General features: G+C 62.8%; 62 protein-coding genes and 1 other RNA gene (2 of these 63 cut by a window edge). 40 read left to right on the plus strand and 23 right to left on the minus strand.

All coding sequences use genetic code 11. From position 1 onward, the window contains the following. From AC0L2D_RS21235 to AC0L2D_RS21295, 13 genes are all read left to right on the plus strand, one after another. Positions 1–788: the 3' portion of a dihydrodipicolinate synthase family protein gene (locus AC0L2D_RS21235; protein WP_024502892.1), read on the plus strand. Its footprint begins 106 nt before the window's first position; only the last 788 of its 894 coding nucleotides appear in the window; the start codon falls outside the window, past its left edge; its stop codon occupies positions 786–788. Between the two features lie 61 nt (positions 789–849). After that, complete coding sequence (locus AC0L2D_RS21240; RefSeq protein ID WP_024502893.1) at positions 850–2,169, plus strand: NAD(P)/FAD-dependent oxidoreductase; 1,320 nt, start codon at positions 850–852, stop codon at positions 2,167–2,169. A gap of 32 nt (positions 2,170–2,201) precedes the next feature. Continuing rightward, positions 2,202–3,203 carry a 4-hydroxyproline epimerase gene (locus AC0L2D_RS21245; protein ID WP_473542263.1) on the plus strand — a complete coding sequence of 334 codons (1,002 nt, stop codon included), beginning with the start codon at positions 2,202–2,204 and terminating at the stop codon, positions 3,201–3,203. A 334-nt stretch (positions 3,204–3,537) separates the two neighbouring features. Then, on the plus strand, positions 3,538–4,440 hold the full coding sequence (locus AC0L2D_RS21250; RefSeq protein ID WP_013529092.1) for a branched-chain amino acid ABC transporter permease: 903 nt from the start codon (positions 3,538–3,540) through the stop codon (positions 4,438–4,440). Positions 4,441–4,444: 4 nt separating this feature from the next. Next, positions 4,445–6,040 (plus strand): high-affinity branched-chain amino acid ABC transporter permease LivM, encoded by a 1,596-nt coding sequence (gene livM / locus AC0L2D_RS21255; protein WP_013529093.1) that lies wholly within the window; start codon positions 4,445–4,447, stop codon positions 6,038–6,040. After that, entirely contained in the window at positions 6,040–7,596 is a 1,557-nt protein-coding gene (locus tag AC0L2D_RS21260) for an ATP-binding cassette domain-containing protein (protein ID WP_013529094.1), read from the plus strand. The genes livM and AC0L2D_RS21260 overlap by 1 nt, the downstream gene beginning before the upstream one ends. Beyond that, a complete protein-coding gene (locus AC0L2D_RS21265) occupies positions 7,596–8,324 on the plus strand; it encodes an ABC transporter ATP-binding protein (RefSeq protein ID WP_013529095.1) in 729 nt (242 codons plus the stop codon). Before AC0L2D_RS21260 ends, AC0L2D_RS21265 begins: the two co-directional genes overlap by 1 nt. A 111-nt stretch (positions 8,325–8,435) precedes the next feature. Beyond that, positions 8,436–8,783, plus strand: coding sequence for a DUF6867 family protein (locus tag AC0L2D_RS21270; RefSeq protein ID WP_473542266.1), 348 nt, complete (start codon positions 8,436–8,438; stop codon positions 8,781–8,783). A 137-nt stretch (positions 8,784–8,920) separates the two neighbouring features. After that, positions 8,921–10,039 (plus strand): branched-chain amino acid ABC transporter substrate-binding protein, encoded by a 1,119-nt coding sequence (locus AC0L2D_RS21275; protein WP_013529097.1) that lies wholly within the window; start codon positions 8,921–8,923, stop codon positions 10,037–10,039. 291 nt (positions 10,040–10,330) lie between these two features. Beyond that, a complete protein-coding gene (gene pyc, locus AC0L2D_RS21280) occupies positions 10,331–13,789 on the plus strand; it encodes a pyruvate carboxylase (protein ID WP_473542269.1) in 3,459 nt (1,152 codons plus the stop codon). 159 nt (positions 13,790–13,948) lie between these two features. Beyond that, entirely contained in the window at positions 13,949–14,209 is a 261-nt protein-coding gene (locus AC0L2D_RS21285) for a DUF2312 domain-containing protein (protein WP_013529099.1), read from the plus strand. 201 nt (positions 14,210–14,410) lie between these two features. Further along, positions 14,411–14,851 (plus strand): hypothetical protein, encoded by a 441-nt coding sequence (locus tag AC0L2D_RS21290; RefSeq protein WP_473542271.1) that lies wholly within the window; start codon positions 14,411–14,413, stop codon positions 14,849–14,851. Positions 14,852–14,858: 7 nt separating this feature from the next. Further along, entirely contained in the window at positions 14,859–15,170 is a 312-nt protein-coding gene (locus tag AC0L2D_RS21295) for a hypothetical protein (protein ID WP_024502896.1), read from the plus strand. 100 nt (positions 15,171–15,270) lie between these two features. On the opposite strand, the gene msrB is transcribed toward AC0L2D_RS21295, so the two are convergent. The 5 genes from msrB to AC0L2D_RS21320 all read right to left on the minus strand — a co-directional run bounded on the left by msrB (position 15,271) and on the right by AC0L2D_RS21320 (position 19,262). Next, a complete protein-coding gene (msrB, locus tag AC0L2D_RS21300) occupies positions 15,271–15,675 on the minus strand; it encodes a peptide-methionine (R)-S-oxide reductase MsrB (RefSeq protein WP_275954405.1) in 405 nt (134 codons plus the stop codon). Between the two features lie 197 nt (positions 15,676–15,872). Beyond that, positions 15,873–16,670, minus strand: a complete 798-nt coding sequence (locus AC0L2D_RS21305; RefSeq protein WP_473542274.1) for an MBL fold metallo-hydrolase — start codon at positions 16,668–16,670, stop codon at positions 15,873–15,875. Between the two features lie 19 nt (positions 16,671–16,689). Beyond that, the gene (locus AC0L2D_RS21310; RefSeq protein ID WP_473542276.1) at positions 16,690–17,880 is read right to left on the minus strand and encodes a vWA domain-containing protein; all 1,191 of its coding nucleotides are present in this window, start codon (positions 17,878–17,880) and stop codon (positions 16,690–16,692) included. A gap of 6 nt (positions 17,881–17,886) precedes the next feature. Next, positions 17,887–18,333 (minus strand): GNAT family N-acetyltransferase, encoded by a 447-nt coding sequence (locus AC0L2D_RS21315; RefSeq protein WP_027162544.1) that lies wholly within the window; start codon positions 18,331–18,333, stop codon positions 17,887–17,889. Between the two features lie 65 nt (positions 18,334–18,398). Then, a complete protein-coding gene (locus tag AC0L2D_RS21320; protein ID WP_473542278.1) occupies positions 18,399–19,262 on the minus strand; it encodes a LysR family transcriptional regulator in 864 nt (287 codons plus the stop codon). A 136-nt stretch (positions 19,263–19,398) separates the two neighbouring features. On the opposite strand from AC0L2D_RS21320, the gene AC0L2D_RS21325 reads away from it, so the two are divergent. After that, positions 19,399–20,967, plus strand: a complete 1,569-nt coding sequence (locus tag AC0L2D_RS21325) for an MFS transporter (RefSeq protein WP_473542280.1) — start codon at positions 19,399–19,401, stop codon at positions 20,965–20,967. A 15-nt stretch (positions 20,968–20,982) separates the two neighbouring features. On the opposite strand, the gene AC0L2D_RS21330 is transcribed toward AC0L2D_RS21325, so the two are convergent. Continuing rightward, the gene (locus AC0L2D_RS21330; protein ID WP_013529106.1) at positions 20,983–21,822 is read right to left on the minus strand and encodes an AAA family ATPase; all 840 of its coding nucleotides are present in this window, start codon (positions 21,820–21,822) and stop codon (positions 20,983–20,985) included. 148 nt (positions 21,823–21,970) lie between these two features. Here AC0L2D_RS21330 and ssrS point away from each other — a divergent pair. From ssrS to AC0L2D_RS21350, 4 genes are all read left to right on the plus strand, one after another. Then, positions 21,971–22,126: non-coding RNA, 6S RNA (gene ssrS / locus AC0L2D_RS21335), on the plus strand. 96 nt (positions 22,127–22,222) lie between these two features. Further along, entirely contained in the window at positions 22,223–22,810 is a 588-nt protein-coding gene (locus AC0L2D_RS21340) for a 5-formyltetrahydrofolate cyclo-ligase (protein WP_013529107.1), read from the plus strand. A 70-nt stretch (positions 22,811–22,880) separates the two neighbouring features. Further along, a complete protein-coding gene (locus AC0L2D_RS21345; protein ID WP_024502904.1) occupies positions 22,881–23,705 on the plus strand; it encodes a TIGR00282 family metallophosphoesterase in 825 nt (274 codons plus the stop codon). Between the two features lie 74 nt (positions 23,706–23,779). After that, entirely contained in the window at positions 23,780–24,541 is a 762-nt protein-coding gene (locus AC0L2D_RS21350; RefSeq protein ID WP_013529109.1) for a TerC family protein, read from the plus strand. 164 nt (positions 24,542–24,705) lie between these two features. Here AC0L2D_RS21350 and AC0L2D_RS21355 read toward each other — a convergent pair whose 3' ends face one another. Both AC0L2D_RS21355 and AC0L2D_RS21360 read right to left on the minus strand, forming a co-directional pair. Beyond that, positions 24,706–25,173, minus strand: coding sequence for an SRPBCC family protein (locus AC0L2D_RS21355; RefSeq protein ID WP_473542283.1), 468 nt, complete (start codon positions 25,171–25,173; stop codon positions 24,706–24,708). Between the two features lie 16 nt (positions 25,174–25,189). Continuing rightward, positions 25,190–25,672 carry an SRPBCC domain-containing protein gene (locus tag AC0L2D_RS21360; RefSeq protein WP_473542285.1) on the minus strand — a complete coding sequence of 161 codons (483 nt, stop codon included), beginning with the start codon at positions 25,670–25,672 and terminating at the stop codon, positions 25,190–25,192. Positions 25,673–25,724: 52 nt separating this feature from the next. Here AC0L2D_RS21360 and AC0L2D_RS21365 point away from each other — a divergent pair, with 52 nt between their 5' ends. The 3 genes from AC0L2D_RS21365 (at position 25,725) to AC0L2D_RS21375 (ending at position 27,325) form a co-directional block, all read left to right on the plus strand. Next, positions 25,725–26,048 (plus strand): ArsR/SmtB family transcription factor, encoded by a 324-nt coding sequence (locus AC0L2D_RS21365; RefSeq protein WP_127369215.1) that lies wholly within the window; start codon positions 25,725–25,727, stop codon positions 26,046–26,048. Between the two features lie 213 nt (positions 26,049–26,261). Next, positions 26,262–27,011 (plus strand): YebC/PmpR family DNA-binding transcriptional regulator, encoded by a 750-nt coding sequence (locus AC0L2D_RS21370; protein WP_013529113.1) that lies wholly within the window; start codon positions 26,262–26,264, stop codon positions 27,009–27,011. Between the two features lie 17 nt (positions 27,012–27,028). Continuing rightward, the gene (locus AC0L2D_RS21375; RefSeq protein WP_473542288.1) at positions 27,029–27,325 is read left to right on the plus strand and encodes an Rdx family protein; all 297 of its coding nucleotides are present in this window, start codon (positions 27,029–27,031) and stop codon (positions 27,323–27,325) included. 15 nt (positions 27,326–27,340) lie between these two features. On the opposite strand, the gene AC0L2D_RS21380 is transcribed toward AC0L2D_RS21375, so the two are convergent. Next, the gene (locus AC0L2D_RS21380) at positions 27,341–27,490 is read right to left on the minus strand and encodes a glycine zipper domain-containing protein (RefSeq protein WP_473542290.1); all 150 of its coding nucleotides are present in this window, start codon (positions 27,488–27,490) and stop codon (positions 27,341–27,343) included. Positions 27,491–27,511: 21 nt separating this feature from the next. Next, on the minus strand, positions 27,512–27,991 hold the full coding sequence (locus AC0L2D_RS21385; protein WP_275954397.1) for an anthrone oxygenase family protein: 480 nt from the start codon (positions 27,989–27,991) through the stop codon (positions 27,512–27,514). A 126-nt stretch (positions 27,992–28,117) separates the two neighbouring features. Here AC0L2D_RS21385 and AC0L2D_RS21390 point away from each other — a divergent pair, with 126 nt between their 5' ends. Further along, entirely contained in the window at positions 28,118–28,759 is a 642-nt protein-coding gene (locus tag AC0L2D_RS21390; RefSeq protein WP_024502910.1) for a TetR/AcrR family transcriptional regulator, read from the plus strand. A gap of 128 nt (positions 28,760–28,887) precedes the next feature. On the opposite strand, the gene rpmE is transcribed toward AC0L2D_RS21390, so the two are convergent. Next, complete coding sequence (gene rpmE / locus AC0L2D_RS21395) at positions 28,888–29,109, minus strand: 50S ribosomal protein L31 (protein WP_013529118.1); 222 nt, start codon at positions 29,107–29,109, stop codon at positions 28,888–28,890. Between the two features lie 206 nt (positions 29,110–29,315). On the opposite strand from rpmE, the gene AC0L2D_RS21400 reads away from it, so the two are divergent. Then, entirely contained in the window at positions 29,316–31,115 is a 1,800-nt protein-coding gene (locus tag AC0L2D_RS21400; protein WP_473542292.1) for an ABC transporter transmembrane domain-containing protein, read from the plus strand. A gap of 27 nt (positions 31,116–31,142) precedes the next feature. On the opposite strand, the gene AC0L2D_RS21405 is transcribed toward AC0L2D_RS21400, so the two are convergent. Then, positions 31,143–32,630 (minus strand): carboxypeptidase M32, encoded by a 1,488-nt coding sequence (locus tag AC0L2D_RS21405; protein WP_473542294.1) that lies wholly within the window; start codon positions 32,628–32,630, stop codon positions 31,143–31,145. A gap of 139 nt (positions 32,631–32,769) precedes the next feature. Between AC0L2D_RS21405 and AC0L2D_RS21410 the strand changes: the two genes are divergently transcribed. Then, positions 32,770–33,123, plus strand: coding sequence for a DUF1304 domain-containing protein (locus tag AC0L2D_RS21410; RefSeq protein WP_063169204.1), 354 nt, complete (start codon positions 32,770–32,772; stop codon positions 33,121–33,123). A 75-nt stretch (positions 33,124–33,198) separates the two neighbouring features. Here the strand turns inward: AC0L2D_RS21410 and AC0L2D_RS21415 are convergent, their stop codons facing one another. The 9 genes from AC0L2D_RS21415 to AC0L2D_RS21455 all read right to left on the minus strand — a co-directional run bounded on the left by AC0L2D_RS21415 (position 33,199) and on the right by AC0L2D_RS21455 (position 41,212). Further along, on the minus strand, positions 33,199–33,633 hold the full coding sequence (locus AC0L2D_RS21415) for a hypothetical protein (RefSeq protein WP_473542297.1): 435 nt from the start codon (positions 33,631–33,633) through the stop codon (positions 33,199–33,201). 238 nt (positions 33,634–33,871) lie between these two features. Beyond that, positions 33,872–34,903: a peptidoglycan -binding protein gene (locus AC0L2D_RS21420; protein ID WP_063173252.1), complete on the minus strand. Its 1,032-nt coding sequence runs from the start codon at positions 34,901–34,903 to the stop codon at positions 33,872–33,874. 1 nt (position 34,904) lies between these two features. Next, a complete protein-coding gene (locus AC0L2D_RS21425; RefSeq protein ID WP_013529124.1) occupies positions 34,905–35,930 on the minus strand; it encodes a MotA/TolQ/ExbB proton channel family protein in 1,026 nt (341 codons plus the stop codon). Between the two features lie 104 nt (positions 35,931–36,034). Continuing rightward, a complete protein-coding gene (trhA, locus tag AC0L2D_RS21430; protein WP_473542299.1) occupies positions 36,035–36,721 on the minus strand; it encodes a PAQR family membrane homeostasis protein TrhA in 687 nt (228 codons plus the stop codon). A gap of 122 nt (positions 36,722–36,843) precedes the next feature. Next, positions 36,844–37,644 carry an inositol monophosphatase family protein gene (locus AC0L2D_RS21435; RefSeq protein WP_013529126.1) on the minus strand — a complete coding sequence of 267 codons (801 nt, stop codon included), beginning with the start codon at positions 37,642–37,644 and terminating at the stop codon, positions 36,844–36,846. A gap of 85 nt (positions 37,645–37,729) precedes the next feature. Next, positions 37,730–38,296: an elongation factor P gene (gene efp, locus AC0L2D_RS21440; protein ID WP_013529127.1), complete on the minus strand. Its 567-nt coding sequence runs from the start codon at positions 38,294–38,296 to the stop codon at positions 37,730–37,732. A gap of 174 nt (positions 38,297–38,470) precedes the next feature. Continuing rightward, a complete protein-coding gene (locus AC0L2D_RS21445) occupies positions 38,471–39,511 on the minus strand; it encodes a tetratricopeptide repeat protein (protein ID WP_013529128.1) in 1,041 nt (346 codons plus the stop codon). A 1-nt stretch (position 39,512) separates the two neighbouring features. After that, complete coding sequence (locus tag AC0L2D_RS21450) at positions 39,513–40,160, minus strand: thiamine phosphate synthase (protein ID WP_473542301.1); 648 nt, start codon at positions 40,158–40,160, stop codon at positions 39,513–39,515. 134 nt (positions 40,161–40,294) lie between these two features. Beyond that, positions 40,295–41,212, minus strand: coding sequence for a DMT family transporter (locus AC0L2D_RS21455; RefSeq protein ID WP_013529130.1), 918 nt, complete (start codon positions 41,210–41,212; stop codon positions 40,295–40,297). A gap of 135 nt (positions 41,213–41,347) precedes the next feature. On the opposite strand from AC0L2D_RS21455, the gene AC0L2D_RS21460 reads away from it, so the two are divergent. From AC0L2D_RS21460 to AC0L2D_RS21470, 3 genes are all read left to right on the plus strand, one after another. Further along, positions 41,348–41,827, plus strand: coding sequence for an Lrp/AsnC family transcriptional regulator (locus tag AC0L2D_RS21460; RefSeq protein ID WP_013529131.1), 480 nt, complete (start codon positions 41,348–41,350; stop codon positions 41,825–41,827). Positions 41,828–41,892: 65 nt separating this feature from the next. Further along, a complete protein-coding gene (locus AC0L2D_RS21465) occupies positions 41,893–42,621 on the plus strand; it encodes a class I SAM-dependent methyltransferase (RefSeq protein ID WP_024502917.1) in 729 nt (242 codons plus the stop codon). 118 nt (positions 42,622–42,739) lie between these two features. Beyond that, entirely contained in the window at positions 42,740–43,510 is a 771-nt protein-coding gene (locus AC0L2D_RS21470; RefSeq protein WP_064995914.1) for a sulfite exporter TauE/SafE family protein, read from the plus strand. Positions 43,511–43,544: 34 nt separating this feature from the next. Here the strand turns inward: AC0L2D_RS21470 and AC0L2D_RS21475 are convergent, their stop codons facing one another. Beyond that, positions 43,545–43,964: a DUF2269 family protein gene (locus AC0L2D_RS21475; RefSeq protein ID WP_473542303.1), complete on the minus strand. Its 420-nt coding sequence runs from the start codon at positions 43,962–43,964 to the stop codon at positions 43,545–43,547. Between the two features lie 464 nt (positions 43,965–44,428). On the opposite strand from AC0L2D_RS21475, the gene AC0L2D_RS21480 reads away from it, so the two are divergent. The 8 genes from AC0L2D_RS21480 (at position 44,429) to AC0L2D_RS21515 (ending at position 49,829) form a co-directional block, all read left to right on the plus strand. Beyond that, positions 44,429–44,809, plus strand: coding sequence for a hypothetical protein (locus AC0L2D_RS21480; RefSeq protein ID WP_013529135.1), 381 nt, complete (start codon positions 44,429–44,431; stop codon positions 44,807–44,809). Between the two features lie 397 nt (positions 44,810–45,206). Continuing rightward, positions 45,207–45,740, plus strand: coding sequence for a protease adaptor protein RcdA (gene rcdA, locus AC0L2D_RS21485; RefSeq protein WP_013529136.1), 534 nt, complete (start codon positions 45,207–45,209; stop codon positions 45,738–45,740). A 75-nt stretch (positions 45,741–45,815) separates the two neighbouring features. After that, positions 45,816–46,325 (plus strand): crossover junction endodeoxyribonuclease RuvC, encoded by a 510-nt coding sequence (gene ruvC, locus AC0L2D_RS21490; protein ID WP_013529137.1) that lies wholly within the window; start codon positions 45,816–45,818, stop codon positions 46,323–46,325. Positions 46,326–46,386: 61 nt separating this feature from the next. After that, entirely contained in the window at positions 46,387–46,638 is a 252-nt protein-coding gene (locus AC0L2D_RS21495) for an AbrB/MazE/SpoVT family DNA-binding domain-containing protein (protein WP_013529138.1), read from the plus strand. Positions 46,639–46,640: 2 nt separating this feature from the next. Next, entirely contained in the window at positions 46,641–47,054 is a 414-nt protein-coding gene (locus tag AC0L2D_RS21500) for a type II toxin-antitoxin system VapC family toxin (protein ID WP_013529139.1), read from the plus strand. Between the two features lie 15 nt (positions 47,055–47,069). Next, positions 47,070–47,690: a Holliday junction branch migration protein RuvA gene (gene ruvA / locus AC0L2D_RS21505; RefSeq protein ID WP_013529140.1), complete on the plus strand. Its 621-nt coding sequence runs from the start codon at positions 47,070–47,072 to the stop codon at positions 47,688–47,690. 43 nt (positions 47,691–47,733) lie between these two features. Beyond that, on the plus strand, positions 47,734–48,771 hold the full coding sequence (gene ruvB / locus AC0L2D_RS21510; protein ID WP_013529141.1) for a Holliday junction branch migration DNA helicase RuvB: 1,038 nt from the start codon (positions 47,734–47,736) through the stop codon (positions 48,769–48,771). A gap of 161 nt (positions 48,772–48,932) precedes the next feature. Further along, positions 48,933–49,829, plus strand: coding sequence for a metallophosphoesterase (locus AC0L2D_RS21515; protein WP_473542307.1), 897 nt, complete (start codon positions 48,933–48,935; stop codon positions 49,827–49,829). 12 nt (positions 49,830–49,841) lie between these two features. On the opposite strand, the gene AC0L2D_RS21520 is transcribed toward AC0L2D_RS21515, so the two are convergent. After that, positions 49,842–51,092, minus strand: a complete 1,251-nt coding sequence (locus AC0L2D_RS21520; RefSeq protein ID WP_473542309.1) for a glycoside hydrolase family 5 protein — start codon at positions 51,090–51,092, stop codon at positions 49,842–49,844. A gap of 57 nt (positions 51,093–51,149) precedes the next feature. Between AC0L2D_RS21520 and ybgC the strand changes: the two genes are divergently transcribed. The 5 genes from ybgC to tolB form a co-directional block, all read left to right on the plus strand. Then, positions 51,150–51,620 (plus strand): tol-pal system-associated acyl-CoA thioesterase, encoded by a 471-nt coding sequence (ybgC, locus tag AC0L2D_RS21525; protein ID WP_013529144.1) that lies wholly within the window; start codon positions 51,150–51,152, stop codon positions 51,618–51,620. 399 nt (positions 51,621–52,019) lie between these two features. Further along, complete coding sequence (gene tolQ / locus AC0L2D_RS21530; RefSeq protein WP_013529145.1) at positions 52,020–52,730, plus strand: protein TolQ; 711 nt, start codon at positions 52,020–52,022, stop codon at positions 52,728–52,730. Positions 52,731–52,740: 10 nt separating this feature from the next. Continuing rightward, a complete protein-coding gene (gene tolR / locus AC0L2D_RS21535; protein ID WP_023811855.1) occupies positions 52,741–53,193 on the plus strand; it encodes a protein TolR in 453 nt (150 codons plus the stop codon). 7 nt (positions 53,194–53,200) lie between these two features. After that, complete coding sequence (locus AC0L2D_RS21540; protein WP_473542312.1) at positions 53,201–54,358, plus strand: energy transducer TonB family protein; 1,158 nt, start codon at positions 53,201–53,203, stop codon at positions 54,356–54,358. A gap of 40 nt (positions 54,359–54,398) precedes the next feature. After that, on the plus strand, positions 54,399–54,546 hold the start of the coding sequence (gene tolB, locus AC0L2D_RS21545) for a Tol-Pal system beta propeller repeat protein TolB (RefSeq protein WP_013529148.1). It continues 1,163 nt past the right edge of the window; the window shows 148 of its 1,311 coding nt (coding positions 1–148); its start codon is at positions 54,399–54,401; its stop codon lies off the right edge, out of view.

The following is a 54,546-nucleotide window of genomic DNA, read 5'->3' on the forward strand; positions in this document are numbered from 1 at the left end:
GCGACGGCATCATCGTTTGCGGATCGCTCGGCGAGGGGCCGATGCTGTCGCCCGATGAGAAGATCGAGGTGCTGAAGACCGCACAAAAGGTCGCCGGCAAGAAGCCGGTGCTGCTGACGGTCAACGAGGCCGGCACACGCGAGGCCGCCAGCATCGCCAAGCGCGCGAGCCGGGAAGGCGCCAACGGCCTGATGGTCGTGCCGAGCCCGATCTACCACACCAATGCGGAAGAGACGGTCGCGGCGCTGCGCGCGGTCGCGCAGGCTGGCGACCTGCCGGTCATGATCTACTCCAACCGGCTTGCCTACCGCGTCGACGTCAGCGTCGACCAGATGGAGGAGCTGGCGTCGGACGAGCGCTTTGTCGCGATCAAGGAATCCTCCGACGACATCCGTCGTTCGACCGAGATCATCAATCGCCTGGGCACTCGCTACGACCTGTTCACCGGCGTCGACAATCTGGCCTTCGAGGCGCTGTCGGTCGGCGCCATCGGTTGGGTGGCCGGACTGGTCACCGCGTTCCCGCGCGAGACGGTCGCCATCTACCAGCTGATGAAGCAGGGTCGCCGCGAAGAGGCGCTCGGCATCTACCGCTGGTTCCGGCCGCTGCTCGATCTCGACGTCTCGACCTATCTGGTCCAAAACATCAAGCTTGCCGAAGTGTTCGCGATCAACACAAATGACCGCGTTCGTATGCCGCGACAGCCGCTGTCTGGCGATCGCCGCAAGTCCGTCGAGAAGATCGTCAAGGATGCGCTCGCGGTGCGACCGACACTGCCGCAGTTCTGAGGCTTCTTCTTCTTGTTCGCAGGGAGAAGATGGTGGCAGCCAGATAAGGGGCAGCGCCCACGTGCAAGGAAATTCCAGGTCGACAGAAGCGGGGCGCAGCCCCTCATCCGCCCTTCGGGCGCCTTCGCCCCGTGAACGGGGAGAAGGGTTGGACATAGCCATCGTCGGTGGCGGCATCATCGGTATCTGTGCCGCTGCTTCTCTCGCTGAGGCGGGACGCAGGGTCACCGTCTTCGATCGCACAGGCATTTGCGAGGAGACGAGCTCGGGCAATGCCGCCGCCTTCGCCTTCTCCGACGTGCTGCCGCTGGCGCACAAGGGCATGATGCGGCAGCTGCCGAAATGGCTGGCCGATCCGCTCGGCCCGCTCAGCATCCCGCCCGCCTACCTGCCGACGCTTCTGCCCTGGCTGATCCGCTTCTGGCGCGCCGGTGCGCCGGGGAAATACGAGGCGAGCCTTGCCGCTCAAGCAGGCATGATGAAGCTTGCCGAGGCGGAGTGGATGGGCTTGCTCGATCGCTCCGGCACGCGGTCGATGCTGCGCGAGGATGGCTCGCTCGAGCTTTACGAAAGCGAAGCCGAATTTCAGGCCGGGCTGCCCGGCTGGGCGGCGCGTAAGCGTTTCGGCATCGGTTTCCGCCACGTCGAGGGCGAGGAACTGGCCGCCTTGCAGCCGGGCCTGTCGCCGCGCTTCATCAAAGGCACGTTCGTGCCGGGATGGAAGACGGTCGCCGACCCGAAACTGCTGGGCAAAGCGGTGTGGACCTATGCGCAGGCCAAGGGCGCTCGCTTTGAGCTGGTCCGGATCAGCCAAGTCGCGGCGGATCAGGATGGAGCGACGCTGACGTTGGCAGACGGCACGACCAGACAGGCCCGGCACCTCGTCGTCGCCGCCGGCGCCTGGTCGCACCTGCTGGCTAAGCAACTCGGCGATCGCATTCCGCTGGAGACCGAGCGCGGCTACAACACCACCTTGCCCACGAGTGCCTTCGACGTGAAGCGGATGCTGATCTTCTCCGGCCATGGTTTCGTCGTCACGCCGCTCGAAACGGGCCTGCGCGTCGGCGGCGCCGTCGAACTCGGCGGCATCGAGCGGCCGCCCAATTATGCCAGGTCGAAGGCGCTGCTGCAGAAGGCACAGAAATTCCTGCCGGGGCTCGATCCCTCGGGTGGGCGCGAATGGATGGGGTTCCGCCCCTCGCTGCCGGATTCAGTGCCCGTCATCGGCGGCGCGCCGGGAAAGCGGTCGGTGGTCTATGCCTTCGGCCATGGCCATCTCGGCCTGACCCAGGCGGCGGCCACCGGACGGTTGATCAGGGATCTTGTCCTGGGGCAGACTCCGCCGATCGATCTGGCCCCCTTCAGTCCGCAACGATTTTGATTTTTTCGGGTTTTTGATTTTCGAGGAGCGTCATGGCCAAGAAATCCTTCTTCTGCATAGACGGCCACACCTGCGGCAATCCTGTGCGGCTGGTCGCCGGCGGCGGCCCGCTGTTGCATGGCGCGACGATGATGGAGCGGCGTGCGCATTTTCTGGCCGAATATGACTGGATCCGCACCGGGTTGATGTTCGAGCCGCGCGGCCACGACGTGATGTCCGGTTCGATTCTCTATCCGCCGACGCGCGAGGATTGCGACATCGCCATCCTGTTCATCGAAACCTCCGGCTGCCTGCCGATGTGCGGCCATGGCACGATCGGTACGGTGACGATGGCCATCGAGCACGGACTGATCAAACCAAAGACGCCGGGCGTGCTCAGGCTCGACACGCCGGCCGGGCTGGTCGTCGCCGAATACAAGCAGGTCGGCGACTATGTCGAGGAGGTTCGCATCACCAATGTGCCATCCTTCCTCCATGCCGAGGGGCTGACGGTCGAATGCCCCGGGCTCGGTGAAATCACCGTCGACGTCGCCTATGGCGGCAACTTCTACGCCATCGTCGAACCGCAGGAGAACTATCGCGACATGGCCGATCATTCGGCGGGCGACTTCATCGCCTGGAGCCCGGTGGTGCGGCAGCGGCTCAACGAGAAATATTCCTTCGTGCATCCGGAAAATCCAGGCATCAACCGGCTGTCGCACATGCTGTGGACCGGTGCGCCGACGGTGGATGGGGCGGATGCCCGCAATGCCGTGTTCTACGGCGACAAGGCGATCGACCGCTCGCCCTGCGGCACCGGCACCTCGGCGCGCATGGCGCAGCTTCATGCCAAGGGCAAACTCAAGGCCGGAGACAGCTTCGTGCATGAATCGATCATCGGTTCGCTGTTCAAGGGCAAGGTCGAAAAGGATGTCAGCGTGGCCGGCAAGCCGGCCATCATTCCCTCGATCGGCGGCTGGGCGCGCATGACCGGACTGAACACCATCTTCATCGACGACCGCGACCCGTTCGCGCACGGGTTTGTTGTCAAGTGATGGGAATCCTGCCCTTGCGGAAAGCAACGACCTGAAAAATGGATCGTGCCAAAAACGCAAGGATTCCTTTCATCACCTAATTTTGACGGCGATTTCTTCGAAACGGAGCGCATGATGCGGTCGAATCGTCAAAGACATTGCGTTATGCCAATGGTAGGGTCCGCGATAGTCCAGGGGTCGGATGATGGAAAACGGGCAATCGGACGGCGTGCTTCGAAAACACGCATGACGATTGAAAAATGACGTTGCAATCCGGGCTCGAAACTTTACGACTAGGGGAAATACGAAAAGGAATGCGTCTGCATGGGCGACATTCCAGGGGAGCCATGTACACATGCAGTACTTTGTCCAGCAGCTTATCAACGGGCTGACGCTGGGATCGATCTATGGGCTGATCGCGATCGGCTACACGATGGTCTACGGCATCATCGGTATGATCAATTTCGCCCATGGCGACATCTTCATGGTGGGTGCCTTCACGGCACTGATCGTCTTCCTCGCCCTTGGCGCGCTGTTCTATTCCGTGCCGGTTGTGCTGGCGCTGCTGATCATGATGATCGTGGCGATGCTGCTCACCAGCCTCTACAACTGGACGATCGAAAAGGTGGCCTACCGGCCGCTGCGCGGTTCGTTCCGACTGGCCCCGCTGATCACTGCCATCGGCATGTCGATCGCGCTGTCGAACTTCGTCCAGGTGACGCAGGGTCCCCGCAACAAGCCGATCCCGCCGATGGTCAGCCAGGTTTACAACATCAACGGCATCAGCGTGTCGCTGAAGCAGATCATCATCGTCGTCGTCACGGCGCTGCTGCTGGCGCTGTTCTGGTATCTGGTCAACAAGACCTCGCTTGGACGAGCGCAACGGGCCTGTGAGCAGGACCGCAAGATGGCGGCGCTGCTCGGCATCGATGTCGACCGTACCATCTCGATCACCTTCATCATGGGTGCGGCCCTTGCCGCGGTCGCCGGCACTTTGTTCCTGATGTATTACGGCGTCATTGCCTTCTCGGATGGTTTCACGCCGGGCGTGAAAGCCTTCACGGCGGCGGTGCTGGGCGGCATCGGTTCGCTGCCGGGCGCGGTGGTCGGCGGGTTGATGATCGGCTTCATCGAGAGCATGTGGTCGGCCTATTTCTCGATCGACTACAAGGATGTCGCGGCGTTCTCGATCCTGGCCATCGTGCTGATCTTCCTGCCTTCCGGCATATTGGGCCGGCCAGAAGTCGAAAAGGTCTGAGACTATGGCCGTCACCGTATCTCCGGAGCGCGACACCGTCGCCACCCCCATGCAGCGCGCATTGCGCGAGGCGCTCTATGCCGCTGCCATATCGTTTGGCCTGTTCGTGCTGTTCATCGGCCTGAAGACCGGCCAGAACATTTCCAATGAACTGGTCCTGACGACACGCTGGGGCCTGCTTGCCGCCGTGGTTATCGCCACGGCTGTCGGGCGCTTCCTCTATGTCGCCTATGGACAGCCCTTCCTGGCCAACCAGAAGATCACCGACGTCGCCACCGGCCTGCTGCCGGCCAGCGTGGCGTCACGCTTCTTCCAGTTGCCGGCCTTCATCGTGGCCTTGGTCGCGGCGGTGGTGTTGTTTGCGGTCAACAGCTCTCTCGTCGGATGGGTGGGAGCGGAGCCGGCGGGCTATCTGCAGTTCCTGCGCGCCTTGTCGGTCATCTATGTGCTGGCCTGCGTGATCTATTATTTCCGCGGCTTCATTCATGCCAACTTCACCAAACTCGGCATTGCCGCGCTGATCCTCTATCCGATCCTGGTGGTGGCGATCCTGTCGCTGATGTCCTGGTCGTTCGTCGGCGGACTGCAAGGCTCGCTGAAATGGGTCGACAATTTCGGCATCCAGATCCTGATCTATGTGATGCTGGCCTGGGGCCTGAACATTGTCGTTGGCCTCGCCGGCCTGCTCGACCTCGGTTATGTCGCCTTCTACGCGGTCGGCGCCTATGCCTATGCGCTGCTCGGCACGCAGTACGGCCTGTCGTTCTGGATCCTTTTGCCGGCCGCCGGCGCCATGGCCGCCTTCTGGGGCGTGCTGCTCGGTTTCCCGGTGCTGCGCCTGCGCGGCGATTACCTGGCGATCGTCACCTTGGCTTTCGGTGAGATCATCCGCCTGGTGCTGATCAACTGGCGGGAGGTCACCAACGGTTCAGCCGGTATTTCCGGCATCCCGAAAGTCACCTTCTTCGGCCTGATGACCTTCAACGTGTCGGACCCCAATTACGTCGCCAAGGTGCTGCATCTGGCGACATCGAGCGCCTACTACAAGATCTTCCTCTATTACCTGATCCTGGCGCTGGCGCTGCTGACAGCCTTCGTCACCATCCGGCTGCGGCGCATGCCGGTCGGCCGTGCCTGGGAAGCGTTGCGCGAGGACGAGATCGCCTGCCGCTCGCTCGGCATCAACACCACCACCACGAAGCTTACGGCCTTTGCCACGGGTGCGATGTTCGGCGGCTTCGCCGGCGCATTCTTCGCCGCACGGCAGGGCTTCGTCAGCCCGGAATCCTTCGTCTTCCTGGAATCGGCCATCATCCTGGCCATCGTGGTTCTCGGTGGCATGGGCTCGCTGGTCGGCATAGCGGTCGCCGCAATGGTGATGATCGGCGGCACCGAGGCGTTGCGCGAACTCGACTTCCTCAAGCAGGTCTTCGGACCGGACTTCACACCGGAACTCTACCGCATGCTGCTGTTCGGCATGGCCATGGTCATCGTCATGCTGTGGAAGCCGCGCGGCTTCGTCGGCAGTCGTGAACCAACCGCCTTCCTGAAGGAGCGAAAGGCCGTCTCAAGCTCCTTCACCAAGGAAGGACACGGCTGATGAATGCGAACCCTGTTCAGAAAGCCGCTTCGGGCATGAACGACGCTATCCTTCAGGTCGATCATCTGTCGATGAAGTTCGGTGGCCTGGTGGCCATCGGGGATCTGTCTTTCGCCGCCAAGCGCGGCGAGATCACCGCGCTGATCGGCCCCAACGGCGCCGGCAAGACCACGGTGTTCAATTGCATCACCGGCTTCTACAAGCCCTCGGAAGGCATGATCACGCTCAACCGGAACGATGGTTCGACCTTCCTGCTCGAGCGGCTGCCCAACCATGAAATCCCGGCGCGCGCCAAGGTGGCGCGCACCTTCCAGAACATCCGCCTGTTCTCCGGCATGACCCTGCTGGAGAACCTGCTAGTCGCCCAGCACAACAAACTGATGAAGGCATCGGGCTACACGGTGCTTGGCCTGTTCGGCTTCAGCGGCTATCGCAAGGCCTCGGCCGAATCGGTGGAGCTCGCCAAGCATTGGCTGGAAAAGGCCGATCTTGTCGACCGTGCCGACGACCCGGCCGGCGACCTGCCCTATGGCGCGCAGCGCCGTCTCGAGATCGCTCGCGCCATGTGCACGGGACCCGAGCTTCTGTGCCTCGACGAGCCGGCGGCCGGCCTCAATCCGAAGGAATCGGCGGCGCTCAACGAGCTGCTGATCGACATCAAGAACACATCCGGCGCCTCGATCCTGTTGATCGAGCACGACATGTCGGTGGTCATGCAGATCTCCGACCATGTCGTGGTGCTGGAGTATGGCCGCAAGATCTCCGACGGCAGTCCGCAGTCGGTGCGCACCGATCCGCGCGTCATCGCCGCCTATCTCGGCGTCGACGACGAGGAAGTCGAAGCGGTCCTTACCGAAGTCGGCGACGAAGATGTCATCGAACAGCTCGATACGGGGCCGGATGCCGCGCACGGTCCGGGAACATCGTCGTCCTATCTCGCCGGGCCGGTGACCGACACGGTCGGCCATAGTTCGGGCGAGCGGGTTACGGTGGCCAAGGGAGCGTCAAAGGCCGGTCAGGTCGACGCCAGGTCGCTCGCCGCGGCAAACAAGGCAGCCTCGCAGGCAGCCGTGCCGCCGGCGAAGGCAAAGCCTGCTCCGAAAGCGACGTCGAAGGCGGCAACCGGCACGGCGGCGAAGTCGACCGCATCCGCCAAGCCTGCGGCGAAGACTGGAGAGATCTCCAACCGGCTGGCTGCGCCTCGCGGCGGCAAGGCCGACAATTTGACCCGCATAAAGGGCATCGGTACGGTCAACGAGAAGAAGCTCAACGATCACGGCATCTTCCACTTCGACCAGATCGGCGCCTGGAAAAAGGCCGACGTCGAGGCCGCCGAAGCCTATCTTGCTTTTGACGGACGTATCGCGCGCGAGGAATGGGTCAAACAGGCCAGGCTGCTCGGCCAGGGCAGGGACACGGAATTTTCGCGCCGCGTGGATGCGGGCAAGGTGGCGACGAGCCATGCTTCCGCAAAGACTGCAAAGGCAGCCTCCGGAAAGACCGCGAGCAAGACCGCTGCCAAGCCCGTGGCGGGCAAGCGTGGAGGGGGCAAGTGATGGCCGCGACAACGCTGCTCGATATCAAGGGCGTGCAGACCTATTACGGCAACATCCGGGCGCTGAACGGCGTCGATGTCACCGTCAAGCAGGGTGAGATCGTGGCGCTGATCGGTGCCAATGGCGCCGGCAAGTCGACGCTGATGATGACTATTTTCGGTGCGCCGCGGGCTCGCGCCGGGACTATCACCTTTGCCGGCACCGACATAACCCAGATGCCGACGCACGAGATCGCGCGCATGCGCATTGCCCAATCGCCCGAGGGCCGGCGGATCTTTCCGCGCATGACGGTGATGGAAAACCTGCAGATGGGCGCCAGCCTCGACAACCTCAAGCACTATGACGAGGACGTCGAGAAGGTGTTCACGCTGTTCCCGCGTTTGAAGGAGCGCATCACCCAGCGCGGTGGCACGCTGTCGGGCGGTGAGCAGCAGATGCTGTCGATCGGACGCGCGCTGATGGCACGGCCGAAGCTGCTTTTGCTCGACGAGCCGTCGCTGGGTCTCGCGCCGCTGATCGTCAAGCAGATCTTCGACGCCATCCGCGAACTGAACCGCACCCAGGGGCTGACCGTGTTCCTGGTCGAGCAGAACGCCTTCGGCGCGCTCAAGCTCGCCACGCGCGGCTACGTCATGGTTAACGGCAATGTGACGATGAGCGGCACCGGCAAGGAACTGCTCGCCAATCCGGAAGTGCGCGCCGCCTATCTCGAGGGCGGACACCACTGAGTTCGAAGCGGAATGCGTGCACCGCTATTCCGCTCCAGATTGTTTGTTTGTCGCATGATCTTTGTCCGGAAAGTCCGCAACTTTTCGGGATCATGCTAGGGAGACTTCACCATGCAGGGCATTCTTTACGAGGAACCCTCGATCTGGCAGTTCTTCTTCGTCACCTGTCTGCTCGGCGGCTGGGCGGCGTGGATGACGGGCAAGGCCAGTGCCCAGACGTGGCGCAGCTTCATCCAGCTGTTCGCCTATGTGCTGGGCCTCGGCATCGCGATCCGCTTCATCCATCACGCGCTGTTCGGCGGCACCATGTTCTCGCTGCATTATTATGTCGTCGACACCGTCGTGCTGATGATCCTCGGCTTCGTCGGCTATCAATACACGCGCACCAACCAGATGGTGACACAGTATAATTGGCTCTACGAAAGAGCTTCACTCTTGAGCTGGAAACCGAAAGGTTGACGTTCATCATTAACGCCGTCTCGAAATTGAATCGGCGTGACAAGTGCCTGAAAATCGGCAAACTATGCTTTCTGCGATAAGGGTGGGCATCGCATGAAAGCTTCATCCACGCCCACTCCGTTAATGGGAGCGTTTAAATGAAAAAGTCACTTTTGTCCGCCGTCGCCCTGACCGCGCTTGTCGCGTTCGGCGGCAGCGCGTGGGCTGACGTAATGATGGGCGTCGCGGGCCCGATCACCGGTCCGAACGCCGCCTTCGGCGCGCAGCTGCAGAAGGGGGCGGAAGCTGCTGTCGCCGACATCAATGCCAAGGGCGGCATCAACGGCGAGCAGATCAAGCTCGAAGTCGGCGACGACGTCTCCGATCCGAAGCAGGGTATCTCGGTCGCCAACAAGTTCGTCGGCGACGGCGTCAAGTTCGTGGTCGGCCACTTCAACTCCGGCGTCTCTATCCCGGCATCTGAAGTCTATGCGGAAAACGGCATCGTCGAAGTGACGCCGGCCGCGACCAACCCGCAATTCACCGAGCGCGGTCTGTGGAACGTGTTCCGCACCTGCGGACGCGACGACCAGCAGGGCAGCATTGCCGGCGCGTATCTCGCCGCCAACTTCAAGGACGCCAAGATCGCTGTCGTTCACGACAAGACCACCTACGGTCAGGGCCTTGCCGACGAAACCAAGAAGGCGATGAACGCCAAGGGCGTGACGGAAGTCATGTATGAAGGCATCAATGTCGGCGACAAGGACTTCTCGGCGCTGATCGCTAAGATGAAGGAAGCCGGCGTTTCCATCATCTATTGGGGCGGCCTGCACACCGAAGCCGGCCTGATCATCCGTCAGGCGGCCGACCAGGGCCTCAAGGCGACGCTGGTTTCCGGCGATGGCATCGTGTCGAACGAACTGGCTTCGATCGCTGGCGACGCAGTTGCGGGCACGCTCAACACGTTCGGCCCGGATCCGCGCCTGATCCCCGCCAACAAGGAACTCGTCGAGAAGTTCCGCGCGCAGGGTTTCGAGCCGGAAGCCTACACGCTCTACTCCTACGCCGCCGTGCAGGCGATCGCGGAAGCAGCGACCGCTGCCAAGTCGAACGACCCGCAGGCAGTTGCCAAGGCGCTGCATGAAAACGGCCCCTTCAAGACCGTTCTCGGCGACCTGTCCTATGACGCCAAGGGCGACCCGACGCTGCCCGGCTACGTCATGTACGAATGGAAGAAGGGCGACGACGGCAAGTACACCTACGTCCAGAAGATGTAAGCTCGTCAGTCTCCAGACCATTTACGGATGCCCGGCGCCTCGCGCCGGGCATTTTCTTTTGCCATCGTCATGTTCAGGGGCGGCCGGTGGAGCCGATGCTTAGCCGGGCAATGATCGTGCATTAACCGGAAAGCCGGCTCTTTTTTGGCTGTTCGGAGGAATGGGGAGGGTCCTTGGCGCAACGATTCCATTTCAATCGGTTTAAATGCGCGTCAATTTCGTTTGCACTGCAGCATTTTCACGCTAATCATTGCGCCGATTTCTCTTCCTTCCGTCGCTGGAGCCCAGTCCTTGGCCATCACGAAGATCCTCGTCGCCAACCGGTCCGAAATCGCCATTCGCGTCTTCCGCGCGGCCAACGAACTCGGGCTCAAAACCGTGGCGATCTGGGCGGAGGAAGACAAATACTCCCTGCATCGCTTCAAGGCCGACGAGAGCTACCAGGTCGGACGCGGGCCGCATCTGACCAGGGACATGGGGCCGATCGAAAGCTATCTGTCGATCGAGGAGGTGATCCGCGTCGCCAGGCTGTCGGGTGCCGATGCTATCCATCCCGGCTACGGATTGTTGTCGGAAAGCCCCGAATTCGCCGACGCCTGTGCCGAAGCCGGCATTACCTTCATCGGGCCGAGGCCGGACACAATGCGGCGGCTCGGCAACAAGGTCGCGGCGCGCAATCTCGCCATCGAGGTCGGCGTGCCGGTGATCCCCGCCACCGATCCGTTGCCGGATGACATGGAGACGGTCAAGACACTGGCCAAGGAAATCGGCTATCCGGTGATGCTGAAGGCATCATGGGGCGGCGGCGGCCGCGGCATGCGGGCCATCCGCGCCGAAGCCGACCTTGCCCGCGAAGTCACCGAAGGCAAGCGCGAGGCGAAAGCCGCCTTCGGCAAGGACGAGGTCTATCTCGAAAAGCTGATCGAACGCGCCCGTCATGTCGAGGTGCAGGTGCTGGGCGATACCCATGGCAATGCCGTGCACCTGTTCGAGCGCGACTGTTCGATCCAGCGCCGCAACCAGAAGGTCGTCGAGCGGGCGCCGGCGCCCTATCTCGAAATGTCGCAGCGCGAGGAGCTTTGCGGCCATGCGCTCAAGATCGCCCGCGAGACCAGCTATATCGGCGCCGGCACGGTCGAGTTCCTGCAGGATGCCGACACCGGCAAATTCTATTTCATCGAGGTCAACCCGCGCATCCAGGTCGAGCACACCGTCACCGAGCAGGTGACCGGCATCGATATCGTCAAGGCGCAGATCCATATCCTCGACGGCTTTGCCATCGGCACACCGGAATCAGGCGTGCCGGCGCAGAAGGACATAAGGCTGAACGGCCACGCGCTGCAGTGCCGTATCACCACGGAAGATCCCGAGCACAATTTCATTCCCGATTACGGCCGCATCACCGCCTATCGCGGCGCAACAGGCTTCGGTATCCGCCTCGACGGCGGCACCGCCTATTCGGGCGCGGTCATCACCCGCTTCTACGATCCGCTGCTGGAGAAGGTGACGGCGTGGGCGCCGACGCCGGCCGAGACGATCGCCCGCATGAATCGGGCGCTGCGCGAGTTCCGCATCCGCGGCGTCGCCACCAATTTGACCTTCCTCGAAGCGATCATCAACCATCCGAGCTTCGCCGACAATTCCTACACGACCAAGTTCATCGACACGACGCCGGAACTGTTCCAGCAGGTCAAGCGCCAGGACCGCGCCACCAAGCTCATCAACTATCTCGCCGACGTCAGCGTCAACGGCCATCCTGAGACGCGCGGCCGGCCGCAGCCGAAGGCCGACGCCGCGGCACCCGTGGTGCCTTACCTCAACGGCAATGTGCCCGGCGGCAGCAAGCAGAAGCTGGATGTGCTGGGCCCGCAGAAGTTCGCCGCCTGGATGCGCGATCAGAAGGAGGTTCTGGTCACCGACACGACGATGCGTGATGGCCATCAATCGCTGCTGGCGACGCGCATGCGCACGCATGACATTGCCGGCATCGCCGGTACCTATGCGCGTGCCTTGCCGCAGCTTCTATCGCTGGAATGCTGGGGTGGCGCCACCTTCGACGTCGCGATGCGCTTCCTCACCGAGGATCCGTGGGAGCGGCTGTCGCTGGTGCGCGAGGCGGCGCCCAATCTGCTGTTGCAGATGCTGCTGCGCGGTGCCAATGGCGTCGGCTACACCAACTATCCCGACAATGTCGTGCAGCATTTCGTCAAGCAGGCAGCAAGCGGTGGCATCGACCTGTTCCGGGTCTTCGATTGCCTGAACTGGGTCGACAACATGCGCGTCGCCATGGATGCGGTCGGCGCCGAGGGCAAGCTGATCGAAGCGGCGATCTGCTACACCGGCGATATCCTCGATCCGGCGCGGGCGAAATACGACCTCAAATACTATGTCGGCCTAGCCAGGGAATTGCAGGCGGCCGGCGCCCACATCATCGCCGTCAAGGACATGGCCGGCCTGCTGAAGCCTTCCGCAGCACGCGTGCTGTTCAAGGCGCTGCGCGAGGCGACCGACCTGCCGATCCATTTCCACACCCACGACACGTCGGGCCTGTCGGCGGCGACGGTGCTGGCGGCGGTGGAAAGCGGCGTCGACGCCATAGACGCGGCGATGGATGCCTTCTCCGGCAACACCTCGCAGCCATGCCTTGGCTCACTCGTCGAGGCGCTGAAGGGCACCGAACGCGACCCCGGTCTCGACCCGCAATGGATCAGGAAGATCTCGTTCTACTGGGAAGCGGTGCGCAACCAGTACGCCGCATTCGAAAGCGACCTCAAGGGGCCGGCCTCGGAAGTCTATCTGCACGAGATGCCGGGCGGGCAGTTCACCAATCTGAAGGAACAGGCTCGCTCGCTCGGATTGGAGACGCGCTGGCACGAGGTGGCGCAGACCTATCACGACGTCAATCTGATGTTCGGCGACATCGTCAAGGTGACGCCGTCGTCCAAGGTTGTCGGCGACATGGCATTGATGATGGTCAGCCAGGACCTGACCGTTGCCGATGTCGAAAACCCCGACAGGGATATCGCCTTCCCGGACTCGGTCGTCTCGATGCTGCGCGGCGATCTCGGCCAGTCGCCAGGCGGGTGGCCGGCGGCGCTGCAGAGGAAGGCGCTCAAGGGCGACAAGCCGATCACGGTGCGGCCTGGCTCGCTGCTCAAGCCAGCCGACCTCAAGGTCAACCGCAAGGAAATCGAGGAGAAGCTCGAGCGCAAGCTGTCGGAGTTCGAATTCGCCTCGTGGCTGATGTATCCGAAGGTGTTTACGGATTTCGCCGGCGCACAGGAAACCTATGGGCCGGTCAGCGTGCTGCCGACGCCGACCTATTTCTACGGCATGAAGCCGGAAGACGAGATTTTCGTCGACATCGAGAAGGGCAAGACGCTGGTGGTGCGGTGCCTTGCCATCGGCGATGTCGACGAGAAGGGCATGGTCACCGTGTTCTTCGAGCTCAACGGCCAGCCGCGCCGTGTCAAGGTGCCCGACCGGGCGCATGGCGCGTCCGCCGCCAAGGCCCGCCGCAAGGCCGAACCCGGCAACGAGGCGCATATCGGCGCACCGATGCCGGGCGTCGTTTCTGCGCTTTCGGTGGCTGCCGGCCAGGCTGTGAAGGCCGGTGACGTGCTGCTTTCCATCGAAGCGATGAAGATGGAGACGGCGCTGCATGCCGAGCGCGACGGCACGGTCGCCGAGGTGCTGGTCAAGGCAGGCGACCAGATCGATGCCAAGGATCTGCTGATCGCTTTCAGCTAATTGATACCTTCCTGGGGATCGCTGTCCGCATCGTGGCGGCAGCGTCAGTTCGATCATCGATAACAGCTTGACCCGCCGCCGCCGGTCGGGCATCGAGCCCGCTCAATTCGCCGCTGCATGCATCCCGAGTCGCGGCGCAGAAACGATGTGGAGAAAAATATGGCCGACGATATCACCGATACCAGCCAGACTGTTGCCGCCGGCCAGCTGCGTGCCTTCATCGAGCGCATAGAGCGGCTCGAGGAAGAGAAGAAGACCATTTCCGACGACATCAAGGAAGTGTTCGCCGAGGCCAAGGGCACAGGCTTCGACACCAAGGCGATGCGCACGATCATCCGGCTGCGCAAGAAGGACCAGGCCGAGCGTCAGGAAGAGGAAACCATCCTCGATCTGTATAAGGCCGCACTCGGCATGGTGTAGAGACCGTCTGGAAATTCTACTCCGGCGGCCATCTGGTGGCGTTTTCTGCGCTTCCCTAGTTCTACTGCAATGCAGTAGAACTGAGCTCACGTACTTTAAGTACGCTCCGCTCCGGTTCTCGAAACCACCACCATATGACTCGCCGGAGCGAATTTCGAAACAGTCTCCGGCCGAGCATGATGCCGGAGCGAGCATCGAGCCATGAGCGAATTCGACTTCGGCGCCCGCCGCGCCTCTGAATTCCGCCAGCGCGGCTTCTGGACGCTGTTCGCCGAGCGGCATCCGGAAGAAAGGGCTCTGATGGCGAGGCGCGGACCCTGGTTCTGGCAGCGCGGGCTGCCCGATTTCGCCTTGGTCCTTTCCATGTATGTCGCGCCGGCGCAGAGCCAGGTCGGCGTCTTCTTCGGCCGCAACGAGAAGTTCGGCGCCACGCAAGCGTTGTCGCGGTTGAAACCGTTCCAGCCTGATATCGAAGCCAGGCTGAAGCTCAGGCCGGAACAGAGTTGCGAGGATCTCGGCATCAATTCGATGTGGCGGGTGAACTGCTATGCCGAGGACAACTGGCCAGCCATGGCCGACTGGCTGGTGACCGAATGTTCGCGTTTCGAGCGCGCGGTAACCGAAGTCCTGAGGCAGGGATAGACATCCGGTGTTGCCAGAGGGTATCGGCTCCTTTTTCCGCTCACGCTGGCAAGGCCAGGTGCCGCTCGACCGGCTGTTCTGGCGCGACCTTGTTCTTGTCGGCACGGCGCTCAACGTAGCATCTCTGGTGGCCGCGATCGTCCTGCTCGGACTGAAGCTGCCGCTCGCGCTGGTTCTGGCGGTGCATTTCGCACCGGTGCCCTACAACCTCTTTCTGACCTTTTCCGTATGGCGAACCACGGAAAAGGCCGGTGGCGCCAAGGCCTCACTGATGACGCTCGGCGCCACATTATGGCTGATCCTGACGGTCGTGGTCTGAGAGCGGACACGGGCGCCCACCGCGTTCGCCGGGTTCGGCCGGGGGGCAATGAAAAGGGCGGCCGCAGCCGCCCTTTTCATTCATTCAATCGAATTTCGGTTCAGGCCGCCGGCTCGAATTTCAGCGCCACGCCGTTGATGCAATAGCGCAGGCCGGTCGGCGGCGGGCCGTCCTCGAAAACATGGCCGAGATGGCTGCCGCAGCGGGCGCAATGGCATTCGGTGCGAACCATGCCGTAGCTGCGGTCGACGGTGTTTTCGACCGAACCCTGCACCGGGTCGTTGAAGCTCGGCCAGCCGGTGCCGCTCTCGAACTTCAGCTTGGATTCAAACAAAGGCTGGTCGCAGCCGACGCAGGAAAAGGTGCCGGCGCGCTTCTCGTAGAGCAAAGCGCAACTTCCCGGCCGCTCGGTGCCGTGGCCGCGCATGACGGCATACTGCTCCGGCGTCAGCCGGGCGCGCCATTCGGCGTCGGTGCGGGTTACAGGGTAGGTGTGGGTGTCCATGTGATCTCCTCAGCCTTGCCGGCTCGCCACCACAGCGCCGCGCGCCCATCGGACGCGCAAAGGACGCTGTAGTACTTTGGTTTTGCGCATAATCCTTTCCGAACCGGAGGTTCGGGATCATGCGCGGATTGCAACCTCATATTCGCACCAAGATAGGCATTTGTTACGCGATTTGCCCGCATTTTCGATCGCGATCTTTATGCGATCGCCCTGAGATAGCGATCGACCGAAGCAGCCAACGCCGCTTTTGCGCCCCCGATGACATTCTGGTTCCACCATGCACCATAGATATGGTCGAACGCGAATGGCTCCAGTGCCGCCGCGATGCGGCGCACGGCCGCTGCATTGAGCGGAATGTAGTTCGGATAGCTGTACATGAAGCTGACATGGCGGCGCGTCGGCGTCACCTGCAAGATATCGCCGGCCAGCAAGACGTCGCCGACATCGCGTTTCCAGTGCAGCACCTGACCGCCGGCAAAGTGGCCGCCGCAGCGGATGAGCGTCAGCGAAGGGTTTATGGCCAGCGTCTCGCCTTCCCAACTGACGATCGCCTTGTGCGGTCGCATGATCCATTGGCGGTCATCGGCATGGAGATAAATCGGCACGCCGCCAAACGCCTCGCTCCAACTGGCCATCACCGAATAATAGTGGCAGTGCGAGATGGCGATCGCCGCCAGGCCACCGCGGCGGTTGATCTCGGCCACCGCCTCGTCGCTGACCATCGAAACGCAGTCCCACAGCACGTTGCCGTGCGGCGTATGCGCCAGCAGCGCCCGTTGGCCGATGGCGAAGCGCGGCTCGATGCCGAAGGCGAGAACGCCGGCATCGTCCTTCATAACAAGCCGGTGTCCTTCGGCAAGTTCCTCCGGCGTGATCCACGCTTGGCCCTCCCAGCGCACATATTGGCGCTCGTCCTCGCAGATCGGGCAATGTTCTGGCGGCGTCTCTGTCGCCGCGAACTGGACGCCGCATTGCAGGCAGAGGAAGCAGGTCATCGGATCTCCTGTCGGTCTTTCAGTGCTTTCTTGAAAGCTGCTTGGTCGCGCCCTCCAGCCCGGCCAGCGTCAGCGGGAACATGCGGCCGCCGAAAATGTCGCGGATCATCGCAACCGAATGGGTGTAGCCCCAGTTCTTGGGATTTTCGGGGTTCAGCCATACCGCGTTCGGCCATTGCTGCAGCAGACGGCCGAGCCAGACGCTGCCCGCCTCCGGATTCCAGTGCTCGACCGAACCGCCGGGGTGAGCGATCTCGTAAGGGCTCATCGAGGCGTCGCCGACGACGATCACCTTGTAGTCCGGACCGTATTTGTGAAGCAGGTCGAAGGTCGGAATCACCTCGGCATGCCTGCGGCGATTGTCCTTCCACACGCCCTCATAGAGGCAGTTGTGGAAATAGAAATATTCGAGCTGGCGGAATTCGGCGCGGGCGGCCGAGAACAGCTCCTCGACGCTTTTGATGTGGTCGTCCATCGAGCCGCCGACATCGAAGAACATCAACAGCTTCACCGCGTTGCGCCGCTCTGGCCGCGTCTGCACGTCGAGATAGCCGTGTTCGGCCGTGGCGTGAATGGTGCCGGGCAGGTCGAACTCCTCCTCGGCACCCTCGCGCACCCAGCGGCGCAGGCGCTTCAGTGCGATCTTGATGTTGCGCGTGCCGAGCTCCACGGCATCGTCGAAATTTTTGAACTCGCGCTTGTCCCAGACCTTCACCGCGCGGCGGTTGCGGCTTTCATGCTGGCCGATGCGCACGCCTTCGGGATTGTAGCCATAGGCGCCGAATGGCGAGGTTCCGCCGGTGCCGATCCATTTCGAGCCGCCCTGGTGGCGACCTTTTTGCTCCTCGAGTCGCTGTTTCAAAGTCTCCATCAGCTTTTCGAACCCGCCGAGCGCCTCGACCAGTTTTTTCTCCTCGTCGGTCAGGTGCTTTTCGGCGAGGCGGCGCAACCATTCCTCGGGGATATTGGCGACGTCCAGCGCGTCCGGTCCGCCCAGCGCTTCAATGCCCTTGAAGACATGCGCGAACACCTGGTCGAAGCGGTCGATATGGCGCTCGTCCTTCACCAGCGCCGCACGGGCGAGGTAGTAAAAACCTTCGACGTCGTAGTCGACCAGCCCGGCTTCCAGCCCTTCCAGCAGCGACAGATATTCCCTGAGCGAGACGGGAACGCGTGCAGCCTTCAGTTCAAGGAAGAAGGGGATGAACATGGCCGGTTACAGCAAATCATACTCGATGAAGCCCGTGCGGCGGGCGACGTGGTCGTAAAGCTTGCGCGCGGTGGCGTTGGTCTCGTGCGTCATCCAGTAGACATTCTTGACGCCGATCTTTGCCGCCTCTTCCTTCACTGCGTTGATAAGGGCGGCGCCGATCCCCTTGCCGCGCACATCCGGGTCGGCGAACAAATCCTGCAGATAGCAGTTGTTTTTCTCCGACCAGCCGGAGCGGTGGTACAGGTAGTGCGTGAGACCGACCGCCTTGCCGTCCAGTGTGGCGATGAAGCCTTTTGGCTCGAATTCGCCCGGAGTGAACAGCCGCTTCCAGGTGATGGCGTAGACCTCTTCCGGCAGCTTCGTCTCATAGAAGGTGAGATAGTCGGTCCACAGGCGCCGCCAATCGGCGTGGTCGGACTGCGCGAGCGGGCGGACGATTATCTCGGACATTTCGTTCCCTCTGAAGTCTGGAACCCGATCCATACCAATAGAATCGGGATCAGGAACACCCTTGCCTATTCGGCAGGCGAATTATATTCGCGAAAAGCGGTCGCGAGCATGTGCAGCGCCTCCCGCGCCCGCGGCGGCAGAGCGTGCGACTGCAAAACGATCTCGGACGGGGGAATTGGTGGCAGGCCGAGTTTGCGGCCCACCTCGATCAAGCCCGGGGGCACAACCCGGTAAGCGAGGGCGGAAAGGGCAAAGCCCGCCGATACCGCGATGTTGACGGCAGCGCCGCCGCCGCCGACGAAAGCCTCATTCCAGGCGATGCCTGCCCGGTCCAGCGCCTCGACCGCTCTCATACGGTCCGGGCAATTGCATCTGGTGCTTAAAAGAGCCAGGCGCAGGGGCATGCCTTGTCGCCATTCGAAGCCAGGTGCCGCGAACCAGCCATAGTGGGTGCGCGACAAAGCTTCACCGCGTCGACTGTCATCTTCCTGGTGCACAATCACCGCATCGAGTTCGCCGCGATCGAAAGCTTCTTCCAGCATGGAGCTGGTATCGATCCGTATGTTGAGCGCGAGCGACGGATCGTGGGCATGAAGCTGGGCGATCAGCGTGGAAAGCTCAGGCCCCGCGACATGATCGACGAAGCCGAGCGCAAGCCGACATGGCGCCGCGGAAAATTCCGCGACGGCGCGTTCATGGGCGGCAAGGAATTCGCGGGCCACGGGCAGGAAGACAGCCCCCCTTTCCGACAGTGCCACGCGGCGCGGGGTTCGTTCGATCAAACGTGCGCCGAGCTTTTCCTCGAGCCGCCGCAACTTGACGCTGATCGTCGCCTGGGTGCTGCCAAGTGCTGCAGCCGCCCGGGTGAAGCTCTGCAGGTCGGCCACCATGACGAAAGTGCGCACGGCATCGACATCGAGACTGGCCATCTCCGGCATTCCATTTTGTTATCTCTGAAATAGAAATGCATAGTCTTTTTTCATGGTCAAGCCTCGTCTATGTCATCTCGACCGCAGTTTGAAGAGCCAGCCCGGTTCCAGAATGCTTCGACAGAAAGTGATCGACATGACGTTTCAAATCGACCGAAACACCGTTGCGCTTGCCGGGGCCTGCCTTGCCTCGCTGCTGTTCGGCCTCGAAATCTCCAGCGTCCCGGTGATCCTTCCGAAACTGGAAAGCGTGCTCGCCGCCGACTTCAAGGATCTGCAATGGATCATGAACGCCTACACCATTGCCTGCACCACGGTGCTGATGGCGACAGGAACGCTGGCTGACCGCTTCGGCCGCAAACGGGTGATGGTGATCGCCACCATCGCCTTCGGCCTGGCCTCACTGCTGTGCGGCCTCGCGCCGAGCGCTTCGCTCCTCATCATTGCACGCTTCCTGCAAGGCCTGGCGGGAGGGGCGATGTTCACTTGCAGCGTGGCCGTCTTGTCCCACCAGTTTCAGGACGGCAGCGAACGCGGCAAGGCTTTTGTGGCCTGGAGCGTCGTCTCGGGGATCGGGCTTGGCTTTGGTCCCGCCATCGGTGGATTGATCGTCGCGTTCTCGAGCTGGCAGTGGGTGTTCCTCATCCATGTGCCGCTTGCCATCCTTGCGCTGGTCTTCATCGGTGCCGGTGTCACCGAATCACGCGACCACAAAGCCCAGAAGCTTGACCGTGCCGGTATCCTGACGCTCTCGTTCGCGGTGTTCGGCTTCTCCTATCTGATCACGCAAGGGGCCGATCTCGGCTCTGGCGCCCGCATCGGCGTAGCAAGTGCTGCCGTGCTGGCCTTCGCCGCGTTCCTCGTTGCCGAGAAGATCAGCCCCTACCCGATGTTCGATTTCTCGGTGTTCCGGATCCGTCAATTTTCGGGAGCGATCATGGGCGGCATCGGCATGAATTTCAGTTATTGGCCGTTCATCATCTATCTGCCGATCTATTTTTCGGGTGTGCTCGGCTACGACAGCACCACGACCGGCCTGCTGCTGCTCGTCTACACGCTTCCCCTGATGCTGATGTCCTCGACCGCCGAGCGCCTGCGCGCCCGCTATCAGGCGCGGGTGGCGATCCCGCTCGGGTTGCTGACATTTGGGGTCGGCTTTATCGCCATGAGGATAGGTTCGAGCCTTGAGGGAGCCAGCTGGCTGACCATGCTGCCCGGTACGCTGATCGCCGGTATCGGTATCGGCCTCACCAACTCACCGACCACCAACACCACGACGGGTTCGGTGTCGCCGGATCGCGCCGGCATGGCTTCGGGCATCGATATCAGCGCGCGGCTGATCACGCTCGCCATCAACATCGCGGTGCTGGGCCTGCTGTTGACGCAGGGAATTGCTTCCTATCTCAAAACCGCATTGGGCACGGCCCTTGACCCGGACGAATTGCGCGCGTTGGCGGAAAAGATCGCCACCGGAAATCTCGATGGCCTCTCGCAATATTCGCCCAGGCTGGCGACCCTCGACCCGTCCGGCGCGCTTGCGCATGCCGCCTTGGTCAACGGTTTTGGCTGGGTGATGCTCTATAGCGGGATCGGCGTTCTTGCCCTTGCCGTCATCAGCTTCGTCGTCTTCGGCCCCAGAAACGTCGCGCCGCAAGAGGCAAGGGACCGTCATCGTGCTCAGGGCGCAAGCGAAGCTCGATCATAGCCAGTGCCCGGCGCCTCACCCTTGCCTGCGCGCCATGAAGGCAAGCCGCTCGAACAGATGGACATCCTGTTCGTTCTTCAACAATGCGCCATGCAGCTTGGGCAACGCGTTCTTCGGGTCGGCGCGCAGATCCTCGGGCGCGATATCGTCGGCGACCAGCAGGCGGATCCAGTCGAGCGCCTCGGAGGTCGACGGTTTTTTCTTCAGCCCCGGCACTTCGCGGATCTCGTAGAACTGGGTGAGGGCTGCCCGAACCAGGTTCTGCTTGATGCCGGGATAGTGGACGTCGACGATTCTGTGCAGCGTGTCGACGTCGGGAAAGCGGATGTAATGGAAGAAGCAGCGGCGCAGGAACGCGTCCGGCAACTCCTTCTCGTTGTTGGAGGTGATGATGACGATCGGCCTGACGGCGGCGCGGATGGTTTCGCCGGTCTCGTAGACGAAGAACTCCATCCGATCGAGTTCCTGCAGGAGATCGTTTGGGAATTCGATGTCGGCCTTGTCGATCTCGTCGATCAAGAGCACGACCTTCCTGCCGGCGGCGAAAGCCTCCCAGAGTTTGCCGCGCTTGATGTAGTTCCTGATGTCGTTAAAGCGCTCGTCGCCCAACTGGCTGTCGCGCAGCCGCGAGACGGCATCATATTCATACAGGCCCTGCTGCGCCCGCGTCGTCGACTTGACGTGCCATTCGATGAGGTCGAGGCCGAGTGCAGCCGCCACCTGGCGGGCCAGTTCCGTCTTGCCGGTGCCGGGCTCGCCCTTGACCAGCAAGGGCCGCTCCAGCGCGATCGCCGCATTGACGGCCACCATCAGATCCTTGTCGGCGACATAGGCCGCCGTGCCTTCGAAACGCATTCTTGCTCCTCGGTTGGTCATCGCGACCGTAAGGACGAGGCCGTGCCTGTGCAAGGGTGAGGTGTTGGCGGCGCGAGGGCCTGAACCCAACACGGAAAGAGTGCCCGTCTCACTGGCGCTTAGCCGGCCGGCAGCCTATATTGGGCGGGACGGTCTGTGCTTCACGGCAGGAGAACATTTTCCCCGGGGCCTTAACGATCCTTAGGGAGCTGTCCCTGGGAAGACCCGTGGGTTTTCTCACACGGCGCCCACCTACTTTGTAGGTTCCCGGGATCGCTCTCTCCACCGGTTGTGTGGATCGTCACTTATTGCCACGCGTCCCGCATTTCGGTGGATGATTGCGGTGGAAAACGTCGCTCCCAACACTCCATCCAGATCTGACCTTTTCTACCCTGACTGCATGACCTCTCTCAAAGACCTCAAAAAGCAGCTTCGCCGCGAGGCCCTCGGACGCCGCGATGCGCTCGACGAATTCTGGCGGGTGGAGGTCGCGCTTGAAATGGCAGAGACGGCACGCGATCATCTCCATGTCGAGCCGGGCCAGATCGTTTCCGGCTTCTGGCCGATGCGCTCGGAAGTCGACGTCAGGCCGCTGATGTTTGCCTTGCGCGAAAGGGGCGCGCGGCTTTGCCTGCCGGCCATTCTCGACAAAACCACGATCGTCTTTCGCGAACTGGTGCGCGGCGTGCCGATGGTCGAGATGGGTTTCGGCACGGTCGGCCCGCATGAAGAAGCAGAAGTGCTCGACCCCTCGGTGATGCTGGTGCCGCTCGCCGCCTTCGATGCGCGCGGCCATCGCATCGGCTATGGTGCAGGCTATTACGACCGCGCCATCGCCAAGCTGATCGACAAGGGACAGCCGCCGCGGCTGGTCGGCATCGCCTTCGACTGCCAGGAGGTGGCAATGGTGCCGGATGAGGAACATGACGTCGTCATTCCGGAAATACTGACCGAGAGCGGGTTGCGCCGCTTCGCGTCAAAATTGTAGATAAAAGGACGCATGATCTTTCACAGACGTCATGCAGCTTTTGCTTCGCTGACCTTCGGTGCGGGATCATATGAGACTTCTCTTCCTCGGTGACATGGTTGGAAAGACAGGACGGACGGCGGTGTGGGAACAGCTGCCCGGCTTGATCTCCGACTTCAAACTCGATTTCGTCATCGTCAACGGTGAGAACGCCGCCGGCGGCTTCGGCATCACCGAAGATATCTTTCGCGAGACGATCGCGGCCGGTGCGGATGTCGTCACAACCGGCAACCATGTCTGGGACCAGCGCGACGCACTCGCCTTCGCGCCGCGCGAAGAGCGCTTCCTGCGCCCCTCGAACTTTCCCAAGGGCACGCCCGGGCGCGGCTCCGGCGTCTACATCGCCAGGAGCGGCGCGCGCGTGCTGGTCGCCAACATCATGGGCCGGGTGTTCATGCATCCCGAACTCGACGATCCCTTCCAGGCCGGCGAACGCGAGCTTGCCGCCTGTCCGCTCGGCGAGCAGGCGGATGCCGTGATCATCGACTTCCACGCCGAGGCGACCTCGGAAAAGATGTGCTTCGCGCATTTCGTCGACGGCCGTGCCAGCCTCGTCGTCGGCACCCATACCCACCAGCCGACCGGCGATCACCAGATCCTCAATGGCGGCACCGGTTATATGTCCGACGCCGGCATGTGCGGCGACTATGATTCCTCGCTCGGCATGGACAAGGAGGAGCCGCTCAACCGGTTCCTGTCGAAAGTGCCGAAAGGCCGCTTCGAAGCGGCGACCGGACCGGCGACCTTGTGCGGCGTCGGCGTCGATATTTCCGACCGCACCGGGCTGACCGAGCGGATCGCGCCGTTTCGTCGCGGCCCGCGGCTGGAGGAAACCGCACCGTCCTTCTGGTCATGACATTGATATAGGCACGCTTAGTACCTAACTGCCGGCGACACTGCTCTAGATCGTTAAAAGAGGGGACGACCTCCATGCAGCTCATCGAATTCCTGGCGCCGCATTTTCAATTTGTGTCCGATCCAACCGCCTGGGTCGCGCTGCTGACGCTGATTGTGCTCGAGGTCGTGCTCGGCATCGACAATCTGATCTTCATCTCGATCCTGACCAACAAGCTGCCGGAAGCACAACGGGCCCGCGCCCGCCGGCTCGGCATCTCGGCGGCGCTGATCATGCGGCTGGTGCTACTGGCCACCATTTCGATCATCGTCCAGCTGACCACACCGGTGTTCACGGCCTTCGGCCACGGTTTTTCCTGGCGCGACCTGATCCTGATCGCCGGCGGCCTGTTCCTGGTCTGGAAGGCGACCAAGGAGATCCATCACACGGTCGATCCCGACGACCACAAGGATACGATGATGGGCGAGACGCTGCAGATCAGCCTCGCCGGCGCGATCTTCCAGATCCTGCTGCTCGACCTGGTCTTCTCGATCGATTCGATCATCACCGCCGTCGGCATGACCGACGAGATCGCCATCATGTACATCGCCGTGATCGTGGCGGTCAGCGTGATGATGCTGGCGGCCGGGCCGCTGGCCAACTTCATCGCCAAGAACCCGAGCATTGTCATGCTGGCGCTGGGCTTCCTTTTGATGATCGGCATGACACTGATCGCCGACGGCATGGGCTACCATGTGCCCAAGGGCTACATCTATGCGGCGATGGGCTTTTCGGCATTGGTCGAGGGGCTCAACATGCTGGCGCGGCGACGCAAGAAGCCGGGCGGCGGGCATTGAGGCATGAGCAGCAGGGACCTTAGCCAGGATCAGCGCGATCAGTTGGCCAAGCTGGCTGAATTGCCTGAGCGAGATCGATATCTTGGACATTCCGGAAGCTCCGGCCGAGAATTGGGCTCAAGCTCGTCGTGAGCAGGAAAAGCGGCGATCCCAAGCCCGCCGGTTCAGTTAGCCGGCACGCCCTTCGGGTGACGGTCGCCGATCAGGCCGAGCGTCAGGCCTTGTTCCAGCCACGCCTTGGCACCGGCCAGCACCAGCGTGAAGCCGCCGGTTGAGCCGACGGCCTCTTTCACCTGCCCGTCGCCATCGCCGGCGAAGCCAAAATTGCGAACCTCGAGAAAAGTTGTCTCGCCAGGCATTTCGGTGAAAGTCCAGACCACGGTGGTCGGTGGATCGCTCCACTGCATGACGATCTTTTCGTTCGGAACGATCTCGCCGACGTCGACCGTCGTCGAGACGCCGTACATGCGCCATTCCCAGTGGATCTGCTCGCCGCTGTCCAGCCGGCCGCTGCCATGGGTAAACCAGAATTTTGTGGTGATGGCCGGGTCGATGAAGGCCTCGAACACTTCGGCGACAGACCGCCGGATCAGCATGCCGGCTTCGGCGGTCGGTTTTTCGTGGATGTCCATGGAATGCTCCTAATGGTCAGATATTGGTCTCGTTGGCGGGTTCGCCTTTCATCTCGCTGCGGTAGTAGCCGTCGCGCAAATTGATGCCGTACTCGACATAGGCCTTCATGCAGGCCAGCATCTGCGACCAGCCCTCGCAATTGAGGTAGGACTTCTTCAGGCCGACCGCGCCTTCCTGCCAGCCGCTCTCGGCGATGGTGACGAAGGTGCCGCCATCGTCCAGTGGTTCGAAGTTCATCTCGATGCGGGTTTTGTAGGCCGGCTTGCCGTCCTCATCGGTGGCATCCCAGCGCAGCACGATGCGGCGGTCCTTGACCACTTCGTCGACCTCAACCGGCACCTTGCCCCACCAGACGACGCCGGCGCCGGCTTCCAGCGGGGCGCTGGCGCCGCCGATCGTGGTGAAATAGCCGCTCAGTTTCTTCGGATTGGCGACTGCGTCGAAGACGTCGGCGACCGGCTTGCTGATGCGTCCGGAAACACTGAATCCAAGTGACATACCCACAGCTCCTTCCCTTGATCGGTTCAACAATATGTTATATAAACATAACATGTCAAGCCGATCGCAAGACGACAATGTTTTCAAGGCGCTGGCGCATCCGCGCCGGCGTGAAATACTGGATCAGCTGAAGGACGCGCCGAAGACGACCGGCACGCTGTGCGAGGCCTTTCCCGATATCGATCGCTGCACGGTCATGCTGCATCTGAAGGTGCTGGAGGAGGCCGACCTGATCGTTGCGCGGCGCGACGGCCGCGAGCGCTGGAACCATCTCAACGCGCTGCCGATCAAGCAGATCCACGACCGCTGGATCAGCCAGTATGCCGGCCATGCGCTCAGCATCATCGACCGACTGAAGTCGGACCTCGAGGCGTGAGCCGCCGCAGCAGGTCACGTCTTGCGCCGCATGCGCGGTGCGGCTGGACGAATTGAGCCGATTTATCTATAAGCCGGCCATTCCGACAGAGAACGCCGTGCTTCCAAGAGGTGCACCTGGGACGCTCTGAAATTTTGAATTCGAGCATTGCGGAAGACGAGGTCAGATCACTTCGCTTCGCGATGCTCTAGCCGAGAAGACGACAGGGGTGCCATGGCTGGCCATTCACAGTTCAAGAACATCATGCACCGCAAGGGCCGCCAGGATGCGGTGCGGTCTAAAATGTTTTCCAAGCTGGCGCGCGAAATCACCGTCGCCGCTAAAAGCGGGACGCCCGATCCATCGATGAACCCGCGCTTGCGGCTGGCGATCCAGAACGCCAAGGCGGTGTCGATGCCGAAGGACAACATCCAGCGCGCCGTCAACAAGGCCTCGATGGGCGATGCCGAGAATTACGAAGCCGTGCGCTATGAGGGCTATGGCCCGGGCGGCGTCGCCGTCATTGTCGAGGCGCTGACCGACAACCGCAACCGCTCGGCGTCCAATGTGCGTGCTGCCTTCACCAAGGCCGGCGGCGCGATGGGGGAAACGGGCTCGGTTTCCTTCATGTGGGACCGCGTCGGCGAGATCTATTATCCGGCATCGGCCGGCAGCGCCGACAAGGTCATGGAAGCGGCAATCGAAGCCGGCGCCGACGACGTGGAAACCGACGAGGAAGGCCACACCATCTATTGCGCCTTCGAGAATCTCGGTGAGGTGTCGAAGGCTCTGGAAACCTCGCTCGGCGAGGCAGAATCGGTGAAGCTGATCTGGCGGCCGCAGAACAACGTTCCGGTCGACGAGGAGCGGGCACAGTCGCTGATGAAACTGGTCGCCACGCTCGAGGACGACGACGACGTGCAGAGCGTCTACGCCAACTTCGAAGTCGACGACGAGACCATGGCCAAGCTCAGCGCGGCATGAGCGGAGCTCAGCCCGGCATGAGCGAAAGCGTGCTCCCCGCCATCCGCATCAGCTACTGCACGCAGTCCCAGTGGCTGTTGCGCGCCGGCTGGATGGCGCAGGAGCTGCTGTCGACCTTCGGCACGGACCTTGGCGAAGTAACGCTAGTGCCGGGCACCGGCGGCATCTTCACCATTTCCTGCAATGACGTGCTTGTCTGGGATCGCAAGCGCGACGGCGGTTTTCCGGACGCGGCCAAGCTGAAGCAACTGGTCCGCGATGTCATTGATCCGGACCGCGACCTCGGTCATTCCGATCGGAAGACAAAGGCGTAGAGGCCGCCGCTGCCGTCACTTGCGTCGCCACGCTCCGAAGGCGGCGCCAATCGCAATACCCACGGCGACGCCCATCGGAAGGTCATCCAGAGCGGTGCCGACCGCGGCACCGACACCAACGCCGATCGCCATGCCGAAGGACATATTCGAATATTGATCCTTCATCGGCGGCTCCATCCATCCTTTTCAACGCGCGGCGAACCAGAAGGATGCCAGCGCGGCTATGCCGCTGATGGTGCGGACATGGTTCCACATCACCCATTCGTCGAGGTAGCGCGTCCACAGGCTTGCGCCATTGCTGCTGGCCGGATCGAGGGCGGCGAGCGCATCGTTGAGCGGGACGTTGAAGATCATCGTCACCACCACGATGCCGATGAGATAGAGCAGGCTGCCGGCAACCAGCCAGAGCGAGCCTGGCTGGTTCCAGCCGATCACCGCACCGATGGCGACAACGATGCAGACGAGAGCCGTGCCGAACAGCGCTGTCATGAACAGCGGCGTCACCGCTGTGACGTTGATGGAATTCATCGCGGCAATGCCGCTTGCGGCTGGCATGCGGGCGAGGCCCGGCATGACGAAGCTGGAGAAAGCAAAGAAGACGCCGCCGACGACGCCTGAGCCAAGTGCGGCAATGAAGATGAGAGTGGGAAGAAGTTTCGCGATCATGTCAGTTGCTCCAGATGCCCATTGTGCTTTCCTCCGCATAAACGTGATTAATCCTCACATTTGCAAAACGTGATAAACCCTCGTATTTTTCGAGTCAAGTGAGTGTGGCGGCATTTGGAGTCAGGTATGGAAGACGCGGCAACCCCCGTTTCCGCACAGAAGCAGGCTGCTTCACCGCGTCGGGCGCCGAGCCAGCAGCGCAGCCGCGAGCGGGTCGAGCGCATGCTGGCGGCTGCCTCGGCGCTGATCGCCGAGCAAGGCAGCGATGCCATGCGCATGGGTGAGGTGGCGGAGCGCGCTGGGGTGTCGATCGGGTCGCTCTATCAGTTCTTTCCGGACAAGCGGGCGATCATCTGGGCGCTGGCCGAGCGCTACACCGCCGAAAGCCAGTCCTGCATTTCGGCAGCACTGGCTGGCATCAGCGACGCCGAAGGCCTGCAGTCCGCGTTTTCAGAGTTGGTCGACATCTATTACCGGCTGTTCCTGGCCGAGCCGGTGATCCGCGACATCTGGTCGGGCACGCAGGCTGACAAGGCGCTGCGCCAGCTCGAACTCGCCGACAGCCGTGCCAACGCCGAATTCCTCAGCGCGGTGCTGAAACGGCTGCGGCCGGCAGCCGATCCGGCGACACTGGAAACCACGGCGTTTCTGGTCTGGCAGATGGGCGAGGCCGCCATGCGGCTGGCGATCTCGGTTGAGCGGCAGGAGGGCGACAGGCTGGTCGCCGCCTACAAGCGCATGGCGTTAAGGGAATTGCTGGCCGAGTAGGACCGCGCCGCAACAAAAAACCCGCCACAAGGGCGGGTTTTCGATCTGAGAAAGCTCGTTTGGCTTAAGTTCTTACTTGATGCAAGTCGTTATCCCAAAACCGCTTCGCACTTTTGGGCGACATACAATTAGATGCCGAAACCTTCGAAACGCTTCTTGAACTTCGACAGGCGGCCGCCGCGGTCGAGCAGGGTCTGCTGGCCGCCGGTCCAGGCCGGGTGGGTGGTCGGGTCGATATCGAGGTTCATCGTATCGCCTTCCTTGCCCCAGGTCGAACGGGTCGTGTATTCGGTGCCGTCGGTCATGACGACCTTGATGGTGTGGTAATCGGGATGGATGTCGGTCTTCATGGTTCGGTTCCTGGCTTGCCGGCGCTGCCGACGGGCATAAGCCTGCGTCGATGCGCCCCTTTTTAAAACTCGAAGCCGCAGCTATTGAGGAGCCACGGCTTCTAAAACGGTCGGCGAGCCTATACATCAGCCGGAATTGAATCACAAGGCCGCGGCAAGCGCATATTGAGGCGCAGACCCCAAGGACGGCTGGAGGAAACATCGGGATGGCGCAAATCACCAGCGCAGACGAGCGCCGGCGTTCGCTCAAGCCGCTCAGGCGCCTGTTCCCCTACATCACGCACTACCGCACGCTGGTCGTCGGCGCCATTATCTCGCTGGTTATCGCGGCGGCAACCACGCTGGCGCTGCCGCTGGCGGTGCGTCGCATGATCGATCATGGCTTCTCGTCGTCCAGCACGACCTTCATTGCCGAATATTTCGCAGCGCTGGTGGCTATGGCCGCCCTGCTGGCGGCAGCATCGGCCGGCCGCTACTATTTCGTCATCATGCTGGGCGAGCGCGTCGTCGCCGATATCAGGCGCGATGTGTTTGCCCATGTGACGACGCTGTCGCCTGCCTTCTTCGACACCGCCCAGTCGGGCGAGATCGTGTCGCGGCTTGCCGCCGACACGACGCAGGTCAAGTCGGCGGTCGGAGCGACGGCCTCGGTGGCGCTGCGCAATGTCATCCTCGGCCTTGGCGCGGTGGGGATGATGGTCATCACCAGCCCGAAACTGTCCGGCCTGGTCATCGCGGCAATACCCGTGATCGTGCTGCCGCTGGTCGCCTTCGGCCGTTCGGTGCGGCGCAAATCACGCCAGGCGCAGGATACGCTGGCCGATGCCACCGCCTATGCCAGCGAGCAGATCGGCGCGGTGCGCACGCTGCAGGCCTTCACCAATGAGAAGCTGGTCACCGGGCATTTCTCGGCTGCGGTGGAAGCTGCTTTCGAGGCGGCACGCTCCTCGATCTTCGCGCGCTCCTTCTTAACCTTCTTCGCCATTTTCACCATCTTCTCGTCCGTCGTGGCGGTGCTGTGGTTCGGCTCGCGCGACGTGCTCGAAGGCTCGATATCGCCAGGCACGCTCGGCCAGTTCCTGCTCTATTCGGTGTTCGCCGCCGGCGCGCTGGGCGCGCTGTCGGAAGTGTGGGGCGAACTTGCGCAAGCGGCGGGTGCTGCCGAACGGCTGACCGAGATCCTGGCCGAGAAGCCGGCGATCCAGGCTCCCGCCGATCCGAAGCCGCTGCCGGCCGTCGCCAAGGGCGCGATCGTCTTCGACAATATCTCCTTCTCCTACCCGGCAAGGCCCGACCGCGCCGCCGTGCACGGCTTAAGCTTTCAGGTCATGCCGGGCGAGACGGTGGCGATCGTCGGGCCGTCAGGGGCCGGCAAGAGCACGGTGTTTTCGCTGATCCTGCGTTTTTACGATCCCGAAACAGGCAAGATCCTGATCGACGGCGTCGATGTGCGCGAGGCCGACCCCGTTTCGGTCCGCCAGCGCATCGCCATCGTGCCGCAGGACGTCACCATTTTCGCGGCAAGCGCGCGTGACAATATCGGTTTCGGCCGGCCGGGAGCCAGCAAGGCCGAAATCGAGACGGCGGCGAAGGATGCACTTGCCGATGAATTCATCCTCAAGCTGGAAAAAGGCTATGACAGCCAAGTCGGCGAGCGCGGCGTGACGCTGTCAGGCGGTCAGCGCCAGCGGGTTGCGATCGCCCGTGCCATCTTGCGCGACGCGCCGATCCTGTTGCTCGACGAGGCCACCTCGGCACTCGACGCCGAAAGCGAAACGCTGGTGCAGACGGCATTGGAACGGCTGATGCAGGGCCGCACCACGATCGTCATCGCCCACCGCCTGGCAACGGTGCTGAAGGCCGACAGGATCCTGGTCATGGATGGCGGCTCGATCGTCGAGGAAGGCACGCATCAGAGCCTTGTCGCCAAGGGCGGCATCTATGCGCGGCTGGCCAAGCTGCAGTTTGAAACCGGCGCCAGTGCTTTCAGGGGCGCGGCGGAGTAGGCAGATCTGCCGCTGTGGCGACAGCCGCTATGCGGCTCCATAGCGCTGCTTCAGATGGTTCACGAAATAGGTAGCATTGAGCTTTTCGCCGGTGGCGCGTTCGAGCAGGTCCGGCGTCGACCAGCGTGACCCCTGTGACCAGATTTTTTGGCGGCGCCAGTCGTTGATCGCCTCGAAATTGCCTTTGGCGAGATCCTCGTCGGCGGCAAGATGCTCCCGCGTCAGCGCCGCCCATTGCTGTGCCGCCATCATCGCGCCAAGCGTGTAGGAGGGGAAGTAGCCGAAAGCTGCCCCTGGCCAATGCACGTCCTGCATTGGCCCGTCGGCTGGGTTGTCGATGGTGGAAAGGCCGAGGTAGTCGCGCATCTTGGCGTCCCAGGCTTCGGGCAGATCGGCCACCTCCAGCCGGCCCGAGACGAGTTCCTGTTCCAGTTCGTAGCGCAGGATGACATGCAGGGGATAGGTCACCTCGTCGGCATCGACCCGGATCAGGCCGCGTCCGACGCGATGCACGTGCGGCAGGATGTCGTCGAGCGACCAGGCTTCGCCGAGATGCTTTTCAACCACTGGCAGCGCCCAGCGCCAGAAGGCCGGGTTGCGGCCTAGCTGCTTCTCGACGAACAGGCTCTGGCTTTCATGCACGGCCATGCCGCGCGCTTTGCCGAGCGGCCAGTGCGACCATGTCTTGGGCAGGTTCTGTTCGTAGAGCGCATGGCCGGTCTCGTGCAGCACGCCCATCAGCGCCGACAGGAAGTCGGAGGTCTTGTAGCGGGTGGTGATACGCACGTCGCTCGGCACGCCGCCGCAGAAAGGGTGGTGCGACACCGACAGCGACCCATGCGTCAGGTCGAAGCCGACTGCCGACATCATGGCAAGGCCGAGCTCGCGCTGCCGATCGATCGCATAGGTGCCCGAAAGCGGCTTCAGCGGGCGCTTGCGCTGCCGTGCATCCTGGATCGCCAGCGCCTCCGGCACGAAACTTTTCAGAAAAGCCTTCAGGTCGGTGAACACAGGCGTGATGTCGGCGGTGCGGTTGCCGGGGTCGTACTGCTCCATCAGCGCGTCATAGGGGGCCAGGCCGAGCACATCGGCACGCAGCGCCGCCTCCTCGCGCACCAGCGCCACGACGCCCTCCAGCGCCGGCTGGAAGCCTGCCCAGTCGTTCTTGGCGCGCAGGCCGCGCCACAGCTGCTCGCAACGCATGCGCGCGGTCGTCTGGCGTTCGACGAATTCGACCGGCAGGCAGGTCAGGTTGGTGTATTGCCGCCGCAGTTCCGAGACGGCGGCGCGCTGCTCCTCGCCCAGCGCTTCCTGTTCGGCCGCGGCGATCCAGTCTGCTATCTCGGGCGCCGTTGCCCTGGTGTGATACATGCCGGCCAGTGCCGACATCGCCTCGGCACGCTTCTCGCCGCCGCCGACGGCCATGTGCGTGGCCTCATCGGCACCGAGGATGGCCAGCGCATGCTCGAGCGCTTCGAGCTTGTGACCGAGGTCGTCGAGTTTCTGAAAGGACATGGCGACTTCCGTGATTGGGACGCGCGAAAAGACACCAACGCAAAAGCGTTGGCAACCCTCGGATGCCGTCCGGCAAATGCACCTTGCGCAGGCGAGGCCGCGCATGAAATGCTGCCGGCAACACATCAAGGGGGAAAAAATGATCGGCAACATCCTGGTCGGGCTGGTGGCCTTGATCCATGCCTACATCGTCTATCTGGAGATGGTGCTGTGGGACACGCCGCGCGGGCACAAGGCTTTCAACCTGACCCCGGAATTCGCCAGTGCCTCGAAAGTGCTCGCGGCCAATCAGGGACTCTATAACGGGTTCCTCGCCGCCGGGCTGATCTGGGGGCTATACCTTGGTGCGGCCGGTTTCCAGGTCAAGGTCTTCTTTCTGGCTTGCGTGGCCATTGCCGGCCTCTATGGCGCGGCAACGGTCGGGCGCAAGATCCTGTTCATCCAGACCGTGCCGGCGGTGATCGCCCTGATCGCGGTATTGCTCGGCTGGTAAAAAGGACGCCCGCGGGATCGCTCTCGAAGGCGCCAGGCGGTTCCTTCCTCTTGGACCGTTTCGGGCGCTATGGCCTCAGCCGTTCGGGTAATTGCCGCCGTCGGCGCCGTCGCCGATCATGAAGCCGCTGCCGATGTCGATCATCAGCCGCTGGTCGACATTGTCGAGACGGCGCAGCAGATCATGGTATTGCGCGGCCGGTATCCTGCCGTGATCGGAGGCGGCGACTTTCTCTGCCGCCTGACTGATGTGGGCCGTGCGCATTTCCAGGCGTTCCGCCACAGCCGGGGTGATGTTGTTGGCCTGTCTTGCGTCCACGATGCCCTGCCGGACGCCCTGCACCTGTTGGATAAGCGCCTCGACACGCGGGCCAGTCATATCGGTTGGATCGGTCGCGTCGAGAGCGCCCTTGTGATGGCCCGCGGCATAGGCGCCGGCAAGCGGAACGGCGATGAGGAGCGCCGTGAGTGTTGCAGTTCTAAGCGAGGTCTTGGGAGTGAAAGAGCGCATCACGCGTCTCCTCTTGTAGAGGGAGGCGGCGGTTGTCCGCCTGCCTTCCAGCCTTGGGCCGTCCGGTTCCGTCGCGTCGCGATGAGGGGGATTCATCGCCGGCGGTTCTCGGCCCGGGCGGCAGGCTAGGACCGCCCTGCGATAATGTGTAATTAAAAAAAGATAATCTTTTCAGGCCTTGCCGGCCTCCATCTGCGCCCTAGGGTTGAGCCGGCGAACAAGTTCGCGTGATTTTGGATCAACGTTCGGTGAGCTTCAGTTCAATACGGCGGTTCTTGTTGCGCGCCTCTTCGGTGTCGGCGGGATCGAGCGGCTGGAACTCACCGAAGCCTGCCGCGACCAGGCGGTTGGCCGGCACGCCGTTCTCGATCAGAAATTTCACCACCGAGGTCGAACGCGCCGTCGACAGTTCCCAATTGTCGCGGTAGCGGCCGGTGCCGGAGAGCGGCTTGTTGTCGGTATGGCCGTCGACGCGCAGCACCCAGTTGATCTCGGGCGGGATTTCCTTCTGCAACTCGATGATGGCGTCGGCGAGTTTCTTCATCTCGACCTTGCCGGCATCGTTGATCACCTCGGAGCCGGTCGGGAACAGCACTTCCGACTGGAAGACGAAGCGGTCGCCGACGATGCGGATGTTCTCGCGGTCGGCGAGGATTTCGCGCAAACGGCCGAAGAAGTCGGAGCGGTAGCGGTTCAACTCCTGCACGCGCTGCGCCAGCGCGACGTTGAGGCGGCGGCCGAGATCGGCGATCTTGGTGTTGGAATCGCGGTCGCGGATTTCGGAGACGTTGAGCGCATCCTCGAGCGCGCCGATCTGCTTGCGCAGTGCCGCGATCTGCTGGTTGAGGATCTCGACCTGGCTCAGCGCCTGCTGGCTGATCTGGCGCTGGCTGTCGAGTTCGCCGCCGAGCGCCGCTGCACGCTGATTGGCGGCGTCGCCGGCACCGGCACCTTGCGCCAGCAACTGTTCGAGCCGGCTCTTTTCCGCTTGCGCGGCCGACAGCGACGCCTGCAGATTGGCCAGGGAATCATCCTTGTCCTGCGCCGTCGAGCGCTCCAGCGCCAGCAGTTGGGTCAGTTCGTTGATCTGCGAGTTGAGGCGCGAGAGCGCCGTATCCTTGCCGGAGATTTCGCGTCCCAGCAGGAACTGCGCCAGCACGAAGACCGTGAGCAGGAACATGATCGCCAAAAGCAGCGTCGACAGCGCGTCGACGAAGCCCGGCCAATAGTCGATGCGGCGATCGGTGCGCCGGCCCCTGGCGAGCGCCACTTCAGTGCACTCCGGGCTTCTTCAGGGCATCGGCGATCTTTTCCAGCGTGTTGCGCATCGCCTTCTGCTCGTCGGACTGGGCCTCGACCCAGTCGCGCATGATCTGCTGTTCCGAGCGCATATTCTTGACCAGGCCGGAAATGCCGTCGGCGAGATTGGCCATGGCGGTGGCGACGCGCGGGTTGGAGCCGCCGCCATTCTCCTGCATCGAGCGCAGCCGTTCCGACAGCACCCGGATCTCGTCGGAGGATTCGGTTTTGGCCGGGTCGGCGACGACGATGTCCGACGACAGGTCGGTGACCGAGGAAAGCCAGTTTTCCAGTTCGGTGTAGAAGCGCGTCTGGGCGCGGCCGGCCTGCAGGTCGAGGAAGCCGAGCACCAGCGAGCCGGAGAGGCCGAACAGCGAGGACGAGAAGGCGGTGCCCATGCCGGCCAGCGGCGCCGAAAGCCCCTGCTTCAGGGAATCGAGCACCGCGGCGGCGTCACCGGTGCCGGGATCGAGCGATTCGATGGTTTCGCGGATCGAGCCGATGGTGTTCAACAGTCCCCAGAAGGTGCCGAGCAGGCCGAGGAACACCAGCAGGCCGACGAGATAGCGCGAGGTGTCGCGGCTTTCGTCGAGGCGCGTGGCGATGGAATCGAGCATGGTGCGCATCGAACTGGTCGAGAAGGCCATCGCCGAGGAACGGCCGATCATCGCCTTCATTGGCGCCAGCAGCACCGGTTCGGTCGTCTCCGAGCCGGCACGGAAGGAGTTGACCCAGCGCACTTCGCGAAACAGTCGCCCGACCTGGGCGAAGGCCAAAAGGATGCCGACCACCAGCACGCCGACGATCAGGCCATTGAGGCCGGGATTGCTGCCAAAGGCGGTTGAGATCTGTCGGGTGAGGATGGCGGCGATGAAGGCGACGATGACCAGGAAGATCACCATGGTCAGCAGAAAGACCTGCGGGCTCGATAATTTATGCGGGTCGTAGATCAGGACATCAGAACGTCTGCCCATGCCGAAGGATCTGAGAAAAGCCATCCGTGCCCCGTTTCCGATGCCGCCGCCGATCACGTAAACCGCGACTCTAAACGGAATTGTGACCAAATTGAATGGCGCTTGGCAATATTGCCGCGTCGATAGTGTCAGAGGCGATTGATGACCAGACAGTCGACCATGGCGGCCAGATGCAGGCTGGCGCCGGTGACGACGAAACCGTGCCACAGCGCATTGTGGAAGCGCAGCCCCTTCCAGGCGAAGAAGATGACGCCGCAGGAGTAGACGATGCCGCCGGCAACGATCAGCGCTATCGATGTCGTCGGCAGCGTCTGGACAAGCGGCTTGACCAGGATGATGCCGCTCCAGCCAATGGCCAGATAGAAGCCGATCGCCAGCCGGTCGAAACGGCCGGGAAAAAGCACCTTGATGGCAATGCCCAGCGCTGCCGCGGTCCAGACCAGCACGATCATCCAGCGCGCCAGCGGCGAGCCTTCGAGCTGCGCCAGGAAAGGCGTATAGGTCGCGGCGATCAGCAGATAGATCGCGGCGTGGTCGAAACGCCGCAACACCCATTTTGCCGGCGACGAGACCGGCCACAGATTGTAGGTCATCGACACCGAGAGCACGGTGAGCAGCGAAACCACGTAGAAGGCGGCGGCGATGTATTCGCCGGGTCCGACACGAAACGCCGCCAGCGCCAGCAGCGCGGAACCGGCCGATATCGCCAGCACGATGCCGACCGCGTGGACGATACCGTCAGCGATCATCTCGGCACGCGAATAGTGCCAGCGTCCGATGAACGGGATATCGGGGTAGGGTTCGTTGTCTCTCACTAAGCCGGGTTCCTGCGCCGCGCCCTCCAATCTGGGCGCTCGCCGGGCAGTATTTCAAGCTTCCGTTGCGGTTTTGCGACTGCGGCGCATCAGCGCGGCGGTTTGTCGGCGCGGCTTGCCTGTCAACGAGAGGAGAGCGGCTTCTTCACGACCTTGAGCAAAGCGCGCTGGATGATCTCGTTGCCGGCGACGACCGAACCGTTGTCGAGCATGTCCTGGCCGCCATCCATGTCGGAGACGAAGCCGCCCGCCTCGCGGATCAAAAGCAGCCCGGCGGCGATATCCCAGGCAGACAGGCCGGTTTCCCAGAAGCCATCCATGCGGCCGGCAGCGACATAGGCGAGATCGAGCGATGCGGAGCCGAGGCGGCGGACGCCGGAAACCTCGGCCATGACGTTGCGCAGCTCGACGAGGAAATTGCCGTGGTGGCCGCGGCCGAGATGCGGCATGCCGCAGCCGATGACCGTGTCGACCAGCTTGATGCGGCCGGCGACGCGCAAGCGGCGGTCGTTCATGAAGGCGCCGCCGCCGCGTTCGCAGGTGTAGAGTTCGTCCATCGCCGGATTGTAGATGACGCCGGCAACGATCTGGCCCTGGCGCTCCAGCGCGATCGAAACGGCAAAGAGCGGAATGCCGTGCAGGAAATTGGTGGTGCCGTCGAGCGGGTCGACGATCCAGCGATGCTGGCCGTCGTCGCCTTCGACCACGCCGCGCTCCTCCATCAGGAAGGAATAGCCGGGCCGTGCCTTGGACAGTTCGGCGAAGACGATGTCCTCGGCCTTGCGGTCGGCCTGGCTGACATAGTCGCCGGGGCCCTTCATCGAGACCTGCAGGTTCTGCACTTCGCCGAAGTCGCGCGACAGCGAGCGGCCGGCCTTCATTGCGGCCTGGACCATGACGTTGAGAAGGGCTGAGCGTGCCATAGTGCTTTTTCCCGGTGCTGCGCTTTAAATTCTGCCTCGATGCATGTCGGTGACCCGGAACCGGGCCACTTTTGGGTGACATGCGTCAGTCGGCGCGGCGCACGTAAGTGATTTCGTTGGTGTCGACGATGATGCGTTCGCCGGCGCCGATGAAGGGCGGCACCAGGACGCGGATGCCGTTCTCCAGGATCGCCGGCTTGTAGGACGATGCCGCCGTCTGGCCCTTCACCACCGGGTCGGCCTCGGTGATGGTCAGCGTCACATAGTCGGGCAGCGAAATGCCGATCGGCCGCTCTTCGTAGAGCTGGACCGTTACCATCATGCCGTCCTGCAGGAAGGCGGCGCGATCGCCGACGAAGTCCTTGTTCAATTCGAGCTGCTCGTAGCTCTGGGTATCCATGAACACCAGGGCGTCTTCCTGCGCGTAGAGGAAGGAAAAATCCTTCAGGTCGAGCCGGATCTGTTCGACCGTCTCGGCCGAGCGGAAGCGCTCGTTGAGCTTGGTGCCGTTGATGAGATTCTTCAGTTCGACCTGATTGTAGGCGCCGCCCTTGCCAGGCTTGACGGTGTTGGTCCTGACCGCCACCCAAAGGCCGCCATCATGCTCGATGACATAGCCGGGACGGATTTCGTTGCCATTGATCTTGGCCATGATGAGATGATCCGGAATGATGCCTACGGCCACGCCGTCGGTAAGGGATATTCGCTGGGAAAGCGATTTCGGGCTCCCAAGACCACAAATCGCCAGAAGAGGCAAGGGAGCGGGCAGGTTGGTGCCAGGCGAGGGGAGCCGAGGTGACACTCGCAATGACCGCGCGGGCTGCCGTCAAGGCAGCCGGTTGGCCTTCTGCAGCGCCTGCTTGGTTTGGTCGTCGTCCAGCCCCTGCAGGAAGTCGTCCATCTGCGGATCGATGAGGCCGGCGCGGCGGGCAATGATGTACCAGGCACCGGCAAGGACCAGGTCCGGATCGGTGCCGATGCCTTGCATATAGAGCTTGGCCAGGCGGTTCTGGGCGGCAACATTGCCGCCCTCCGCCGCCTGCTTCATCCAGCCGAAGGCGGATTTCAGGTCGCGCGCACCGCCGCGGCCTTCGATCATCCAGGCGGCGAGATCGATTTGCGCGGTGTCGTAGTTCTGCCTTGCGGCCTGAGCCAGCAGGCGCCTTGCCTGGGCATCGTCGCGTGGCTTGCCGCCGACACCGTTGGCGTAGATCTGCGACATTGCATATTGCGCGTCCGCGAGGCCGGTCGCAGCGGCGCGTTCATAGTAGGAGACCGCCTTGGCCATACCGGCGTCGCCGGGGTCCTGCTGGACCAGCATCTGCGCGAAATTGAATTGCGCCAGCCGGTTGCCGGCTTCGGCTGCGGCCTGCATCAGGGCGTAGGCCTCTTTTCCATCCTTTTTGACATAGCGGCCGTCGAGCAGCATCAGCGCATACTGGAACTGCGATTCCGGCACACCCTGTTCGGCGGCCAAGGCGTACCATTTCGCCGCCTGCGCCGAATTGACCGGTACACCGAGACCTCGCGACAGGATCTCGGCCACCAGGGTCTGCGCCGCCGGGTCGCCGTTTTGCGCCCGGACCAATGCCAGATTGTAAGCTGTCTTGTAGAGGCCGCGCTGAAAGGCGCCATAGGCCGCGTCGGCGGGTTTTGCGCCGAAGCGGTCGGGATTGACGGCGTCGGCCGACGGCAGCGGCGCAGGTTCGGCCGTGGTGGCGGGCTGCGGCAACGGCTTGTCGATCGGCTTATCGGTGTGGACGCCGATTTCCGGCTTGGGCTGCGGCAAGGGGATGGTCTCCGCGGCCGCCGCCTGGACCATCAGCACCGCAAGCAGAGCCTGGAGGGGAAGCGTCGCCGATGACATTTCAGTCCTCGAAGCGCGGCGCAGTCTCGTCGAGCAGCGCGTTGGCGGTGGCGACCGCTGTCCTGGGGTCGGTGCCGTCGGCGAACACGCCGATCGACAGCGCCACGAATTCAGCGCCGGTGGCGCCCACGGCTTCGACCGAGGCGATGTCGGATCCGGCCATGACGATGCAAGGGATCTGGATCATGTCCGCCCACCATGCGCCGAGCGACAGGTTGCGCGGGTGCGGTTCGGGCTTGTTGTCGTAGCCGAAGCGGCCGAAGAAAATGTAGTCTGGCCGCGTCTCGCCAAGCTCGAGCGCGTCGTCACGCGTCTTGGCGCCTCCGGTGCCGACCATCATCTTTGCCTGGAAATGCTCGATCGTCTCGGCGAGTTCGGCCTTGGAGACTTCGACATGGATGCCGTCGGCCTGGACGCGGCCGGCTATGCGGGTGTCGCCGGCGATGATGACAGCAACGCCGGCGGCTTGCGCTGCCGGCACGATCCGTTCGGCGAAAGCCTGGAACGAGGCTTCATCCATGCCGTTCTCGGGCAGGATCAGCGAAGCGACATCGCCACCATCGAATGCCGTGACAATACGGGCCGCCGGCACGCCGGGCGGCGCGATCAGCACGATGCGACAGCGATTGGGGGGCGTTGCTTCATTCATGGTTCTTCGGGTCCCGCGTTTCGCCTATGCCGGGCGAAGATGGTTGGATTGCGGCATAGAGCAAAGTGCCCGCCTTGAACAGGCGGGCAGCCGGGATCGCGATGTTTGATCCGCCGGGCAGCCGGCGGGCCGCTTCACTTGATCGGGTGCGGGCTCGCGACGGGCGGTTTGCCCTTCCACAGCGTCCAGCCGAGATTCATGCCGGCGGCGGCGATCAGGATGGCGGTGGCGCCGACGACCTGGCTCAGATGCAGCCGATGGCCGAAGGCGACGACGTCGACCAGGATGGCGACGACGGGATAGATGAACGACAGCGATCCCTGCAGATGCGTCGGCAGCTTCTGGATGGCGCCGTACATCAGTATGTACATCAGGCCGGTGTGGACGATGCCGAGCGTCGCCAGCATGGTCCAGCTCCAGGCATCGGCTGGAAGCCGGGATAGATTGGCGAACGGCGCCAGCATGACGACGCCGACGCAGACCTGGATCAGCGCAATCAGATGCGGTGGCGTGCCCTTGAGCTTCTTGGTGACGATGGCGGCGACGGCCCAGAAGAAGGCCGCGCCCAACGCCATGACGATGCCGGTGAAATAATCCGTGCCGGCCATGCCGGCATTGGGGCCGGCATCGGGAGCCGACTGCACGATCAGCACCATGCCGGCGAAGGCGATGGTCAGCCAGGTCAGCTTGGTCAGGCTCAGCCGCTCGGCGAAGAAGAGCGCGCCGAAGCCGACCAGCATGAAGGGCTGCGTGTTGTAGACGGCGGTGGCGATCGAGATCGACGCGCGCGAGAAAGCGCTGAACAGCAAAAGCCAGTTGAAGACGATGGCGACGCCGCCGAGCGCGGCGATGCCGATGATGCGCAGCGACAGCCTGTTGCGCAGCAACCCCAGCCCGGCGCAGATGATGAGCAGCGTCAGCGCCCCGAAAGCGCAACGCCAAAACACCACATCCATGATCGGCTGGCCGGACAGGACGACGAACCATCCGATCGTTCCCAGGATGGCCATTGCGGCGGACATTTCGACCGTGCCGCGTACTGTCTCGTTCACAACAAACCTCCGTATCGGTTGAGCCGCCATAATCTCATGCGGTCGCGAAGCTTTCCATCAGATTGGAAAGGGTGTATGGCCTATTGGCCTAATTATATTAGGGGAAAGCTCCCAGCTGTCGGGAAAAGGAAAAAGATGCTGGACGATCTCGACCGAAATCTCCTTGAAATCCTGGTCAAGGATGCGCGGACCTCGCTGAAGGAGCTGGCCGCCCAGGTCGGGCTGTCGTCGCCAAGCGTTTCGGAGCGGCTGCGACGACTCGAGGAGCGCGGCGTCATCCGGGCGTTCACCGTCGAGATCGATCCGCTCGCGCTCGGCTATACCTTGCAGGCGATCGTGCGCATCCGGCCTCTGCCGGGGAAGCTGCACATCGTTCAGAAGCTGATCGAGGACATCCCCGAATTCGGCGAATGCGACAAGGTGACGGGCGATGACTGCTTCGTCGCCCGGCTGTTCGTACGCTCGATCGGCGATCTCGACGGGATTCTCGACCGTATCGCCGACAAGGCGGAGACAAGCACCGCCATCATCAAGGCGCAGCCGATCCGGCGGCGGCCGCCACCGCTGGACGCGGCTGCTTCTCGGGATAGGGCAAAGGTCTTGCATGCCTCCTGATCGAGCCGGGTGGAAAGCCGGTGGCCGCTTGGTTAGTGTGCCGACCAAATGAGACCGAGACTGTCATGGCGCAGAACATATACGACCGTGAGGATTTCTTCGCAGGCTACAGCCAACTCGGCCGTTCGGTCGAAGGGCTGGAGGGTGCCGCCGAGTGGCCGGCAATGCGCGCGATGCTGCCCGATGTCGGCGGCTTGAGGGTCGTCGATCTCGGCTGCGGCTTCGGCTGGTTCTGCCGCTGGGCACGCGAGCATGGGGCGGCGCAGGTGCTTGGCCTGGACCTGTCGGAGAAGATGCTTGCCCGAGCAAGGGCCGCCGGCCCGGATGCAGGGATAAGCTATGAGACGGCCGATCTCGATCGGCTCAGCCTGCCGGAAGCCAGCTTCGATCTCGTCTACAGTTCGCTCGCCTTGCACTATGTCGAGGATGTGTCGCGTCTGTTCGGGACCGTGCATCGGGCCCTGGCGCCTGGCGGGCATTTCGTCTTTTCGACGGAACATCCGATCTTCATGGCGCCGACCAAACCCGGCTGGGTGATCGATAGCGAAGGCCGAAAGACGTGGCCTGTCGACCAGTATCTGGTGGAAGGACCGCGCAGCACGGACTGGCTGGCGAAGGGCGTCGTGAAACATCACCGCACGATCGGCACCACGCTCAACGCTCTCCTGCAGGCCGGCTTCACCATCGCGCATGTCGAGGAGTTCCGTCCGACATCAGAGCAGATCGCGGCCAAACCCGAACTGGCGGAAGAGCTCGAGCGGCCGATGTTCCTGCTGGTCTCGGCGCGTCGGTAGGCACAGGCCTGCGTCGGCCCGCATGTGCGGCCGCCACGCTCATATTTGCTGTCGCTCCGCCCGACATTCTGGGCTATTCAAGCGTCGACACGCTTTCCCTCCGGACCAGTCCCCTCCCATGTCAGGCCTGCTTCTCGATCCGTGGTTCTATGCGGCCGCCATTCCGGCGGTCATTCTGGTCGGCCTGTCGAAGGGCGGCTTTGGCGGTGCCGTCGGTTTCGTCGGCGTGCCGCTGATGGCGCTGACCATGCCGCCGGTGCAGGCGGCGGCCATCCTGCTGCCGATCCTGTGCCTGATGGACATCGTCTCGGTGTGGACGTGGTGGGGCGTTTACGACCGCAAGATGCTGGTCGACATGATGCCGGGCGCCGTCATCGGCATCGGCCTTGGCTGGCTGACGGCGGCACTGGTGACCGAAGAGGCGGTGCGGCTGATCGTTGGCGCCGTCGCCATCATCTTCGTCCTGCGCTGGCTCTATCTGCAGTTCCGCCACGGCGCCGATCACGCGGCCGCGCCCAACCGCGTGGCCGCCGCCATCTGGGGCACGGTCGCCGGCTTCACCAGCTTCGTTGCCCATGTCGGCGGTCCGCCCTTCCAGGTCTATGCCTTGCCGATCCGTCTCGATCCGAAAGTTCTGTCGGGCACCGCAGCGATCTTCTTTGCCGCCACCAACGCGCTGAAGCTGGTGCCCTATTTCGCGCTCGGCCAGTTCGACACCGCCAATCTGACGGCATCGGCGGTGCTGATGCCGCTGGCGCCGCTGTCGACCATCGCCGGAGCGTGGCTGGTGCGCCGCATGCGGCCGGAAACGTTCTATCCCTTCACCTACGCAACCGTCGCGGTCGTGGCGCTGAAGCTGCTGTGGGATGGCATTGTCGGCCTGATGTAGAAAGGCCGCCGCGCAGCCGCCCCGTCATTAGGGGTCAGGCGGCGCTTGGCACCAGACGACGGTTGCCGCCAAAAGCCAGTGTCGCGCCGACCATAACGACCAGCACCATGCCGGCAAGGATGCCGATGTCATGCACGGTCGGTTTGAGCACCATGTCCGCAATGATCACCAGCATCACCGCATAGTCGAAACGTGCCGCGCTCATCATGCGCTGGCCGATGGCAAGAACCTCTGGCGTGACGCCCTCCTTGGCGATCATTGCGCCCATGCGCTCCCCGGTCGGCTTGAAGATGAACATGCCGATCGAAAAGGTCGTGGCGTATCCCGCCAGGCCGATCAGGATCCACAAATCGGAGAAGCCGACCCAGAACCAGCACATGATGAGGCCGAAGATCAGCGTCAGCATCGACATCGGCGCAAAGAACCTGCCGCCCAGCTGACCGCTGGCGCGCATTGCCTGCAGCTTTTCCCTCGATGTTGCCCGCGCGCTCGGCAAGCATGCCCAGCAGGAACAGTACGAAGCCACCGCCGACCCACAGAATGGCGGTAGTGACGTGGAGGAATTTGACGATCGAGTACCAGTCCATGGGTTGCTCCTGCAGTGTCCGGTCAGTTTTGCGGGGCGCTGATTTGCGCCGGCCGTCAGAGGAGCGGGCGTTTAGCGTGGCGCCTGTTTCGGAACGATGTCGCGAAAAATCCGGCTCTGTTTCAGCTTGCGGCCAACGCGCGAGGTCGCAGATTGTGAACGCATTATCTGATTTTCTGCTAATGTACGAATCGTCGGGAGGGGGTTGGCGCGACATCGTCTGGATACGCTGCCGATATTAGTGCGCCAATGCCGGGAGCCCGGTGGCGACAACAATCGCCTGACGATCAACCCATTCCCGCAAGCGGGAAAAGGCAATTCGGGGGACCATTATGCAAGGGATAGCACGGAATTTCTTCACGCTGGCCATCATCTATTCGCTGTGCGGCATGGCGCTCGGCCTGTACATGGCGATCAGCCAGGATCACGGCCAGATGCCGACCCACGCCCACACGATGGTGGCCGGATGGCTGATGTCGGCGGTCTTCGCCTTCTTCTACCATTTGTTTCCGGCAATCGGGCAGAAGACGCTCGCCACAGTTCATTTCTGGCTGACGGCGGTCAGCGGCATCGGCCTGCTGATCGGCCTCTATTTCCTGCTTGCCGGCAATGCCGCGATCGAACCGCTGGTGGCGGCCTCCTCAATGGGCTTCTACGCAGCCATGCTGCTGTTCGCCTTCATCGCCTTGCCGGCGGTCTGGAAGACCGCTTGACCGAGCCTGAAGCAGGAGATGCTGTGCTGTTACGGCACAGTATGGCGGCGTTCGGTCAAAAAACATCCGCACCGTTAAGGCTTCATTAAGCTTTACAGGTGTTTACTATGTTCATCCAGTGATCTGGATTCTTACCGAGTGGTTGGAGCCACTTTGTTTGACGCCTCCCTGTTAAACTCCTGAGAGCCGCCTTATCCGCGGCTCTTTTTTTGTCTCGATTTCTCTTTTTTTGTCCGCACCCCAGCGGGGCCGCCCGACAGGGGTGCCGTTAACCTTCTGTTAAACATGTGCTTGCCTTCACCGGTGACGAAGCGCATTTTCAAGCTTCAGTCAGATAGGGTTCCGGGTGTATCGGCAGGGAGCCGAATCGGCCGGTTGCAAGTGCAGGGGCGTATCAATGAACGAGCCTTCGAAGGGCAGTGCGAAAACCGTCAAGCTGGCGGAACGCCGGGTTTTCTCGCAATCCTTCAAGCCGCTTTACCAGGAAGGCATGGGTCTGGTCGAACAGGCCGCCGAATATCTCGACGGCAAGGGCCGGGCCGAGGCGAAGAAGCTGTCGCGGCTGGCCGCCACGCTCTACGCGGCCGAATCGATGCGGCTGACCACCAGGTTGATGCAGGTTGCCTCCTGGCTGCTTCTGCAGCGCGCCGCCAATTCCGGCGAGATGACCCGTGACCAGGTGGCATCGGAAAAGTCCAAGGTGCGCCTCGACACCGCTTCCGCCCATGACGAAGCCGCCGGTTGGGCCGAACTGCCCGAGGATTTCCTCGACCTCGTCACCCGCTCGCTGCGCCTGCAAGCGTTGGTGCGCCGCATGGACGACGAGATCTATGGCTCCGGCGCCATGGTCGACATGCAACCGATGGCTCGCCGCCCCAACCCGGTTTCCGACCAGATCAGCCTGCTCAACACGGCTTTCGCTCGGGGTTAGACCGCGGTCCGCCTTCTGTTTCCGGTTTGTTCACATTTCGCTGGCATCGCTGTCCGCCGGAGGTAGACTCGGCAAATGGCGGAAGCGATTCGCATCATCGGTATCGATCCCGGGCTTCGGCGCACCGGCTGGGGCATCGTCGAAAGCCTCGGCAATTCGCTGCGCTTCATTGCTTCCGGCACTGTGAAATCAGACGATAAGGCCGCGCTGGCAACGCGGCTGTGCCAGCTGCATGACGGGCTTGCCGAAGTCCTGCATGCCGCCATGCCGCACGAAGCGGCGGTCGAACAGACCTTCGTCAACAAGGACGCGGTGGCAACGCTGAAGCTCGGTCAGGCACGCGGCATCGCCATGCTGGTGCCGGCGCGTGCCGGCCTCGTCGTTGCCGAATATGCGCCTAACGCAGTCAAGAAAGCGGTGATCGGCGTCGGGCATGGCGACAAGAAGCAGATCCACATGATGGTGAAGGTGCTGTTGCCGAAAGCCGTCTTCGATACCGAACATGCCGCCGACGCATTGGCTATCGCCATCTGCCACGCGCATCACCGGCAAAGCGTGGCCTACCGGATGGCGCTCGCTGGTTAGCGATGTTCTTGACTTGTTCGCCGGGTTGGAATAATCCTTACTTGTAAGAAAGGGGTGTTTCATGCGTGTGACGAGCAAAGGTCAAGTGACAATCCCACGGGATCTGCGGGAGACATTTGGGATTGGCGCCAACAGCGAAGTCATCTTCGGCATCGAGGGCGGCAAGATCACGATCACGCCGAAGCATGACAAGGGGCGGTTGGCCGACCGCGAAAGACTCGATCGTTTTCTTGCTGCGCTCGATCGGCTTGAGGGCAGCGGCGATCAGACAATGAATGCCGATGCCGTCATGGCTTTGACCCGGGATCGCTAATCTTGGCGACGCTTGTCGACACCAACGTGCTTGTCGATATCGCCGTTCGCGATCCCGTCTGGTCAAAGTGGTCGTGGTCCAAAATGGTGTCTGCCCTCGAGCAAGGCAGCCTGGTCATCAATCAGATTATCTACGCCGAGTTTTCGATGCGCTATGAGGCGATAGACGATGTCGATGATGCCTTGCCTGAAGACGAGTTCCGGCGCGAAAGTCTCCCGTTCGAGGCGGCCTTTGCTGCGTCGAGAGCGTTCTCGGTCTATCGGCGGTTGGGCGGACCTCGAGAGAAGGTGATGCCCGACTTCTTGATTGGGGCTCACGCTGCCATCCGAGGCTATCCCATTCTTACTCGCGATCCCGCAGGTTTCAGAAAGTACTTTCCAGATGTCGAGCTCATCACGCCCGATACTCATCCCTAACGGGGATTGCGTCCAATGATCGGCAAGCTCAAGGGCACGCTGGACGAGGTCGACGAGGATCATTGCCTCGTCGATATCCATGGCGTCGGCTACGTCGCCTATTGTTCAGCGCGCACGCTGGCGGCGCTGCCTTCGCCCGGCGAAGCGGTGGTGCTGTTCATCGAGACCTATGTCCGCGAGGACATGCTGCGGCTCTACGGCTTCCAGTCAGTGCTGGAACGCGAGTGGTTCCGGCTGCTGATGAACAATGTTCCCGGCGTCGGCGCCAAGGTGGCGCTGGCCATCCTGTCGACGCTGGCGCCGGCCGACCTCGCCAATGCGATTGCGCTGCGCGACATCGCCATGGTTTCTCGCGCACCCGGCGTTGGCAAGAAGGTGGCCGAGCGCATCGTCACCGAACTGAAGAACAAGGCGCCGGCCTATGCCGGAACCGCTTCGGGCACCATCGGCCTGAAACAGGAGCTCGGCGACGGCGTGGCATCCGCGCCGATCACCGACGCGGTCTCGGCGCTGGTCAATCTCGGCTATTCGCGCGACACGGCCGCCAATGCGGTGGCGGCGGCGCTGAAGACGGCGGGCGAGGATGCCGATGCGCCGAAGCTGATTCGCTTCGGGCTGAAGGAACTTGCGCGGTGAGCCGCCGCTTGTTCAGCCCCTTGCCGTGTGCAAGGAAGGCGGCATGAGCCTGTCGCCCCGCTTGATTGCACCGGAAAAACGCGGCGAGGATGCCGAGCAGACCTTGCGGCCGCAGACGCTCGACGATTTCGTCGGCCAGGCGGCGGCGCGGGCCAATCTCAAAGTGTTCATCGAGGCCGCCAAGAGCCGCAGCGAGGCGCTCGACCATGTGCTGTTCGTCGGGCCGCCTGGTCTCGGCAAGACGACGCTGGCGCAGATCATGGCGCGCGAGCTCGGCGTCAATTTCCGCTCGACCTCCGGCCCGGTCATCGCCAAGGCCGGCGATCTTGCCGCGCTGCTGACCAATCTCGAGGAAGGCGACGTGCTGTTCATCGACGAGATCCATCGGCTGAGCCCGGCGGTGGAGGAGATCCTTTATCCGGCGATGGAGGATTTTCAGCTCGACCTGATCATCGGCGAAGGCCCGGCGGCGCGCTCGGTCAAGATCGACCTCGCCCGCTTCACCCTCGTCGCCGCCACCACGCGGCTTGGCCTGCTCACCAATCCGTTGCGCGACCGTTTCGGCATTCCGGTACGGCTCAATTTCTACACGGTCGAGGAGCTGGAGCAGATCGTGCGGCGTGGCGCGCGTATCCTGCAAATGCCGCTCGGCAACGACGGCGCGCTGGAGATCGCGCGGCGCGCGCGGGGCACGCCACGCATCGCCGGCCGGTTGTTGCGCCGTGTGCGCGATTTCGCCTCGGTGGCCGGCGATGGCCATGTCGACCGCAAGATCGCCGACGAAGCGTTGACCCGGCTGGAAGTCGACGCGCTCGGCCTCGACGCGCTCGACCGCCGGTACCTCAGCATGATCGCGCGCAATTTCGGCGGCGGGCCGGTCGGCATCGAGACGATCGCCGCCGGCCTGTCAGAGCCGCGCGATGCCATCGAGGACATCATCGAGCCTTATCTGATCCAGCAGGGTTTCATCCAGCGCACGCCGCGCGGCCGGATGCTGACGGCCAATGCCTGGCGGCATCTCGGCCTCGACGCGCCGAAGGATCTGGCGCAGCAGCAGATCAACCTGTTCCAGGAAGAATAGCGCTCCGGGCGATCAGACGCAGGTTCCGGGCCGACAAAGTATCTGTGAGCGGCCTGCGCAAAATATCCTCGGCTTCGTCGGTTTGCCGGCGCATTCGTCGGCTCTGGTGACGGTGCCATCGCCGGGGCAATCTCGCTCCGATGGTTTGCCGGAGCCATGCAATGATCACCAGACGCGGATTCCTGCGCTTCATCGGCGGGTCGATTCTGTCGGTTGCCGCGCTCAGCGCCTATGCGGCCGGCATAGAGCCGATGCTGCTGACGCATGTGAAACGCTATGCGCTAACGCCGCCGCATTGGCCTGATGGCCTGAAGCTGCGCATCGTCGCGCTTGCCGATATCCATGCCTGCCGGCCATGGATGACGCCGGAGCGGATCGCCTCACTTGTCGAAGACGCGAATGCCCTGCAGCCGGACGTCATCGTCCTGCTCGGCGATTATATCGCCGGCATGCCCTTGGTGACCGGCACGGTGACGCCGTCGCAATGGGCCTCCGCCCTCTCAAACCTCAGGGCACCGCTCGGCGTGCTCTCGATTCTCGGCAACCATGACTGGTGGGCAGATGGCTTCGCGCAGCGCGCCGGGGCCGGCCCGACAGTAGCGCGCAAGGCCCTGGAGAAAGTCGGCATTCCGGTGCTGGAGAACGATGTCGTGCGCCTGGAAAAGGATGGGCATGGTGTGTGGATTGCCGGGCTCGCCGACCAGCTCGCTCTGCTGCCGATCAGCGACCGCGCCGGCTTCACGGGGCTGGACGATCTCGACGGCACGCTGGCCAAGGTCAGCGACACCTCGCCCATCATCCTGCTTGCGCACGAGCCGGATATTTTTCCGAAAGTGCCGTGGCGCGTCTCGCTGACCCTGTCCGGCCACACCCATGGCGGACAAATTCGGCTGTTCGGCTATTCGCCGGTCGTGCCATCGCGTTTCGGCAACCGCTACGCCTATGGCCACGTCGTCGAGAACGATCGCAATCTGATCGTCTCCGGCGGGCTCGGTTTCAGCATATTGCCGGTGCGTTTCGGGATGCGGCCGGAAATCCTGTCGATCGACCTTGGCTAAATCCAGATCGCCTCAGTGAAGCGATTTGATCGCGTCCATCACATCCGGCTCGGCCTTGTCGCCGTTGAAGGCATCGACGATGCCGAAGGCGCCGCCATAGCTCCACACCGACCATGAGAAGCCATGTGCTTCGGCACGCGCGATCATGTCCCTGATATAGGCGGCCCGATACCCAGCGGGCATCACATAGGAATTGCCGTATTCCTGGCGGATCATGCCGAACTCGCCCAGCGTGATGTTTCCAGGCTTGACGCCGTTGGCCCTCGCCCACGCCTCGACCTTTTCGAACGGCGCATCCATCAAGCCGAGCAGTCTGTCGGGGCTGTCCATGCTGGCAACTTGTTCATCGAGATAGGCAAGCAGGCCGCTTTGCCGTGTCCAAGGCGCCTCGGCCTTGATCCTGGCGCGGATGGTGTCGAGCGTCACGTCGAGCTGCGCCTTGGGCACCGCACTCAACGGATAGGGCAGGCCGGTCACGTAAGGGATGAAGTCTCCGGCCCAGGTTGCGCCCTGATGGGTGAGCAGAAACGGATCGTAGGAATGGAAGGTCCAGATGACGTTGTCGTCCGGAATCGTCTTCGGGTCGATCTTTTCCAACGAACTCGCGGCGGAATAGCAGGCGCCGGTCAGCACCAGGGTCAGTTTCGTAGCCGAGGATCGCGCCGCCGCGAACAGTTTGCGCTGGCGGTCCGGCCACAGGCTCGTGCCGTCGCTGTCGCAGTCCACGATCGGTTCGTTCATGGGCTCGAAGGCGACCTGGGCGGGATCTTCGCTGGCCAGCGTGCGGGCCATCTTGCGGACCATCTCGACATAGGCGTCGAAGGTCCGTGGGTCGCCCATCACTTCAGCCATTCCGATCTTGCGGCTGCCGCCGGCCGGGATCAGGTGCATGTCGACGATCACCTTGAGTCCGGCGCGGTTGATCATGCGCACCGAGTCCAGCACGCTGGCATAGAGATCGTCACGCAAGGCCACGGTCTGGTCGGACAGAAAGGGCGATGGATCGACCGGCATGCGCAGGAAATCGAAGCCGGCATCCTTCAACGCCTTGAGGTCGTCCTCCCCAAGGAATTTCCGCCACTCCGGATAGGGCAGGATGGCCTTGGCGTGGCCCCACTGGTCCTCGCCGGGCCAGGTGACCCACTGGTCGAGATTGAGGCCGCGCTTCATCGAGAATGTCGCGGTCTGGCCAGGCAGCGCCAAAGCCACCAACACGAACAGCGCCGCCGTCAAACTCTTGATCATCGCCGTCAACAGTGCCATCCGATGTTATGTTCCGCGGGAAACTGGTGCCTCGCTGGGACTAAAAAAGGAAGCGCAATGGGCGATCATGGTGAATCGGCGACGCTGCTGGCCGGGCTTTCCGGTGCGCTGACGGCGTTCGGCCACCGGCTGATGGCGCGAGTCTACTATGCCGACACCGATTTCTCCGGCGTCGTCTACCATGCACGCTATCTCGAATTCTTCGAACGCGGCCGCTCCGACTATCTCAGGCTCACCGGCGTGCATCACACAGAGCTTGCCGACGGCAAGCATGGCGAAAGAATAGTCTGGGTGGTGCGCCGCATGGAGATCGATTTTCGCGGCCCGGCCCGCATCGACGACATCCTGACCGTCGACACCCGCACCGAGGAGATTTCCGGCGCGCGCATCTTCATGGCGCAACAGCTCAAGCGCGGCGACGAGGTGCTGGTCGAGGCCAAGGTCGAGGCTGCGATCATCGGCGAGAATGGCCGCCCAAGGCGCTTTCCCAAGGAATGGGTGGCGGCATTCATGCCCCGGATGGGATGATATTCAGGTGATGCCGGCCTGCAAACGGTGATTCCCTGCGCTTCCGGTGCTCGGGTACTTCAAGTACCCTCCGCTCCGGTTCTCGGAAACCACCGTTTTCGGCTCGGCCTGACCTGAATCTCAACCCATCCCGACTTCGCGCTTGGATGATGGCGTTACAACTGTGCGGGCGTGGCAATGCGCCGCGCCTTATATACTAACCCATCCTTAACCATAACGGTTCATGAAGAGATTGGTGAAGATTGGCGTTATCGAACGCCTTCCTTTCACCAATATTTGCCCTGAAAAGGCCGACAACGGCACAGTTTGGGGTTGTTCCGGTAGCTTCGTGCGAACCGACCACAAGGGATGCCAGGGGCCAGCCGCCAGCTTCGCCCGGAAAATCTTAAGGACGTAACGATGGAAAATATCGCACTCGCCGATCCGGGCGCGCAATTGTCGGTTTGGTCGCTGTTCGTTTCGGCCAGCTGGGTGGTCAAGCTGGTCATGATCGGCCTGCTCTGCGCCTCGGTCTGGACCTGGGCGATCATCGTCGACAAGCTGGTTTCCTATGCCCGCATGCGGCTGGCGCTCAACCGGTTCGAGCAGGTGTTCTGGTCGGGGCAGTCGCTGGAGGAGCTTTACCGCACGCTCGCCGATCGCAAGACCACCGGCATGGGCGCCATTTTCGTCGCGGCCATGCGCGAGTGGAAGAAGAGTTTCGAGAAGGGCGCCAAGTCGCCGCTCGGCCTGCAAACCCGCATCGACAAGGCGATGGACCTGGCGCTGACCCGCGAGATGGAAAAGCTGGAAGGCCGCCTCGGCTTCCTTGCCACCACCGGCTCGGCGGCACCCTTCATCGGCCTGTTCGGCACCGTCATCGGCATCATGACGTCGTTTCAGGCGATCGCCGGCTCCAAGAATACCAGTCTCGCCGTGGTTGCGCCGGGCATCGCCGAAGCGCTGCTGGCGACGGCCATCGGCCTGCTCGCCGCCATTCCCGCCGTCATCGCCTACAACAAGCTGTCGTCCGATGCGAGCAAGATAGCCGTGCGCATGGAAGGGTTCTCCGACGAGTTCTCCGCCATACTCTCGCGCCAAATCGATGAAAAAGTGGCCCCCAAGGCCTGAGGAGTAGCAGATGGGTATGTCCATGGGCATGGGAGGACGCGGCGGGCGCGGCCACAGGCGGCGCGGCCGTCACCATGCACTGATGTCCGAGATCAACGTCACGCCGATGGTCGACGTGATGCTGGTGCTGCTGATCATCTTCATGGTCGCGGCACCAATGCTGACGGTCGGCGTGCCGATCGACCTGCCGGATACGCAGGCTAAGGCGATGAATGCCGACACGCAGCCGATCACCGTCTCGATCAATGCCGCCGGCCAGATTTACCTGCAGGAAACCGAAATCCCGATCGAGGAACTGGTAGCCAAGCTGCAGGCAATTTCCAAGACCGGCTATGAGGAGCGCATCTTCATCCGCGGCGACAAGTCCACCGACTATGGTACGGCGATGAAGGTGATGGCCCGCATTTCGGCCGCCGGCTACAAGAACATCGGCCTGGTTTCACTGCAGGAACAGGACCAGTAGACGCGCTATGAAGACCGGCCTCACCACATCGGTGATCTTGCATGCGGCGGCGCTGACCTTCGGCCTGTTCACGCTGACGGCGCCGGCAGCACTTCCGTCGTCCGACGTCGAGTCGGTCGCGGTCGACATCGTGCCGATGGAAGCCATTGCGCAGACGTTGCAGGGCGACAAAAAGGCCGTGATGCATGAAAAGCCGGCCCCTGTGCCGACGCAGCGCCCGGACATTGTGCCGGATGCGCAGAAGGTCGGCGAGAACAGCGTCGACACCGACAAGCCGATAACGCCGGAAGCCAAGCCCAAGCCCGTCGACATGACCTCGGCTCCGCCGCCCGCACCGACCCCGATCGAAAAGCCGAAGCCTGAGGACGTGCCGAAGCCGCAGGAGAAGCCCAAGCCTACCCCGGCAACGGAAGTGGCGCCGGCGCCGACGCCCAAGGAAGAGGTCAAGCCCGAGCCGGTCAAGCAGGCCGATCCCAAGCCGACACCGGCCAAGCCGGCGCCGACCCCGCCGCCGCAGGACAAGACCGCTGCCATCGATCCGACGCCCGAGGTCAAGCCCGACGCCGTCGCTGAAGCCATAGCGCAGGAGCCGCCCGCCGAGGCGACGCAGCTGCCGGATTCCGCTCCCGCGCCGGAAGCGCGGCCGAAGCCGCAGCCGGCGCAGGCCGAAAGCGCCAAGGCGCCGGAGCGCAAGGACGCCGACAAGCCGGTCAAGGAAGCGTCGTCGAAGCCGAAATCCGATGACAAGCAATTCAACGCCGACGAGATCTCCGCGCTCCTCGACAAGCAGAAACCATCCGGCGGCGGCGCCAGGCGCTCGACCCAGCAGGCGTCGCTCGGCGGCGACAAGGACCAAGGTCAGAAGCTCTCCAGGTCCGAAATGGGTGCCCTGGAAAGCCAGCTCGGCGGCTGCTGGACCCTTCCTGTCGGCCTTGAAGGTTCCGAGAACTTCCTCGTCGTGGTGCGGTTCAACCTGGATGCATCCGGTAAGCTGGACGGGCGCCCGGCGGTCGAAAAGTCGAGCGGGAATCGCCAGTTCGACGAAAGTGCCGTTCGTGCGGTGCAAAAATGCGATGTCACCGGCCTGCAAGTTCCCGCCGGCAAGCAGGACATCTGGGCCGACGTCCGCGTCACCTTCGATCCAAGGGAGATGCTCGGCCTCTAAGGCCCTGTCATCCGAAAATCAGTACGAGAAGCGAGAAGACATGAAATCAATCCTCAAGCCGCTCCTGATGGTCGCAGCAATGGCGATGGGCATGACCGCGGCAGGCACGTTGCCGGCGCTGGCGCTCGTCGAGCTCAACGTCAACAAGGGCAACGTCGAGCCGCTGCCGATCGCCATCACGGATTTCC

The sequence above is a fragment of the Mesorhizobium sp. WSM4833 genome, from assembly GCF_055811095.1.

Coding starts and splice junctions, on each gene's coding strand:
- AC0L2D_RS21245 (WP_473542263.1), top strand. CDS start 2,202: ATGGCCAAGAAATCCTTCTTCTGCATAGACGGCCACACCTGCGGCAAT.
- AC0L2D_RS21250 (WP_013529092.1), top strand. CDS start 3,538: ATGCAGTACTTTGTCCAGCAGCTTATCAACGGGCTGACGCTGGGATCG.
- livM (WP_013529093.1), top strand. CDS start 4,445: ATGGCCGTCACCGTATCTCCGGAGCGCGACACCGTCGCCACCCCCATG.
- AC0L2D_RS21260 (WP_013529094.1), top strand. CDS start 6,040: ATGAATGCGAACCCTGTTCAGAAAGCCGCTTCGGGCATGAACGACGCT.
- AC0L2D_RS21265 (WP_013529095.1), top strand. CDS start 7,596: ATGGCCGCGACAACGCTGCTCGATATCAAGGGCGTGCAGACCTATTAC.
- AC0L2D_RS21270 (WP_473542266.1), top strand. CDS start 8,436: ATGCAGGGCATTCTTTACGAGGAACCCTCGATCTGGCAGTTCTTCTTC.
- AC0L2D_RS21275 (WP_013529097.1), top strand. CDS start 8,921: ATGAAAAAGTCACTTTTGTCCGCCGTCGCCCTGACCGCGCTTGTCGCG.
- AC0L2D_RS21285 (WP_013529099.1), top strand. CDS start 13,949: ATGGCCGACGATATCACCGATACCAGCCAGACTGTTGCCGCCGGCCAG.
- AC0L2D_RS21290 (WP_473542271.1), top strand. CDS start 14,411: ATGAGCGAATTCGACTTCGGCGCCCGCCGCGCCTCTGAATTCCGCCAG.
- msrB (WP_275954405.1), bottom strand. CDS start 15,675: ATGGACACCCACACCTACCCTGTAACCCGCACCGACGCCGAATGGCGC.
- AC0L2D_RS21305 (WP_473542274.1), bottom strand. CDS start 16,670: ATGACCTGCTTCCTCTGCCTGCAATGCGGCGTCCAGTTCGCGGCGACA.
- AC0L2D_RS21310 (WP_473542276.1), bottom strand. CDS start 17,880: ATGTTCATCCCCTTCTTCCTTGAACTGAAGGCTGCACGCGTTCCCGTC.
- AC0L2D_RS21315 (WP_027162544.1), bottom strand. CDS start 18,333: ATGTCCGAGATAATCGTCCGCCCGCTCGCGCAGTCCGACCACGCCGAT.
- AC0L2D_RS21320 (WP_473542278.1), bottom strand. CDS start 19,262: ATGGCCAGTCTCGATGTCGATGCCGTGCGCACTTTCGTCATGGTGGCC.
- AC0L2D_RS21325 (WP_473542280.1), top strand. CDS start 19,399: ATGACGTTTCAAATCGACCGAAACACCGTTGCGCTTGCCGGGGCCTGC.
- AC0L2D_RS21330 (WP_013529106.1), bottom strand. CDS start 21,822: ATGCGTTTCGAAGGCACGGCGGCCTATGTCGCCGACAAGGATCTGATG.
- AC0L2D_RS21340 (WP_013529107.1), top strand. CDS start 22,223: ATGACCTCTCTCAAAGACCTCAAAAAGCAGCTTCGCCGCGAGGCCCTC.
- AC0L2D_RS21345 (WP_024502904.1), top strand. CDS start 22,881: ATGAGACTTCTCTTCCTCGGTGACATGGTTGGAAAGACAGGACGGACG.
- AC0L2D_RS21350 (WP_013529109.1), top strand. CDS start 23,780: ATGCAGCTCATCGAATTCCTGGCGCCGCATTTTCAATTTGTGTCCGAT.
- AC0L2D_RS21355 (WP_473542283.1), bottom strand. CDS start 25,173: ATGGACATCCACGAAAAACCGACCGCCGAAGCCGGCATGCTGATCCGG.
- AC0L2D_RS21360 (WP_473542285.1), bottom strand. CDS start 25,672: ATGTCACTTGGATTCAGTGTTTCCGGACGCATCAGCAAGCCGGTCGCC.
- AC0L2D_RS21365 (WP_127369215.1), top strand. CDS start 25,725: ATGTCAAGCCGATCGCAAGACGACAATGTTTTCAAGGCGCTGGCGCAT.
- AC0L2D_RS21370 (WP_013529113.1), top strand. CDS start 26,262: ATGGCTGGCCATTCACAGTTCAAGAACATCATGCACCGCAAGGGCCGC.
- AC0L2D_RS21375 (WP_473542288.1), top strand. CDS start 27,029: ATGAGCGAAAGCGTGCTCCCCGCCATCCGCATCAGCTACTGCACGCAG.
- AC0L2D_RS21380 (WP_473542290.1), bottom strand. CDS start 27,490: ATGAAGGATCAATATTCGAATATGTCCTTCGGCATGGCGATCGGCGTT.
- AC0L2D_RS21385 (WP_275954397.1), bottom strand. CDS start 27,991: ATGATCGCGAAACTTCTTCCCACTCTCATCTTCATTGCCGCACTTGGC.
- AC0L2D_RS21390 (WP_024502910.1), top strand. CDS start 28,118: ATGGAAGACGCGGCAACCCCCGTTTCCGCACAGAAGCAGGCTGCTTCA.
- rpmE (WP_013529118.1), bottom strand. CDS start 29,109: ATGAAGACCGACATCCATCCCGATTACCACACCATCAAGGTCGTCATG.
- AC0L2D_RS21400 (WP_473542292.1), top strand. CDS start 29,316: ATGGCGCAAATCACCAGCGCAGACGAGCGCCGGCGTTCGCTCAAGCCG.
- AC0L2D_RS21405 (WP_473542294.1), bottom strand. CDS start 32,630: ATGTCCTTTCAGAAACTCGACGACCTCGGTCACAAGCTCGAAGCGCTC.
- AC0L2D_RS21410 (WP_063169204.1), top strand. CDS start 32,770: ATGATCGGCAACATCCTGGTCGGGCTGGTGGCCTTGATCCATGCCTAC.
- AC0L2D_RS21415 (WP_473542297.1), bottom strand. CDS start 33,633: ATGCGCTCTTTCACTCCCAAGACCTCGCTTAGAACTGCAACACTCACG.
- AC0L2D_RS21425 (WP_013529124.1), bottom strand. CDS start 35,930: ATGGCTTTTCTCAGATCCTTCGGCATGGGCAGACGTTCTGATGTCCTG.
- AC0L2D_RS21435 (WP_013529126.1), bottom strand. CDS start 37,644: ATGGCACGCTCAGCCCTTCTCAACGTCATGGTCCAGGCCGCAATGAAG.
- efp (WP_013529127.1), bottom strand. CDS start 38,296: ATGGCCAAGATCAATGGCAACGAAATCCGTCCCGGCTATGTCATCGAG.
- AC0L2D_RS21445 (WP_013529128.1), bottom strand. CDS start 39,511: ATGTCATCGGCGACGCTTCCCCTCCAGGCTCTGCTTGCGGTGCTGATG.
- AC0L2D_RS21450 (WP_473542301.1), bottom strand. CDS start 40,160: ATGAATGAAGCAACGCCCCCCAATCGCTGTCGCATCGTGCTGATCGCG.
- AC0L2D_RS21460 (WP_013529131.1), top strand. CDS start 41,348: ATGCTGGACGATCTCGACCGAAATCTCCTTGAAATCCTGGTCAAGGAT.
- AC0L2D_RS21465 (WP_024502917.1), top strand. CDS start 41,893: ATGGCGCAGAACATATACGACCGTGAGGATTTCTTCGCAGGCTACAGC.
- AC0L2D_RS21470 (WP_064995914.1), top strand. CDS start 42,740: ATGTCAGGCCTGCTTCTCGATCCGTGGTTCTATGCGGCCGCCATTCCG.
- AC0L2D_RS21475 (WP_473542303.1), bottom strand. CDS start 43,964: ATGCGCGCCAGCGGTCAGCTGGGCGGCAGGTTCTTTGCGCCGATGTCG.
- AC0L2D_RS21480 (WP_013529135.1), top strand. CDS start 44,429: ATGCAAGGGATAGCACGGAATTTCTTCACGCTGGCCATCATCTATTCG.
- rcdA (WP_013529136.1), top strand. CDS start 45,207: ATGAACGAGCCTTCGAAGGGCAGTGCGAAAACCGTCAAGCTGGCGGAA.
- ruvC (WP_013529137.1), top strand. CDS start 45,816: ATGGCGGAAGCGATTCGCATCATCGGTATCGATCCCGGGCTTCGGCGC.
- AC0L2D_RS21495 (WP_013529138.1), top strand. CDS start 46,387: ATGCGTGTGACGAGCAAAGGTCAAGTGACAATCCCACGGGATCTGCGG.
- ruvA (WP_013529140.1), top strand. CDS start 47,070: ATGATCGGCAAGCTCAAGGGCACGCTGGACGAGGTCGACGAGGATCAT.
- ruvB (WP_013529141.1), top strand. CDS start 47,734: ATGAGCCTGTCGCCCCGCTTGATTGCACCGGAAAAACGCGGCGAGGAT.
- AC0L2D_RS21515 (WP_473542307.1), top strand. CDS start 48,933: ATGATCACCAGACGCGGATTCCTGCGCTTCATCGGCGGGTCGATTCTG.
- AC0L2D_RS21520 (WP_473542309.1), bottom strand. CDS start 51,092: ATGGCACTGTTGACGGCGATGATCAAGAGTTTGACGGCGGCGCTGTTC.
- ybgC (WP_013529144.1), top strand. CDS start 51,150: ATGGGCGATCATGGTGAATCGGCGACGCTGCTGGCCGGGCTTTCCGGT.
- tolQ (WP_013529145.1), top strand. CDS start 52,020: ATGGAAAATATCGCACTCGCCGATCCGGGCGCGCAATTGTCGGTTTGG.
- tolR (WP_023811855.1), top strand. CDS start 52,741: ATGGGTATGTCCATGGGCATGGGAGGACGCGGCGGGCGCGGCCACAGG.
- AC0L2D_RS21540 (WP_473542312.1), top strand. CDS start 53,201: ATGAAGACCGGCCTCACCACATCGGTGATCTTGCATGCGGCGGCGCTG.